Origin of the sequence: Nostocoides sp., from assembly GCF_037045025.1 — a bacterium.
Lineage (GTDB): Bacteria > Actinomycetota > Actinomycetes > Actinomycetales > Dermatophilaceae > Nostocoides_A.
Genome location: NZ_JBAOHM010000013.1, coordinates 403,701 through 461,371 on the forward strand (window position 1 = coordinate 403,701; position 57,671 = coordinate 461,371).

Annotated in this window: 53 protein-coding genes, 2 tRNA genes and 1 pseudogene (2 of these 56 cut by a window edge); 35 read left to right on the plus strand and 21 right to left on the minus strand. The window is 69.0% G+C overall.

Features of this window, described 5'->3' with window-relative positions; translation table 11 throughout:
* The 6 genes and pseudogenes from V9G19_RS17730 to V9G19_RS17755 form a co-directional block, all read left to right on the plus strand.
* Positions 1-1,821, plus strand: partial view of an Rne/Rng family ribonuclease gene (locus V9G19_RS17730; protein WP_462286743.1) — the 3' portion only. 1,050 nt of this gene lie to the left of the window's left edge; the window shows 1,821 of its 2,871 coding nt (coding positions 1,051-2,871); the start codon falls outside the window, past its left edge; the stop codon is at positions 1,819-1,821.
* Between the two features lie 151 nt (positions 1,822-1,972).
* Complete coding sequence (gene rplU / locus V9G19_RS17735) at positions 1,973-2,281, plus strand: 50S ribosomal protein L21 (RefSeq protein ID WP_462286915.1); 309 nt, start codon at positions 1,973-1,975, stop codon at positions 2,279-2,281.
* 45 nt (positions 2,282-2,326) lie between these two features.
* Positions 2,327-2,593 (plus strand): 50S ribosomal protein L27, encoded by a 267-nt coding sequence (rpmA, locus tag V9G19_RS17740; RefSeq protein ID WP_462286744.1) that lies wholly within the window; start codon positions 2,327-2,329, stop codon positions 2,591-2,593.
* Between the two features lie 107 nt (positions 2,594-2,700).
* Positions 2,701-4,222, plus strand: a pseudogene (gene obgE / locus V9G19_RS17745) (GTPase ObgE).
* Positions 4,219-5,364, plus strand: coding sequence for a glutamate 5-kinase (gene proB, locus V9G19_RS17750; RefSeq protein WP_462286745.1), 1,146 nt, complete (start codon positions 4,219-4,221; stop codon positions 5,362-5,364). The pseudogene obgE and the gene proB overlap by 4 nt, the downstream one beginning before the upstream one ends.
* 10 nt (positions 5,365-5,374) lie before the next feature.
* Positions 5,375-6,139 (plus strand): alpha/beta hydrolase, encoded by a 765-nt coding sequence (locus tag V9G19_RS17755; protein ID WP_462286746.1) that lies wholly within the window; start codon positions 5,375-5,377, stop codon positions 6,137-6,139.
* A gap of 1 nt (position 6,140) precedes the next feature.
* On the opposite strand, the gene V9G19_RS17760 is transcribed toward V9G19_RS17755, so the two are convergent.
* A complete protein-coding gene (locus V9G19_RS17760; RefSeq protein WP_462286747.1) occupies positions 6,141-7,562 on the minus strand; it encodes an MFS transporter in 1,422 nt (473 codons plus the stop codon).
* Positions 7,563-7,687: 125 nt separating this feature from the next.
* On the opposite strand from V9G19_RS17760, the gene V9G19_RS17765 reads away from it, so the two are divergent.
* Positions 7,688-8,299, plus strand: a complete 612-nt coding sequence (locus V9G19_RS17765; protein ID WP_462286748.1) for a cytidylate kinase-like family protein — start codon at positions 7,688-7,690, stop codon at positions 8,297-8,299.
* Between the two features lie 79 nt (positions 8,300-8,378).
* On the opposite strand, the gene pdxY is transcribed toward V9G19_RS17765, so the two are convergent.
* From pdxY to V9G19_RS17795, 6 genes are all read right to left on the minus strand, one after another.
* Entirely contained in the window at positions 8,379-9,233 is an 855-nt protein-coding gene (gene pdxY, locus V9G19_RS17770; protein WP_462286749.1) for a pyridoxal kinase PdxY, read from the minus strand.
* A 48-nt stretch (positions 9,234-9,281) separates the two neighbouring features.
* Positions 9,282-10,472: an ABC transporter permease gene (locus tag V9G19_RS17775; protein WP_462286750.1), complete on the minus strand. Its 1,191-nt coding sequence runs from the start codon at positions 10,470-10,472 to the stop codon at positions 9,282-9,284.
* Positions 10,433-11,119 (minus strand): ABC transporter ATP-binding protein, encoded by a 687-nt coding sequence (locus V9G19_RS17780; protein ID WP_462286751.1) that lies wholly within the window; start codon positions 11,117-11,119, stop codon positions 10,433-10,435. The genes V9G19_RS17775 and V9G19_RS17780 overlap by 40 nt, the downstream gene beginning before the upstream one ends.
* A 35-nt stretch (positions 11,120-11,154) precedes the next feature.
* Entirely contained in the window at positions 11,155-11,919 is a 765-nt protein-coding gene (locus V9G19_RS17785) for an efflux RND transporter periplasmic adaptor subunit (RefSeq protein ID WP_462286752.1), read from the minus strand.
* A 170-nt stretch (positions 11,920-12,089) separates the two neighbouring features.
* Positions 12,090-12,602 carry a hypothetical protein gene (locus tag V9G19_RS17790; protein ID WP_462286753.1) on the minus strand — a complete coding sequence of 171 codons (513 nt, stop codon included), beginning with the start codon at positions 12,600-12,602 and terminating at the stop codon, positions 12,090-12,092.
* A 95-nt stretch (positions 12,603-12,697) separates the two neighbouring features.
* Entirely contained in the window at positions 12,698-12,988 is a 291-nt protein-coding gene (locus tag V9G19_RS17795) for a hypothetical protein (RefSeq protein WP_462286754.1), read from the minus strand.
* A 295-nt stretch (positions 12,989-13,283) separates the two neighbouring features.
* Between V9G19_RS17795 and V9G19_RS17800 the strand changes: the two genes are divergently transcribed.
* Positions 13,284-14,567, plus strand: coding sequence for a glutamate-5-semialdehyde dehydrogenase (locus V9G19_RS17800; protein ID WP_462286755.1), 1,284 nt, complete (start codon positions 13,284-13,286; stop codon positions 14,565-14,567).
* Positions 14,567-15,262 carry a class I SAM-dependent methyltransferase gene (locus V9G19_RS17805; RefSeq protein WP_462286756.1) on the plus strand — a complete coding sequence of 232 codons (696 nt, stop codon included), beginning with the start codon at positions 14,567-14,569 and terminating at the stop codon, positions 15,260-15,262. Before V9G19_RS17800 ends, V9G19_RS17805 begins: the two co-directional genes overlap by 1 nt.
* Here V9G19_RS17805 and V9G19_RS17810 read toward each other — a convergent pair.
* Entirely contained in the window at positions 15,228-16,235 is a 1,008-nt protein-coding gene (locus tag V9G19_RS17810) for a glycosyltransferase family 2 protein (protein WP_462286757.1), read from the minus strand. The two genes, V9G19_RS17805 and V9G19_RS17810, sit on opposite strands and share 35 nt — an antisense overlap.
* 478 nt (positions 16,236-16,713) lie before the next feature.
* Here V9G19_RS17810 and V9G19_RS17815 point away from each other — a divergent pair, with 478 nt between their 5' ends.
* From V9G19_RS17815 to V9G19_RS17835, 5 genes are all read left to right on the plus strand, one after another.
* Entirely contained in the window at positions 16,714-16,938 is a 225-nt protein-coding gene (locus V9G19_RS17815; RefSeq protein WP_462286758.1) for a hypothetical protein, read from the plus strand.
* A gap of 23 nt (positions 16,939-16,961) precedes the next feature.
* A complete protein-coding gene (gene nadD, locus V9G19_RS17820) occupies positions 16,962-17,579 on the plus strand; it encodes a nicotinate-nucleotide adenylyltransferase (protein WP_462286759.1) in 618 nt (205 codons plus the stop codon).
* Positions 17,576-17,983: a ribosome silencing factor gene (gene rsfS, locus V9G19_RS17825; protein WP_462286760.1), complete on the plus strand. Its 408-nt coding sequence runs from the start codon at positions 17,576-17,578 to the stop codon at positions 17,981-17,983. The genes nadD and rsfS overlap by 4 nt, the downstream gene beginning before the upstream one ends.
* A 166-nt stretch (positions 17,984-18,149) precedes the next feature.
* Positions 18,150-18,794, plus strand: a complete 645-nt coding sequence (locus V9G19_RS17830) for a histidine phosphatase family protein (RefSeq protein ID WP_462286761.1) — start codon at positions 18,150-18,152, stop codon at positions 18,792-18,794.
* Positions 18,795-18,825: 31 nt separating this feature from the next.
* Positions 18,826-18,901, plus strand: a tRNA-Ala gene (locus tag V9G19_RS17835).
* A gap of 190 nt (positions 18,902-19,091) precedes the next feature.
* Here V9G19_RS17835 and V9G19_RS17840 read toward each other — a convergent pair.
* From V9G19_RS17840 to argG, 7 genes are all read right to left on the minus strand, one after another.
* Positions 19,092-19,430 carry a hypothetical protein gene (locus tag V9G19_RS17840; protein ID WP_462286762.1) on the minus strand — a complete coding sequence of 113 codons (339 nt, stop codon included), beginning with the start codon at positions 19,428-19,430 and terminating at the stop codon, positions 19,092-19,094.
* Positions 19,431-19,466: 36 nt separating this feature from the next.
* The gene (gene fabF, locus V9G19_RS17845; RefSeq protein ID WP_462286763.1) at positions 19,467-20,723 is read right to left on the minus strand and encodes a beta-ketoacyl-ACP synthase II; all 1,257 of its coding nucleotides are present in this window, start codon (positions 20,721-20,723) and stop codon (positions 19,467-19,469) included.
* A gap of 135 nt (positions 20,724-20,858) precedes the next feature.
* On the minus strand, positions 20,859-21,107 hold the full coding sequence (locus tag V9G19_RS17850; protein WP_462286764.1) for an acyl carrier protein: 249 nt from the start codon (positions 21,105-21,107) through the stop codon (positions 20,859-20,861).
* 71 nt (positions 21,108-21,178) lie between these two features.
* Complete coding sequence (locus V9G19_RS17855) at positions 21,179-22,153, minus strand: beta-ketoacyl-ACP synthase III (RefSeq protein ID WP_462286916.1); 975 nt, start codon at positions 22,151-22,153, stop codon at positions 21,179-21,181.
* A 53-nt stretch (positions 22,154-22,206) separates the two neighbouring features.
* A complete protein-coding gene (locus V9G19_RS17860) occupies positions 22,207-23,145 on the minus strand; it encodes an ACP S-malonyltransferase (protein WP_462286765.1) in 939 nt (312 codons plus the stop codon).
* A 119-nt stretch (positions 23,146-23,264) separates the two neighbouring features.
* Positions 23,265-24,467 (minus strand): PucR family transcriptional regulator, encoded by a 1,203-nt coding sequence (locus V9G19_RS17865; RefSeq protein WP_462286766.1) that lies wholly within the window; start codon positions 24,465-24,467, stop codon positions 23,265-23,267.
* Between the two features lie 793 nt (positions 24,468-25,260).
* Positions 25,261-26,676, minus strand: coding sequence for an argininosuccinate synthase (gene argG / locus V9G19_RS17870; RefSeq protein ID WP_462286767.1), 1,416 nt, complete (start codon positions 26,674-26,676; stop codon positions 25,261-25,263).
* A gap of 112 nt (positions 26,677-26,788) precedes the next feature.
* Here argG and V9G19_RS17875 point away from each other — a divergent pair, with 112 nt between their 5' ends.
* The 7 genes from V9G19_RS17875 to V9G19_RS17905 all read left to right on the plus strand — a co-directional run bounded on the left by V9G19_RS17875 (position 26,789) and on the right by V9G19_RS17905 (position 32,643).
* Positions 26,789-27,265: a hypothetical protein gene (locus V9G19_RS17875; RefSeq protein WP_462286768.1), complete on the plus strand. Its 477-nt coding sequence runs from the start codon at positions 26,789-26,791 to the stop codon at positions 27,263-27,265.
* Positions 27,266-27,327: 62 nt separating this feature from the next.
* A complete protein-coding gene (locus tag V9G19_RS17880) occupies positions 27,328-28,053 on the plus strand; it encodes a maleylpyruvate isomerase family mycothiol-dependent enzyme (RefSeq protein ID WP_462286769.1) in 726 nt (241 codons plus the stop codon).
* A 152-nt stretch (positions 28,054-28,205) separates the two neighbouring features.
* Positions 28,206-28,433: a hypothetical protein gene (locus V9G19_RS17885; RefSeq protein WP_462286770.1), complete on the plus strand. Its 228-nt coding sequence runs from the start codon at positions 28,206-28,208 to the stop codon at positions 28,431-28,433.
* Positions 28,430-29,485, plus strand: coding sequence for a glycerophosphodiester phosphodiesterase family protein (locus V9G19_RS17890; RefSeq protein ID WP_462286771.1), 1,056 nt, complete (start codon positions 28,430-28,432; stop codon positions 29,483-29,485). The genes V9G19_RS17885 and V9G19_RS17890 overlap by 4 nt, the downstream gene beginning before the upstream one ends.
* A 115-nt stretch (positions 29,486-29,600) precedes the next feature.
* Positions 29,601-30,098, plus strand: coding sequence for a glycerophosphodiester phosphodiesterase family protein (locus tag V9G19_RS17895; RefSeq protein WP_462286772.1), 498 nt, complete (start codon positions 29,601-29,603; stop codon positions 30,096-30,098).
* 17 nt (positions 30,099-30,115) lie between these two features.
* The gene (locus tag V9G19_RS17900; protein ID WP_462286773.1) at positions 30,116-30,409 is read left to right on the plus strand and encodes a hypothetical protein; all 294 of its coding nucleotides are present in this window, start codon (positions 30,116-30,118) and stop codon (positions 30,407-30,409) included.
* Between the two features lie 476 nt (positions 30,410-30,885).
* Positions 30,886-32,643, plus strand: a complete 1,758-nt coding sequence (locus V9G19_RS17905; protein ID WP_462286774.1) for an IS1634 family transposase — start codon at positions 30,886-30,888, stop codon at positions 32,641-32,643.
* Positions 32,644-32,815: 172 nt separating this feature from the next.
* Here V9G19_RS17905 and V9G19_RS17910 read toward each other — a convergent pair whose 3' ends face one another.
* The gene (locus tag V9G19_RS17910; protein ID WP_462286775.1) at positions 32,816-33,979 is read right to left on the minus strand and encodes an IS701 family transposase; all 1,164 of its coding nucleotides are present in this window, start codon (positions 33,977-33,979) and stop codon (positions 32,816-32,818) included.
* 297 nt (positions 33,980-34,276) lie between these two features.
* On the opposite strand from V9G19_RS17910, the gene V9G19_RS17915 reads away from it, so the two are divergent.
* From V9G19_RS17915 to V9G19_RS17935, 5 genes are all read left to right on the plus strand, one after another.
* Positions 34,277-34,429: an ATP-binding cassette domain-containing protein gene (locus V9G19_RS17915; RefSeq protein WP_462286776.1), complete on the plus strand. Its 153-nt coding sequence runs from the start codon at positions 34,277-34,279 to the stop codon at positions 34,427-34,429.
* Between the two features lie 229 nt (positions 34,430-34,658).
* Positions 34,659-34,898, plus strand: coding sequence for a hypothetical protein (locus tag V9G19_RS17920; RefSeq protein WP_462286777.1), 240 nt, complete (start codon positions 34,659-34,661; stop codon positions 34,896-34,898).
* Entirely contained in the window at positions 34,895-35,785 is an 891-nt protein-coding gene (locus V9G19_RS17925; protein WP_462286778.1) for a hypothetical protein, read from the plus strand. Before V9G19_RS17920 ends, V9G19_RS17925 begins: the two co-directional genes overlap by 4 nt.
* Positions 35,695-37,059, plus strand: a complete 1,365-nt coding sequence (locus V9G19_RS17930) for a hypothetical protein (protein WP_462286779.1) — start codon at positions 35,695-35,697, stop codon at positions 37,057-37,059. The genes V9G19_RS17925 and V9G19_RS17930 overlap by 91 nt, the downstream gene beginning before the upstream one ends.
* A 524-nt stretch (positions 37,060-37,583) precedes the next feature.
* Positions 37,584-38,747, plus strand: coding sequence for an IS701 family transposase (locus V9G19_RS17935; protein ID WP_462283989.1), 1,164 nt, complete (start codon positions 37,584-37,586; stop codon positions 38,745-38,747).
* A 172-nt stretch (positions 38,748-38,919) separates the two neighbouring features.
* Here the strand turns inward: V9G19_RS17935 and V9G19_RS17940 are convergent, their stop codons facing one another.
* Complete coding sequence (locus V9G19_RS17940) at positions 38,920-40,026, minus strand: IS110 family RNA-guided transposase (RefSeq protein ID WP_462284535.1); 1,107 nt, start codon at positions 40,024-40,026, stop codon at positions 38,920-38,922.
* Between the two features lie 370 nt (positions 40,027-40,396).
* Entirely contained in the window at positions 40,397-43,171 is a 2,775-nt protein-coding gene (gene aceE / locus V9G19_RS17945) for a pyruvate dehydrogenase (acetyl-transferring), homodimeric type (RefSeq protein ID WP_462286780.1), read from the minus strand.
* 150 nt (positions 43,172-43,321) lie between these two features.
* On the opposite strand from aceE, the gene V9G19_RS17950 reads away from it, so the two are divergent.
* The 8 genes from V9G19_RS17950 (at position 43,322) to V9G19_RS17985 (ending at position 49,230) form a co-directional block, all read left to right on the plus strand.
* A complete protein-coding gene (locus tag V9G19_RS17950; protein ID WP_462286781.1) occupies positions 43,322-43,807 on the plus strand; it encodes a PH domain-containing protein in 486 nt (161 codons plus the stop codon).
* Between the two features lie 199 nt (positions 43,808-44,006).
* On the plus strand, positions 44,007-45,275 hold the full coding sequence (locus tag V9G19_RS17955; protein ID WP_462286782.1) for a PH domain-containing protein: 1,269 nt from the start codon (positions 44,007-44,009) through the stop codon (positions 45,273-45,275).
* Between the two features lie 30 nt (positions 45,276-45,305).
* A complete protein-coding gene (locus V9G19_RS17960; RefSeq protein WP_462286783.1) occupies positions 45,306-45,734 on the plus strand; it encodes a DUF3052 domain-containing protein in 429 nt (142 codons plus the stop codon).
* A 21-nt stretch (positions 45,735-45,755) separates the two neighbouring features.
* On the plus strand, positions 45,756-46,226 hold the full coding sequence (locus V9G19_RS17965) for a peroxiredoxin (RefSeq protein WP_462286784.1): 471 nt from the start codon (positions 45,756-45,758) through the stop codon (positions 46,224-46,226).
* Between the two features lie 28 nt (positions 46,227-46,254).
* Positions 46,255-46,327 (plus strand) — tRNA-Val (locus tag V9G19_RS17970).
* Between the two features lies 1 nt (position 46,328).
* Positions 46,329-47,138 carry a Nif3-like dinuclear metal center hexameric protein gene (locus tag V9G19_RS17975; RefSeq protein WP_462286785.1) on the plus strand — a complete coding sequence of 270 codons (810 nt, stop codon included), beginning with the start codon at positions 46,329-46,331 and terminating at the stop codon, positions 47,136-47,138.
* A 47-nt stretch (positions 47,139-47,185) separates the two neighbouring features.
* Positions 47,186-47,926, plus strand: coding sequence for a zinc ribbon domain-containing protein (locus V9G19_RS17980; protein WP_462286786.1), 741 nt, complete (start codon positions 47,186-47,188; stop codon positions 47,924-47,926).
* A gap of 5 nt (positions 47,927-47,931) precedes the next feature.
* Positions 47,932-49,230, plus strand: coding sequence for a histidine phosphatase family protein (locus V9G19_RS17985; protein WP_462286787.1), 1,299 nt, complete (start codon positions 47,932-47,934; stop codon positions 49,228-49,230).
* Positions 49,231-49,301: 71 nt separating this feature from the next.
* On the opposite strand, the gene V9G19_RS17990 is transcribed toward V9G19_RS17985, so the two are convergent.
* The 3 genes from V9G19_RS17990 to V9G19_RS18000 all read right to left on the minus strand — a co-directional run bounded on the left by V9G19_RS17990 (position 49,302) and on the right by V9G19_RS18000 (position 56,281).
* Positions 49,302-54,878, minus strand: a complete 5,577-nt coding sequence (locus V9G19_RS17990; RefSeq protein WP_462286788.1) for an alpha-1,6-glucosidase domain-containing protein — start codon at positions 54,876-54,878, stop codon at positions 49,302-49,304.
* Positions 54,879-54,971: 93 nt separating this feature from the next.
* The gene (locus tag V9G19_RS17995; RefSeq protein ID WP_462286789.1) at positions 54,972-55,769 is read right to left on the minus strand and encodes an ABC transporter permease; all 798 of its coding nucleotides are present in this window, start codon (positions 55,767-55,769) and stop codon (positions 54,972-54,974) included.
* Positions 55,770-56,026: 257 nt separating this feature from the next.
* Positions 56,027-56,281: a hypothetical protein gene (locus tag V9G19_RS18000; protein ID WP_462286790.1), complete on the minus strand. Its 255-nt coding sequence runs from the start codon at positions 56,279-56,281 to the stop codon at positions 56,027-56,029.
* 264 nt (positions 56,282-56,545) lie between these two features.
* Between V9G19_RS18000 and metZ the strand changes: the two genes are divergently transcribed.
* Positions 56,546-57,671, plus strand: partial view of an O-succinylhomoserine sulfhydrylase gene (gene metZ, locus V9G19_RS18005; RefSeq protein WP_462286917.1) — the 5' portion only. It continues 74 nt past the right edge of the window; 1,126 of the gene's 1,200 nt are visible here — the first part of the coding sequence; its start codon is at positions 56,546-56,548; the stop codon falls past the right edge of the window.

A 57,671-nucleotide genomic window follows, 5' to 3' on the forward strand; every position in this document is an offset into this window, starting at 1 on the left:
CGCCGGATCGACGGGCGCACCCAGATCGCCGTTCTCGAGGACGGCATCCTCGTCGAGCACTACGTCTCCCGGACGACCAATGCTTCGATCGCGGGCAATGTCTATCTCGGCCGGGTGCAAAACGTGCTCCCGTCGATGGAGGCCGCCTTCGTTGACATCGGCCGCGGCCGCAACGCGGTCCTGTATGCCGGTGAGGTCAACTGGGACAGCGGCAACCTCGGCGGCGGCGAGGCGCGGCGCATCGAGAACGTGCTCAGCTCCGGTGAGTCGGTTCTGGTCCAGGTCACCAAGGACCCGATCGGGCACAAGGGCGCCCGGCTGACCTCCCAGATCTCCCTTCCCGGCCGCTACTTGGTCTATGTGCCCGAGGGCAAGATGACCGGCATTTCCCGCAAACTGCCCGACACCGAGCGGACCCGGTTGAAGTCGATCCTGCGCGAGGTCGTGCCGGCGGATGCGGGCGTCATCGTGCGCACCGCCGCCGAGGGCGCCAGCGAGGAGGAGTTGCGGCGCGACGTCGAACGTCTCGCCCGCGCGTGGGAGAAGATCTCCGCCGCGTCGGCCAAGGCCAGCAAGAAGAAGGCCGGCTCCGGCGGCGCGCCGAGCCTGCTGTATGCCGAGCCCGACCTGACCGTCCGCGTCATCCGCGACGTCTTCAACGAGGATTTCGCCTCCCTCGTCATCGCCGGCGAGGAGGTGTGGCAGGAGATCAGCGGCTACGTCCAGGACGTCGCCCCGGATCTCGCCGGCCGGATGTCGAAGTGGACGAGCGAGCAGGACATCTTTGCCGCCCATCGCGTCGATGAGCAGCTGGCCAAGGCGCTCGACCGCAAGGTCTATCTGCCCTCGGGTGGTTCGCTCGTCATTGACCGCACCGAGGCGATGACTGTGATCGACGTCAACACCGGCCGCTTTGTCGGCTCCGGCGGCAACCTCGAAGAGACCGTCACCAAGAACAACCTCGAGGCCGCCGAGGAGATCGTGCGGCAGCTGCGGCTGCGCGACATGGGCGGGATCATTGTCATCGACTTCATCGACATGGTCCTGGAGTCCAACCGCGAGCTGGTCGTCCGCCGCCTCCTGGAATGCCTCGGCCGGGACCGCACCAAGCACCAGGTCGCCGAGGTCACCTCGCTCGGCCTGGTCCAGATGACCCGCAAGCGAGTCGCCTCGGGCCTGCTGGAGGTCTTCTCGGAGACATGCGATCACTGCGAGGGCCGCGGGGTCATCGTGCACGCGATGCCGGTCGATAAGTCGGCGGGGACGAGTGGGGGCGAGCAGGCTGCCCCGGCGGGTCGCGGCCGCCGCACTCGGGCCGCCGAGCCCGAACCCGCCGAACCGGTAACACCCAAGGGCCCAACCGCTGCCCAGATCGCCGCCGCCGCCCACGCGGCGGCCATCAAGAGCCTGAATCGGGTCGAGCTTCCCGTTGCCGAGGCTGAGGAAATCTCCGACGTCGACCTGCCGCCGGAGCAGGCCGCGCCGCTCGGCCCGGGAGCCGCCGAGTCTGCCAGCGGCGAGCAGCCGGCTAGCGACCTGGCCACGGGAGACTCGGGAGCGACGGTCGACTCCGCCGTGGCAGACCCAGCTGACCACCCAGCTGACCACCCTGCTGGCAGCGCGGATGTGCCCACCAACGCGTCCCCGGCCGATGCCGCAGATCCCGATGCCGCAGATCCCGATGACGCAGATCCCGAGGCCGCCGAGCACGCCCAGGACAAGGGGGGTGAGCCTAGCCGCGGCCGGGGTCGTCGACGCCGGGGCCGGGCGACCGCACCGGCCGGCCCACCACCGGCCCCAGCCGACCCGAACCCGTTCTGACCTGGTGTCGCGTGTTGTGGTTTGATTCCCCCCGCTCGCCAACGGTACGATGGGCAGTCGGTGCGCCCACCGAGTCGATGTCCCACGCGGGGTAGCGATCGGCCGGTTCCCCAGTGTGCGTGCCCCCATGGCAGAGGAAGTGAGTTTCAACGTGTATGCGATCGTTCGCGCTGGTGGCCGCCAGGAAAAGGTGTCCGTCGGCGATGTGCTGCTCATCGACAAGGTGTCGGCGCAGGCCGGCGACAGGGTCGACCTCAAGCCACTGCTGCTCGTCGACGGGTCCACCGTGACCTCCGACGCCGCCAAGCTGGCCTCGGTGTCGGTGACGGCCGAGGTCGTCGGCCCGGCCAAGGGCCCCAAGATCACGATCATGAAGTTCAAGAACAAGACCGGTTACCGCAAGCGTCAGGGCCACCGCCAGCACCTGACCCAGGTCAAGATCACCGCGATCGACGCCTGAGCCGCCGAGCACCGACGACGAGCACTGACAAGGGACTGATCACAGATGGCACATAAGAAGGGCGCGTCCTCGACCCGCAACGGTCGCGACTCCAACGCGCAGCGGCTCGGCGTCAAGCGCTACGGCGGTCAGCTCGTCGGCGGCGGCGAGATCATCGTCCGCCAGCGGGGCACCCACTTCCACCCCGGTGACAATGTCGGCCGCGGCGGCGACGACACGCTGTTCGCGTTGACCGCGGGCACCGTCGAGTTCGGTACCAAGCGCGGGCGCCGCGTCGTCAGCATTGTCCCGGTGGCCGCGGCCGCCGAGTGACCTCGCGGGCGTGTGCCGCACGGCATACGTCCTCCCGGTGAATGGGGCGGGCCGATCGGCTCGCCCCTTCGTCGCGTTGCCGCCCGACCAATAAGGAGGTATGCCGCATGGCCGGCTTCGTCGACCGCGTCGTCCTCCACGCCAGCGCCGGCAACGGCGGCCACGGGGTCGCCTCGATCCGGCGGGAAAAGTTCAAGCCGCTCGGCGGACCCGACGGCGGCAACGGCGGCAACGGCGGGGACGTCATCCTCGCCGTCGACCCGCAATCGACGACGTTGATTGACTACCACCGCAGCCCGCACCAAAGCGCCGGCAACGGCCGCCCGGGCGCCGGCGACGAACGCGACGGCGCCAACGGCGCCGACCTCATCCTGCCCGTCCCCGACGGCACCGTCGTCACCGACCTGGCCGGTGAGCTGATCGCCGACCTCGTCGGTGCCGGTTGCGTCGGTGACGATCGCCCGGGGCGGGCGCGGCGGTCTCGGCAACAAGGCGCTGGCCTCACCCCGTCGCAAGGCGCCCGGGTTCGCGCTGCTCGGCGAGCCGGGCGAGTCCCGCGACGTTGTCTTGGAGCTGAAGTCGCTCGCCGACGTCGCGCTGATCGGCTTCCCCTCGGCGGGCAAGTCCTCGCTGGTCTCGGTCATCTCGGCGGCGCGCCCCAAGATCGCGGATTATCCGTTCACGACGCTGGTGCCCAACCTCGGCGTCGTCACTGCGGGGGAGATGCGCTTCACCGTCGCCGACGTGCCCGGGCTGATTCCGGGCGCCAGTGAGGGCCGTGGCCTCGGCCTGGAATTCCTGCGCCACGTCGAGCGCTGCTCGGTGCTCGTCCATGTCATCGATTGCGCGACGCTGGAGCCGGGACGCGACCCGCTCACCGACGTGGACGTCATCGAGGAGGAACTCGCGGCATACCTGCCGACCGGCAGCCTCGGCGGGCGGCCACTGTCGGACCGGCTCCGCATGGTGGTGCTCAACAAGGCCGACGTCCCCGAGGCCCGCGACCTCGCCGAGCTGGTCGCCCCCGAGCTGCGGGCCCGCGGCCTGGAGGTCCACATCGTCTCGGCGGTGGCCCACACCGGGCTGCGGGAGCTGACCTTCGCCATGGCGCGCGCCGTGGAGGCGGCGCGCGCGGACCTGTCGGCCGAGGTGGTCCGTCAGCGAATCGTCATCCGCCCCAAGGCGGCCGACGAGGTGGGCTTCGAGGTCGTTCCCGAGGTCGAGGGTGGCGAGCGGATCTTCCGCGTCGTCGGCGACCGCACGACCCGCTGGATCCGCCAGACCGACTTCAGCAACGACGAGGCGGTCGGCTACCTCGCCGACCGGCTGCAGCGGGCCGGGGTCGAGGACGCGTTGCTGGCCGCCGGCGCCGTGGCCGGATCGACCGTCCTGATCGGGCCGGCCGACGACGCGGTCGTCTTCGACTGGGAGCCGACCATGGTCGGCGGCGCCGAGCTGCTCGGCGGGCGCGGCACCGATGCCCGTTTCGAGGACCGCCACCGGCGCACCAACGCCGAGCGCCGCCGCGACTTCCACGCCCGCAAGGACGCCCAGAGCGCCGCCCGCGAGGAGCTGGCCGCCGAGCGCCGCGCCGGGCACTGGGACGATCCCGCGGTGGACCACGAATGACCCTGATCGACGTCGACGCCGGGCAGGCCCGTGCCCGCCTGGCCGGGGCGGGCCCGGTCGTGATCAAGGTCGGCTCGTCCTCGCTCACCACCGACGAGGGCCGGCGCCTCGACGAGGCCAAGCTGGACGCCCTCGTCCGCGTGCTCGCCGAGCGCCGGCTGCGCGGGGCGCCGGTCGTGCTCGTCTCCTCCGGCGCGATTGCCGCCGGCATCGGTCCGCTCGGCCTGACCCGGCGCCCACGCGACCTCGCGACCCAGCAGGCCGCGGCCTCGGTAGGACAAGGCGCTCTGCTCGCGGCCTACACGCGGGCGTTCGCGGCATACGGACTGACCGTCGGGCAGGTGTTGCTGACCGCCGACGACGTCACCCGGCGCTCGCACTACACCAACGCCCGCCGCACCCTCGAGCGGCTCCTCGACATCGGGATCGTCCCGATCGTCAACGAAAACGACACCGTCGCGACCCACGAGATCCGCTTCGGCGACAACGACCGGCTCGCGGCGCTGGTCGCGCACCTGGTCAAACCGCAGGCGCTGTTGCTGCTGACCGACGTCGACGCGCTGTATGACGCGCCCCCCGGTTCTGCGGCGGCCCAACGGATTCCGGTGATCCGCTCGGCGCGCGACCTGGAGTCGGTGCGGATCGGTGGGACCGGCTCGAGCATCGGTTCCGGGGGGATGGCCACCAAGGTCGAGGCCGCGGCGATCGCCAACTCGGCGGGGATTCTCGCTCTATTGTGCGCGGCCGAGTCGGTCGGTCCGGCGCTTGCCGGCGACGACGTCGGCACCGTCTTCCTCCCGCACGCGGTCGGTCGGGGTTCCCGCAAGCTGTGGATTGCCCACGCCACCACACCGCGCGGCGTGCTGACCGTCGACGCCGGTGCCGTCCGTGCGCTGGTCGACCGCGGCAAGTCGCTGCTGCCCGCCGGAATCACCGGTGTCGCAGGCGTTTTCGTCGACGGCGACGCCGTGGATGTCGCCGGACCGGATGGCGCCATCGTCGCGCGCGGGCTGGTCAGCTACGACGCCGGCGAACTGCCCAAGGTGATGGGCCGCTCGACCAAGGAACTCGCCCGGGACCTCGGCCGCGAATATGAGCGGGAGGTCATCCACCGCGACAACCTCGTCATCCGCGAAGGCTAGCATCGAGCGTATGGCGCAGCTGACGTGCGAGTTCTTCTCCGAGGCCCTGCAGATGGGCACCTCGATCCGGGTGATCCTCCCGCAGCATACGCAGCAGCAGGTCGGAGTCGTCGAAAAGCCGATGCGCGAGACCGACTTCCCCGTGCTCTACCTGCTGCACGGGCTGTCCGACAACCATAGCGCGTGGACGCGCTACACCTCGATCGAGCGGTATGCCGACGAGGCTGGCCTCGCGGTCGTCATGCCGGCCGTGGGGCGCAGCTTCTACACCAACGAAGCCCACGGCCACCGCTACTGGGATTTCATCAGCGACGAACTGCCCACCGTGGTGCGCAACTTCTTCCGGGTCTCGACGGCGCGCGCGGACACCTTCGTCGCGGGCCTGTCGATGGGCGGCTACGGCACGCTCAAGCTCGTCGGTCATTTCCCGGACCGGTATGCCGCCGCGGCCTCCCTGTCCGGGGTCGTCGACCTGGCGATCCTCGACGTCGAACCCGACGAGCGGGAGGTGATCGGGCGGGTATTCGGCGGCACGCTGGGGCCGGACGTCGACGTGCGGGCGGGGCTTGACGGCATACCCGCCGACAAGCTGCCCGACCTGCACATCAGCTGCGGCCTCGAGGACATGCTGATCGACCAAAACCGCGACTTCGTCGCCCGCCTGCAGCAGCGCGGCGTGAACGTCACCGCCCGTTTTGTTCCTGGTGATCACGAATGGTCGTTGTGGGACAGCATGATCCGCGAAGTAATCGACTGGTTGCCGATCCAGGCATAAATCAGCTCGCTGGCGCCGTGACGCCACGCTCACGCTCGTAGTCGGCCAGTTCGGCTTCGTAAAGCTTCAAGTGCTGGGCGCGGCCGCGGTTCATCCCGAGAACGCCGAGCACGATCACCGCCGCCAAGGCGAAGGGGGCGAGGAGGAAACCGCTGTCATAGGACTTCTCCTGCGCGTTGTAGAACAATCCCCAGATTGGCGCACCCAAGGCCATTCCCAACACGTATGCCGATCCGGTCACCGACCAGATCTTGCCGAACGCCTTCTGGCCGACCGCGGTCGCCGTGAGCAACGGTGGCTCGACGGTGCCATTGGACATGCCCGCGGACATGAACAGCATGGCGATCAGCGGCAGCCACACGCCAACCGAGTTCCCCATCGAGGCATAGCGGGGGAGGAAGAGGAAGAAGGCGGCCTGCATTCCGAGGGTGATCGTCATCGCGATCAGCACGCCGAATTTGTCGTTGAGCACGCCGAGGGTCGGTTTGAGGACGAGCAGCCCGAGGGTCCACACCATCATCGCGGTCGAATACATCGTCACGGCCTTGCCCATGCCGTCCGGGACGGGGCTGGTCCATTGGGCCGTCAGATAAGGCGCCATGATCTGCGCAGCGCCGTGGACGATGCCGAGCAGCACGCTTGCGGAAAAGACCAGCCACAGCCACGGGCTGCGCATCGCCTGCGGGAAGGTGAATCCGGCCACTGGTTTGGCCAGGTCGGTGGCGGCCGCCATCGATCCGGGGCTCGGTGCGCCGAGCGGGGTCAGCCCGACCTGAGAGGGGCGCTCGATCGCGAGAAAGAGGGTTGCCGGGATCGTCAGCCCGAGAACGACAACCGCCATCACGAGATAACCGAAGCGATAGGCGTCCGGGTCGTAGGTTGCTGCGTCGGCCGGGTTGCCGCCGATGCCGGGGACGATGAACGACCACAGGATCCCGCCGAGCCCGGTGCCCCCGGTGACCAGCCCGACGACCAGGCCCTTTCGGGCGACGAACCAGTTGTTGACCCAAACGATCGGCACCAGCTGATAGCTGATGCCGTAGCCGAGGCCCATGACGATGCCCGCGACATACAGCATGACCGGTGTGGTGGCCTGCCAAAAGATCACCAGCGCCGCGGCGACAATTGACGCGCCGATGATCATCAGCCATTTCGTCCCCAGCTTAGGCAGCATGGGCCCACCGATGAACATCATCGAGGCGACGATCGAGAGCATCAGCAGCGTGAAATACAGCAGGATCGAGCCCTGCGCGACGTTCTGCTCCGACCCGGGCCCCATCTTCAAGAAGATGTAGGGGTGGAAGAAGGACAAGCCGGACAGCGGCACCGAGCCAGCGATCATACAGATCAGCGCCCCGGACGCCACGATCCAGTGACGCACGTGTGAGGTATTGATGGTCGTCTCAGCAGGCAGTGCGGTCATGGGGGCCTCCTTCGGCTCACCGTAGCGCCGCCCGCGGGCTGCCGCCACCGATGGCGCGCCCGATCACCACGGGACATTCCGTGGCGGGTGCGCCATAGTGGTTCCCGTCGGGAAGGACGCGTGCCATGACAAAACCGCTGCTAACCATGTTCGAAGCCTTCGGTGCCGGTGCCGAGCTCATCGGGCCACGTCTCGCCGAGCGACTCGGTGTGCCCTGGATCGGGCAGGTCCTCTCCTCGGGAGACATGGAGGCGATGGACCCCAAGGGCACCGGGCGCGTCGATGTGTCCGGGTTCTTGCGCAGCCTGGCCTTTACCGACCAGGGCAGCGTGGAACTACTCGAGAGCCCGTATGTCAGTCTCGCCCGCGAGCAGGCGGTCTCGGTACGCGACCTGGTTCGGGACGGTGGGGTGATCCTCGGCCGGAACGCGACGGTCATCCTCGGCGACCGGCCGGCCGCGTTGCACGTCAAGCTCGAGGCGAGCGCCGGCTTCCGCATTGCGTATGCCGCCGAGCACTCCGGGATCTCCGCGGAGCAGGCCGCCTTGCGGATGCGCCGGGAGGACGAGGCGCGCGCCCAGATCTCCCTCGACGTCTGGGGCTGGGACCCGCGGCTGACCGCCTACTACGACCTCGTCATCAACGTGGAGACCTTCGGCGAGGACGGCACGGTCGAGGTCATCCTCGATGCCCTCGAGCGCAAACGCCAGCGCGCCACCGCCACCCAGCCTGCCTGAGGCGCCGCGCGACGCTCGCTCGCCCGCGCGTCGCTCGGTCGCAGCCCCCACCACGAGGCCTCAGCAGGTGCCAGGGCCCTCAGCGCACGCGCTCGGGCGTGAACTCGCACGCCGGGTGGGCGATCTCCTCCTGGCTCTGCACGAGCTGCAGCTCGCGGCGGCCCGATTCCAGGGTCCGCTCGAGCAGCGCGAACACGCTGGAGACGGTCTTGGCCAGGGCGTCCTCCGCACGGCCGGAGTCGAGCAGGTGGGCGGTGAACAGGGCCGCGGTGACATCGCCGGACCCGTTGGCCTTCAACGGCAGATAGGGCGTCCGGACGATCCACGCCTCCTCGCCGTGCACGGCGAGCATCTCAATCGTGTCCGCGGGCCGGTCCGGCCGCAGCACGCTGGTCACGAGCACCGTCGACGGCCCCATCGCGCGGGCCCGGTCGACACTGGCCAGGGTGTCTTCCAACGACTCCGGCTCGGTGTGGGTGAGGAAGCCGAGCTCGAACTGATTGGGGGTGATCAGATCAGCCCGGGGCACCACCTTGTCGCGCAGCAGGACCGGGATGTCCGGGTGGACGAAGCAGCCGGAGGTGGCGTTGCCCATGACCGGATCGCACGCATAGATCGCGGCCGGGTTGGCGGACTTGACCCGGGCGACGGCATCGAGGATGACCTCGCCGATCTGGGTGCCGCCCTGATAACCGGACAGGACCGCCTCGACCTCCCCGAACGCGTTGCGCTCCTCCATCCCGGCGATGACCTCGCGGACGTCGTCGGCCGCGAGCAGCGGGCCGCGCCAGGCGCCATACCCGGTGTGGTTGGAGAAATGGACCGTATAGACGGGCCAGACCTCCACTCCCAGGCGCTGCAGCGGAAAGACGGCGGCCGAATTGCCGACGTGGCCGTAGGCGACGGAGGACTGGATGGAGACGATCGTGGTCACGCCCGCGATTCTCGCACTTCGACGATATCGTCGTCACCAAGGCGGCTTCTAGCGGCGTTCGAGGACGTCCAAGGGATCCAATCGTGTGGCCCGCCACGCGGGGTAGGCGCCGCCCAGGACGAGAACAACGATGGCTCCGACGATCAGCTTGGGCACAGCCGCGGCGCGCAGAATGGTCAACTGCGTCTGAAAGGCCGTCTGACCGAATGACGAGATCAGTGGCGACGCGAGTTCCGCGATGAGCGCGGCCATCCCAAAACCCGCGACGAGGACGAGGACGATGTCGGCGACGACGAGGGCGGCCACGTCCGATCTCCGGGCGCCGACGGCTCGAACGAGGCCGAAGTACCACGTGCGATCTCGCAGCACGATCAATTCCGCGATCAGCACGCCGAGGCCGCTGACCAACAGGACGCCCCAGCCGATGAGGCCGTACACCAGCCGGATGCCCTCCGAGGCAGATCGCACCGATGCCCCGGTGTCTCCCCGCGTGACGACGACAGCGGAATCGGGATGTATCGATGCGAGGGCGGCCGGGCCAGCCAGCGCAGCCGTAAGTGCGGCGCGAATCTCGTCAGACTGATCCGGGGTCCGGCCCGTTGTCATCACGGCAACGAGGGTGGCCGGAGTGGTCGAGGTGAGTTCGACGGCGCGTTCATAGGCTGGATCGATGATGAGCGCGGCACCGAAGTTCTGGCTTTCGACCCGGGTGGCCGCTCGCACGGCGTTCCGGGGCACGACCAGGCCAGCCAGGCACAGGTCGTCACGGGTCAGGCCAGCCACCTGGGCGTCACCGACGGTTGGGTCGAACTCCGTCGGGCGTCCGGAAGCGTCGAGCAGCACAGCCGGACTGACCTCGCCGATCTGGTCATACGGCGGGCATTCGGGATGCACTGAAGAGAGGCGTAGCGCCGCGCGGAGAGGGCGTGAGGTAAAGGGCGTCAACGCGGTCTGAGCCACCCCCAGCACGGCTGGGCCGGACAGCCCGAGGTCGGGCGAGAAGTCGAATCGATACGTCCCTGCCTCGCCGAGATCCGACTCGATCGCCTCCGAGAGGTCGTCCGTGGAGGCTCGAGACAGCTCGGACACGGAGAGGAACACCAGCACGCCGATGGTGAGCAGGGCGCTGAGCAGGACGAACTTGAGCTTACTGTGGAGGTTTGTCCGTGCTGCAAGCTGGATGATGCGACCCGCGCGGATCATCGTCCCGGTGCCCCCTGCCCGGTGACGGCGGCGCATCCGTGCGACTCCAGCACCCCGTGCGCGAGTCGCACCCGAGATCTCGCGCGAGCCGCGATCTCTGCGTCGTGTGTCACGACCACGACGGCGGTGCCCAAGGTCGCGGGGAGGCTGAAGAGCACGTCGGCGATGACCCCGGCCGTGTCCTCGTCCAGATTGCCGGTGGGCTCGTCGGCCATGAGCAACGCCGGCTCCGCGAACAGGGCGCGGGCGATCGCCACCCGCTGCCGCTGCCCTCCCGACATCTCGGTCGGACGCCGGCCGGCAAGCTCGGGTATGCCGAGGAGCTCGAGCAGGTCGAGTGCCCGTGTCCGTGCCGTGCGGCGCGGTCCCCGGGATCCGAAGTACCAGGGCAGGAGCACGTTCTCCTGGGAGGACAGGGCAGGATCGAGGTGAAAGCTCTGGAAAACCGTTCCCACCGTGCGCGACCGGAGGGTGGACAGCTCGGCGTCGTTGAGCGAGGCCACATCGGTCCCGTCAACGAGCAGCCGCCCGGAAGTGGGCCGGCGCAACAGAGACAGCACCGAGATCAGCGTCGACTTGCCGGAACCGGAACGACCGACGACCGAGGTGGAGCTTCCGTGCTCGATCGCCAGCGAGGCCTCGTTGAGTGCCGGAACCTCGACGCCTCCGGAACGGAATATCACGCTGACGTCGTCCAAGACCACGATCGGCGACCCAGTCACGAGGTCGGTGCCGGCAGAATGAGTTCACCCGGGCGTAGCCCCGACAGGATCACGCGGCGCACGCCATCGGTCGCACCGACCACCACGGGCCGTTCCGAGGCCGATGAGCCAACGCGAACTGTTGCGACATAGTTCGATCCGGACTCGTCCAGCCCGACGTAGATGGCGGGCACGGCGAGGACGTCTCGCTGTTGCGGGGAGGACAAATCGAGCACGGCCGGGATGCCCGGTGCCGTCTCGGTGCTCGCCGGCAGTCGGCAATGGACCGATGTCGATCCGGGTCCGCTGTCGGCGCTCGCCTCCTGGCTCGACTGCCGTCGCGCCAGCCACAAGGCCACGCAGGGGACCGAGCGCTGCCCGAGGATCGTCTCGACGCTAGCGCGCCCGGTGAACGGCACTCCCCGGTAGCGCAGTTCCTGCAACGGTCTGAGGGCCACGACGACATCGATCCCCGGCGAGGTTATGAGCACCGACCCCGCCGACGATTCGAGCCGTCCCGACACGGGCGCGCGCACCGGGCCGGCCCGCGATCTGGCCGCCGCGAGCCGGGACTGGTGGACCGTGCCATCGACGTCCGCGGTGAGCGCCTCGAGAGGAGCCATGGTCCCGATGATCTCTCCCGCGTCAGCTCGGGCCCGCCCGTGCTGACGGCGGTGAAAGGTCATCCCGAGGGGCACATCCACCCCGACCTGCTCGCCAGCGAGCGTCGCCCCGTTGAGCCGATAGCGGATCTGGAAGGCCGAGCTGGCGACTTCGAACATCGGGCCGCCGGGCGACGTGCCCGTGCCTGACTGCGCAGGGGAAGCCGCTGCTGCGGACGATGGACTACCGGACGAGGGGAGGGCCGCGTCGTCGGAACACCCGACGAGAGCAAGAAGGCCCGCGGTGACGAGTGCCCCCCGAACTGCCCTCCGTCGCTCGCGTGATCGGGTCATGACCTACCATTCACCACGTCGGCGATAGTCGGCCCGCTCGGATCTGCGGGTTTCGCCGGGATCCAGTGACCGCACCCCGACTCGGTCGTCAAATCATCGCGCAGCAGCGAGATGTCACCGCTAGAGGCGTGATCGCGCAATTGCTGGATGTCTTGGTCCAGTTGCTTGGCTGTCGCGGAAGGGTTGGTCGGCCGCGGCTGATCGGGGAAGGCAGGAGCCTCGCCGGTCGCGACCCACGTTTGGTATACCGACAACGCCGAGCGGCAGGCGATGAAATTGCGCACCATGCCTTGGTATCGGGCCTTGGCCGCGCCCTCGTCGTCACCCTCCACCCGTTGCTGCGCTGCGGGCGAGGCGAGCACCTCGTTGACGACGGCGCTGTCCAGCCCGGCGAAGACCGGATCACCGGCTTCGGGGGTGTGATCGGCGCTGCATCCCGCAGCCACCAGCACCACCGCGAGCGCCAGCAGCGCACGTCGAGCCGGACGAGTCGGCGAACGAAAACACATGACGGGTGAGTCCTATCGCAGAGATGTCGAGTTGATCCGGGCGGGCGTTCCGAGCAGTGGTGCCCAGAACGCCCCACCACGTCGCCGAGCACGCGTCACGGAGTGACTGTGTAGTCCAGCTTGGTGTTGCCGTTGCCGGGCAACACTCCATTGCAGTTCGTGTTCGAGACGATCTTCGTCCGATAGGAGTAGTTGTTTGCCGAAACGCCGGACCACGATACGGTTCCGCCGTCCGTCGTGGCTTTCGCGCCGACCGAATTTCCGCCGTCCGCCACGGCCCAGTAATACCGGTTCGTCTGCGGGCTCGTATCGATCTGTTTGACCGAAATGTCGCCGCTCGACCACAATTTCACCAGGGCCGTTGTGTAGCTCGTGTCGCAACTCACCGTCCGGTCGTACTCAGTATAGCCCCACGCAGCCGTCGCCGTCGCAAGCGTGAGGATGACTACGCCCCCCCCCGGTCAACAGCCTTCTCTTCTTGCTCATCCGGAAAACCCCATTCTTCCGTTGTGGCCCGTTGCGGGGTCGAGAAGAACGAAATGTCCCCCCAACCGGCGGAGATGACCTATCATCTGCCGGCGTCAGGCTAACGCCGCCCCGATGCACGCGCAACCGGTGGCGCCGACGGAGGCTTCTCGGTGGTGCGTGAGCGTCGAGAGCCGGTCGGCATACCCTTGGCGCATGACGGACATCTCTGCCGAGGCGACCGCAGCGGTCGCCGAACTCGCCGGCCGGGCGCGCCTCGCCGCCCGCGAACTCGCCCAGTTGCCGCGCGCGCGCAAGGACGAGGCCCTGCGGGGCCTCGCCGACGCCCTCGACGCGGCCACCGATCGCATCGTCGCGGCCAACGCCGAGGACCTCCAGCGCGGTCGCGACGGCGGTATGCCGCAGGGCCTGCAGGACCGGCTCAGCCTCACTCCGGAGCGGATCGCCGCGATCGCCGACGCCCTGCGCGACATCGCGGGCCTGCCCGACCCGGTCGGCGAGATCGTCCGCGGCTCGACCTTGGCCAACGGCCTGCAGATCCGCCAGGTGCGGGTGCCGATGGGCGTGGTCGGGATGATCTACGAGGCCCGGCCCAATGTCACCGTCGACGCCGCCGGCCTCGGCCTGAAGTCCGGCAACGCGGTGATCCTGCGCGGCGGCTCTGCGGCCGCCTCCTCCAACCGGGTCCTTGTCGACGTGATGCGCGAATCCCTGGACGCCCAGGGCCTCAACCCCGACGCGATCGGCCTGCTCGACGGCGGCGGCCACGACGCGGTCCGGGCGTTGATGACCGCCCGCGGCCTGGTCGACCTGCTGATCCCGCGTGGGGGCGCCGACCTGATCCAGTCGGTGGTGCTCAATTCCACGGTGCCGGTGATCGAGACCGGGATCGGCAACTGCCACGTCTACGTCGACAAAGCGGCCGACCTCGACAAGGCGCTGGCGATCACGATCAACGCCAAGACCCACCGCCCGAGCGTGTGCAATGCCGCCGAGTCACTCCTGGTCCACGCGGCGGTCGCGGCCGACTTCCTGCCCAAGGCGCTGACCGCGCTGTCCGGGGCGGGCGTGGTGCTGCATACCGACGAGCGCGCCGGGTCCATCGCGACCGAGGCGGGGGTGCCGTTCGCGGCCGCGACCGAGGAGGACTTCGCCACCGAGTATCACGGATTGGAGATGAGCGTCGGGGTCGTCGACTCCCTCGACGCCGCGCTCGATCACGTCCGCGCCTACGGCTCCGGGCATACCGAGGCGATCGTCACCGAGGACCGGGCCGCGGCCCGCCGCTGGAGCGCCGAAGTCGACGCCGCCGCGGTCATGATCAACGCCTCCACCCGGTTCACCGACGGCGGCGAGTTCGGTTTTGGCGCCGAGATCGGCATCTCCACCCAAAAACTGCACGCCCGCGGGCCGATGGCGCTGCCGGAGCTGACGACGACCAAATGGATCGTCGAGGGCGACGGGCACGTGCGCGCCTGATGCACGACCAGGAAGTCCGCAAACTCACCGAACTCGAAGACACCCACTGGTGGTATGCCGAACGCCGCCACCTGCTGAGCGAGTCCATCGCCGGTATGCCGCCCGGCCGCGCCCTCGACATCGGCGCCGCCGGCGGCGGCAACAGCCGCGACCTGAAGGCCGCCGGCTGGCAGGTGCTCGCGCTCGAATACGGCGCCGAGGGGGCACAGGTCGGCAGGGAACGCGGCCTGGACGTCATCCGTGCCGACGCGACCGCGCTGCCAGTGGCCGACGAAAGCCTCGACCTCGTCCTCGCGTATGACGTTCTGGAACACATCCGCGACCACGACGCGGCGGTGGCCCAGGTGCGGCGCACGCTGACGCCGGACGGGTGCTTCCTGGTCGCCGTGCCGTGCGATCCGCGGCTGTGGTCGGCCCATGACGTCGCCGTCGACCACGTGCGCCGCTACACCAAGGCCACGCTCACCGATCTGCTGCAGCGCGGCGGATTCACGATCGAGCGGTTGTGGTCCTGGAACGTCCTGCTCCGTCCCGCCGTCCAGCTGCGCCGGCGCAGCAGCACCGGCAGCGACCTCGACGCCGTCAACCCGGTGGTCAACCTCGCCCTGCGCGGCATCGTGACGATCGAGCGGCACCTGCCGGTCAAGGCGCTGCCCGGGGTCACGCTGATGGTGACGGCGCGTCCCGCTCGGTGAATTCCTCCCGGCCGGCGACGCCCTCGCGGCGCCGGGCGGCCTCCAGCGAGTCATACGCGAGGTAGTAGGACGGGCGGGCCTGGGCTGCGGCATACAGCCGGCCGACGTATTCCCCGAGGATGCCGAGCGCGAGCAATTGCACCGCGCCCATCCCGGCGACGACGACCACCGTCGAGGTCCAGCCGGCGACCACGTGGTCGGCCGCGCGGGCATACAGCGCATAGACCAGCAGCAGCAGGGCGAGCACCCCGCCGGCCAGCCCGAGATAGGTCGCGAACCGCAGCGGCGCCAGCGAAAAGGCGGTGACGCTGTCGACCGACAGCCGCAGCATCTTCGACAACGGGTACTTCGACGATCCGGCGGCCCGCTCCTCGCGGCGATAGGGCACGGCGGCCGACGGGAACCCGAGTGCGGGCACGACGAACCGGAGCACCCGGCCATACTCCGGCAGGGCGTTGACCGCATCGACCGTCGCCCGCGACATCAGCCGGAAGTCACCCGCGTGCGACAACGCGCCGGTGCCGGCCAAGGCATTCATCGAGCGATAGAACGCTCGCGCGGTCCCGCGTTTGAACGCCGAATCGCTCGACCGGTCGCTGCGCACGCCGTAGACGACGTCGACGCGCTGCTGTTGAGCGACCCGCAGCATCTCGGCGATCAGCTCGGGCGGGTCCTGCAGATCGGCGTCGAGGGTGACGACATAGTCGCCGAGGGCCCGGTCCAGCCCGGCCGAGATCGCCGCCTGGTGACCGGCGTTGGCCCGCAACCGCAACACGCGTAGCTGCGACCACTCCCGACGGATCCGTTGCAGGCCGACCGCGGTCGCGTCGCTGCTGCCGTCGTCGACGGCGAGCACCTCATAGCTGACCCCCAACCCGTCGGCCACGGGACGCAACCGAGAGACGAACAGGGGCAGGACGGCCTCCTCGTTGAACATCGGGACCACGATGCTCAGCAGGGGCGGCGACGGCATACGGCCAAGATTAGCCGGGGAAGCGCGGGGGCCCTGCCGGTGTATGAGGAACGGCAGGGCCCCCGCCGATTGTCAGGTCCGTCCCGGTGCGGGCCGAAGACCAGGCGACGCTGGCCACCCCGAATGCCGAAGCACCCGAAAGTCACTGACGCTCGGCAGCCCCGGTGAGTCGCGTGGCACCTCCGCGGCGTCGCCCGCGGACTGGTTCAATCCAGGACCGGTCGCGGCCGGTCGCGCCTCGTTTTCTCACCATCGCTGTCGGCCACGGCGGCGGGACCGAAGTCGGCACCGACCGTGACGTGCGTGCGACATTCAACCCCCGCACCCGGGTCTCGCGCAACGACGGATCCTGGCAACTTCCGGACCGCCACGTCGTCCACAGCGGTGTGCACAGGGTGCGAGCGTGCCGCGCCGGTCATACACACCCCTGTTGACGAAATCGGTGGACGGAGGAAGCGATAGGGTGACCCTCATGTCGATGAGCTGGATGATCCTCGCCGCCGAGGGCGAGGAGCACACGCGTGAGCTGCCGATGCCCGCCTACATGTATGCCGTGATCGCGTTGCTCGCGTTCGCGCTGTTGCTGGCGGTCACGTGGGCCTTCCGGGGAACCGCCGCCAAGCTCGGCGACCCGCACCGCCGGCCCGGCCACGGCGGCGCCCACGGCACGGACCCGGGCGCGCCCGGGGCGGGGCACCACTGAGTCGTCCGCGCCGCCTCGGCGTCATGGGCGGCACCTTCGACCCGGTCCACCATGGCCACCTGGTGGCAGCGAGCGAGGTGCAATCGTCCTTCGGGCTCGACGAGGTCGTCTTCGTGCCCACCGGCCAGCCGTGGCAAAAGGCCGACCGGCTGGTCAGCCCGGCCGAGGACCGCTACCTGATGACGGTCATCGCGACCGCCTCCAACCCCCGCTTCACGGTCAGCCGGGTCGACATCGACCGGCCCGGACCGACGTTCACCATCGACACGCTGAAGGATCTGACCCGCGAGCGCGCGGGTGAGGAATTGTTCTTCATCACCGGCGCCGACGCCCTCGCCCAGATCCTGTCCTGGAAGGACGTCGATGAGCTGTTCACCCTCGCGCAGTTCATAGGCGTGACCCGGCCGGGCTACGAGTTGTCCGAGCACGGCCTGCCCGCCGACCGGGTCCACCTCCAGGAGGTGCCGGCGATGGCGATCAGCTCCACCGACTGCCGGCAACGGGTCGGCGCGGGGGAGCCGGTCTGGTACCTCGTGCCCGACGGGGTCGTCCAATACATCAACAAGCACCGGCTGTATGCCGCATCGCCGGCGTCGCCCGCCCTCGCGGTGGCACCCGCCGGGCAGCAAGGAGTCTCGTGACCGCAACCGAGCACGCTCAGGAACTCGCCCGTGTCGCCGCGGCGGCCGCCGCGGACAAGCTGGCCGCCACGATCACCGGCATCGACGTGAGCGTTCAGTTGCCGCTGACCGACGTCTTCGTCATCGTCTCGGCGAGCAACGAGCGTCAGGTCGGCGCCATCGTCGATGAGATCGAGGAGCAGGTGCGCCGGGCCGGGGCCAAGGTGCTGCGGCGCGAGGGGACCCGTGAGGGCCGGTGGGTGCTGCTCGATTTCGGCGACATCGTCGTCCACGCCTTCCACGAGGACGAGCGCCACTTCTATGACTTGGAGCGGCTCTGGCGCGACTGCCCCCCGCTCGACCTCGGCGTCCTCGGGCAGGACCAGGCCGCCGGTGCCGGCGCGCGCCGCTCCGAGACCGATTAGCGGCCCCGGCCTGGCCCTCCCCGATCCCGCCGAGGTCTGGTGTCTTCGCTGAGGTCGTACGACCGATCAGCAGACCTCAGCGAACAACGCAGACCTCAGCGTGGTTTTGGGTCGGGCGCGGCCACCAGCGGTCGGCGCCAAGGGGGCGCCGACTAGCCTGGCCCGTATGCCGCCGCCTCGCCGCCTGCTCCTCCTTCGCCACGGCGAGACCCAATCCAACCTCGACGGGATCTGGCAGGGGCACTTGGACGTCGCGCTCACGGCGCGGGGGCTGGCGCAGGCGGTGGCCGCGGCGAGGGTCGTGGCGGCATACGAGCCGGTGCGGGTGGTCTCCTCCGACCTGCACCGCGCGGCACGCACTGCCGATGCCGTCGGGGCAACGACCGGACGTGAGGTCGAACTCGACCCCCGCTGGCGGGAATTCAATGTCGGCCAGTGGATGGGACTGACCAACGCCGAGGTGATCGCGCGCAACCCCGCCGAACGGTTGGCCGCACTGCGCGGCGAGGAACAGCGCCGCGGCATCGACGGGGAGGGTCCGGCGCAGGTCCGCGAGCGGGTCACCCCCGCGCTGCGCGAGCTGATCGACGCCCTGGGGGAGGGGGAGTGCGCGGTCATCGTCAGCCATGGCGGCACGATCCGCATCTTGGCTGGCGTCCTCCTTGGGCTCGACAGCCTCACCATCACCCGCCTGTTCACCTCGCCCGGCAACTGCCGCTGGGCCGACCTGGTGCAGGCCGCCGACTGTTGGCGCGTCGCCGGCTGGAACCTGCACGCCACCGATTTGGGCAACACCGCTCGGGCTGGGTAAGATCGCGCGGTGCCCTCGCCACGAGGGCCCCGGGGCTGTAGCGCAGTTGGTAGCGCACCTCCATGGCATGGAGGGGGTCAGGGGTTCGAATCCCCTCAGCTCCACCATTTGGTCGAAGTCCCAACCCTGCCCCTGATCGGTGAGCCGGGTTGCGCCATTGTGGTCCAAGGCGCTGTTGGGGTGGAACTGGCCGTTGGCTCGCAGGGATGGAACGGAGTCTGGCAGGGATGGAACGGAGACTGGCAGGCGGATCCTCAACCGGCGACGCGTCCCATTCCGTCGGAATAACACCGACCGTCAACCAAGCAGCGGCCACGCGCCGGTGGTTGCCCACGTCCAGAACACCCAGACCGCCAGCAGGATGACGAACCAGACCGCCAGCGTGATCCACAGCCGCCACCGAGACGGAGCACGGGCGGCGTCGACGGGCGCGCCGATGAGCGCGCCCGAGGCCGCGCCGAGCGGGACCAACATCCCGGTGAAGACCACCAGCCGATTCTCCCACTCGTAGGGCGGGTAACCGTTGGCCAAGTCCGGCCCGAACGTCAACGCCACCGCCAAGAAGAGCCCCAGTCCGGCACCGACGAGCGCGAGCTTGTGCACGAGACGGCGCGGCGGGCGATCCGCCAGGGTCATGGGCCCGCCCCTCCCCGGGGCGTTGTGCCGCAACCGTCACACGCTCTTGATCGCGAAGGCGACGTTGTGGCCGCCGAAGCCAAAGGAGTTGTTGAGGGCGGCGATGTCGCCGTCGGGCAGCGACCGAGGAGCATCCCGCACAACATCAAGGTCGACCGCAGGGTCAAGGTTGTCGAGGTTGATCGTCGGCGGCGCGAGGCGGTGGTGGACGGCCAGCACGGTGAACACCCCCTCCAGGGCGCCGGCTGCACCGAGCAGGTGGCCGGTCATCGACTTCGTCCCGCTCACCACCATGCCGTCAGCGGCGCTGCCGAAGGCGCGCCGGATCGCGTTGGACTCCGCCGTGTCGCCGACCGGAGTGGACGTGGCGTGCGCGTTGACGTGCACGATGTCAGTGGGGCTCAGCCCCGCGCGCTCCACGGCCTCGATCATCGCGCGAGAAGCGCCGGCTCCCTCCGGCTCGGGGGCCGCGATGTGGTGGGCATCGGAACTCATCCCCAGCCCGGCAAACTCGGCATAGATCCGCGCTCCCCGGGCCTTGGCGTGCTCCTCGGACTCCAGCACCATCACACCGGCACCTTCGCCCATGACGAAACCGTCCCGGTCGATGTCATACGGACGCGAAGCCCGCTCCGGGTCGTCGTTGCGCTTCGAAAGCGCCTGCATGACCGAGAAGCCGCCATAGCACAGCGGGTGGATAGCAGCCTCGGAGCCGCCGGCGACCACGATGTCGGCCCGGCCGCTGCGGATCATTTCGGCCGCGAAGCCCATGGACTCGGCGCCCGAGGCGCATGCCGAGACGATCGTGTGGGCGCCGGCCCGCGCGCCCAGTTCGAGGGAGACATTGCCCGAGGCAGCGTTGGGCATGAGCATGGGGACGGCGAGCGGAAAGACCCGGCGCGGGCCCTTCTCGCGCAGGTTCTCCCACTGGTCGACGAGGGTCCAGATCCCCCCGATCCCAGAGCCGATCGCCACCCCGAGGCGGACCGGGTCGACCTCCGGCGCGCCGGCGTCCTGCCAGGCCTCGCGGGCCGAGATCAGGGCGTACTGGGCGTTCGGATCGAGACGACGCATCTCAACGCGGGTGAGCACGTCGTCGGTCGGCGTGTGCAGCGGCGCCCCGAAGTTCACCGGCAGCTCGTACTTGGCCACCCAGTCATACGGGAGCGTCCGCACTCCTGAGGTGCCGGACAGGATCGCCTCCCACGTGGACGGAACGTCGCCGCCGACGGGGGTGGTCGCCCCCAATCCGGTGACGACGACCTTGACGTCGCGGGCGGATTCTCCGGACATGGTGCACTCCTCATGGATCGCTCGACGGCCCGGGCGCTTGTGGGGTGGGCCGTCGCGCAGCGGTTATGGCGGTTGCGGGACGTGGACGTCGAGGAGCGACTTCTCAGCCGGCTCCTCGACGTCCGACGGACCGGGTCAGTCCTGTGCGTTGAGAATGAAGCGGACCGCGTCGCCAACCGTGGCCAGGTTTTTGACCTCGTCGTCCGGGATCCGGACCCCGAAGGCTTCCTCGGCGTTGACGACGATGGTCATCATCGACAGCGAGTCGATGTCGAGGTCGTCGGTGAACGACTTCTCCATCTGGACGTCGGCGACGTCGAGGCCGGTTTCTTCGTTGACGATATTGGCGAGACCCTCAAGGATCTCCTGCTCGGTTTGAGCCATTGCGTCTCTCCTTGTCGTGGAACAGATTTCTGCTTTGGCCCGATTCACCCGTGGACCAACCGGGAACCTAGTTAAGGCAGTTCGATGACCTGTGCGGCAAAGACCAGGCCCGCGCCGAAGCCGATCTGCAACGCCAAGCCGCCGTGCGGGATCAGGCCCTCACGGAGCATCCGCTCGGTGGCCAGCGGGATCGAGGCAGCCGACGTGTTGGCCGTCTCGGCGATATCGCGGGCGACCGGGATGTCCTTGGGCAATTTGAGCTGCTTGAGCATCGAATCGATGATCCGCATATTGGCCTGATGTGGGATGAACGCATCGAGGTCGCTCGGCTTGATGCCGGCGGCATCCATCGCTTTCTGGGCGACCGGCGCCATTCCCCATACCGCCCAGCGGAAGACCTTATGGCCCTCCATGAGGATCGGCGGCCACCGGAACTCGTCGGCCTCACGCAACTCCACCCAAGACGGCTTCTGTTGGATCGTCGTCCAACTGTCGCCCTCCGAGCCCCAGATTGTCGGCCCGATTCCGACCCGGTCGCTGCGGCTGACGACGGCAGCACCGGCCCCGTCGGCGAAGATAAAGGCCGTGCTCCGGTCGGTGAAATCGGTGAAGTCAGACAGCTTCTCGACGCCGACGACCAGGACATGCTCGGCCGTCCCGCCACGCACCATGTCGGAGGCGAGGCTGATACCGTAGCAGTAGCCGGCGCAGGCCGCCGAGATGTCGAAGGCCGCGCATCTCAGGTCGAATCGGTCGGCGAGCTTGGGGGCGGCGGCCGGGGTCTGGTAGGGGTGGGTCACCGTCGCGACGAGGACCGCTTCGATGTCCGAGGGCTCCAGCCCGGCCATGGCGATGGCGTCGATTGCCGCGGCATGCGCCATGTCGACGACGCTCTCGTCGGGGCGGGCGTAGCGACGCTCGATGATCCCCGAGCGCTCCCGGATCCACTGGTCGGAGGAGTTGATCGCCTCGACCAGTTCGGAATTAGGGACGACCCGTTCCGGGCGATAGCCGCCGACCCCGGTGATGCGCGATCCGCGAGACATCCGGGCGGCGACGATCTTGCCCGTGCCCTTGGGGGCGTTCTTCCTGAGCAGCTTCATTCGGTGGTGCTCCCGGTCTGGTCGTCGGAGTGGTCACGCAGCATTCGCGCGGCTGCGTCCAGGTCATCTGGCGTCTTGACCGCAAGGGTCTCGACGCCTTTCATCGCGCGTTTGGCGAGCCCCACGAGGGTGCCGGCCGGCGCCAACTCGATCATCCCGGTCACACCCCGGTCGAGCATCGTGTGCATGCAGGCATCCCACCGCACCGGACTGGTGACCTGCGCAACGAGCCGGGCCAGCACGTCAGCACCGTCGGTGATCACCGCGCCGTCGGCGTTGGAGATAACGCCGATGGACGCGTCGGCAGGTGCGAGGGTGTCGGCCAGGGACTGCAGGTCGGCGACTGCCGGGGCCATGTGCGCCGTATGAAAAGCCCCGGCCACCTTGAGCGGAATGACCCGCGCCTTGGCCGGTGGGCTCGACAGCAAGTCGCCGAGCTGATCGAGCGTGCCCGCGGCGACGATCTGTCCGGCGCCGTTCATATTTGCCGGAGTCAACCCCAACTCCGCGCACCGGGCGAGAACCTCCTCCGAATCGCCCCCCAGGACCGCGCTCATCCCCGTCGGGGTCACCGCGCTCGCGGCCGCCATACCCCGGGCACGCGTGGCCACGAACCTCACGGCGCTGTTGTCGTCGAGCACGCCGGCGATGGCGGCGGCGGTGATCTCACCGACCGAGTGGCCCGCGACCAGGCTCGCGGCCCCGTCCGCGCCGAGAGCCGCGTGGGTGAGCAATCCCGCGGCCACAATCAGCGGCTGGGCGATCGCGGTGTCCTTGATCGTCTCCTCGTCGGAAATGGTGCCGTGCTCAACGACATCGATGCCGGTCCCGGCCGAGATCGACTCGGCTCTCTCCCGCAGCCCGGGCAGGTCCAGCCAGGGGAGCAGGAAACCAGGAGTCTGCGAGCCCTGTCCCGGGCACACGATCGCGAGCACCTGTCCACACTGCCGCATGCCGGGTCGATTGCGAGTGAGAAAAGGTTACGCAATAGGGATGGTAGTTTTGTAGGAAGTATCCAAGTAGGCGCGCGCTGTCCATCACCCCCTCGAGCGTCCTACACCGGCGCGCGAGTTGTGGAGCCCGCGCGGACGAGCCGGGAGTAACGGATTGCCAAGTGGACGATGTCACCCTCGTGAGGGGTGGTGACGTCGTAGCCACAGACCGCGGTGATCCGGGCAAGGCGGTACCGAACGGTGTTGGGGTGAACGAACAAAGTGCGGGCTGTGGCCTCGATGCTCCGGCCGCACTCCAAGAAGGTGGTGGCGGTGGCAAGAAGATTTGCGGCGGCGCTCTCGCGCAACGGGATGACGATCCGGCCGACGAGGGCGTTGCGGGCCGGCAGGTCGCCGAGGAGCGCGCGTTCGGCCAGCAGGTCATCGGCGTTTGCCGGTCGGGGCGCGTCCGGCCACGCCGCCGCGGCCGCATGTCCAGAGATCGCCGCGCGGGCGGAGCGACCCGCCGCGAAGAGGTGCGGCACGGTGGGGCCGACCACGATCGGGCCCGGCCCGAGGCTCTCGCTCAGGTGGGTGGCATCGAGCAGGGCGTCGCGCGTCTCACCGACGAGCATGATCACCCGACCGTTCTGTACGGCAGCCAGCAGATGCAGGCCGTGGCGCGAAGCACTGCGGTGCACCTTGTCGAGCACATCTGCAGGATCGATCGGGTCGCCGGCCACAGGGTGTGGCGGGTCGGCAACGATGACGGCGACGCGTGTCCTCGCGCCCCAACCCAGCGCGCTGGCTCGCGAACTCATCGCGTCGTCGGCGTCGCCGCGCAGGATCGCATCGACGACCAGGGCTTCGAGCCGGGCATCCCACGCGCCGCGTTGTTCGGCCGCGCCGGCGTAGACGTGTGCCGCCCGGAAGGCGATCTCGCGGCTGTAGCGCAAGATGGCCTCGCGGGCCGCCGGGGCGGTCTGGGGATCGACCACGTCGTCGGTCGCGGCCTCGACGACATCGACCACCGTGCGCAGCAACTCCAGCGTCTGGCCCAAGGTTATCGACCGGCTCAGCTCGGGTGGCGCCACATCGAAGACCGCCGTGCCGGCCCGCGCCGTGATGACGTTCCCGTCGAGCCAGGCGATGAAGTCGGCCACACCGGCCCGGGCCAACTGCGCGACCGCGGCTCGCTCGGCGGCGCTGAGCGCGGCATACCACCGATGTCGTGCCTCGATCTCGGCGACTGCCCTCCGCGACAACCCAGCTGCGGCCGCGGCGAGGCGCCGGCGGGTATCGGCGGGCAGTCTGGTCCTCGACACATGTCCAAGAGTATTTGTGTCCGGGGCGAGCGCCGGGCCGGACGCGGTGGGGTCGGATCGCCGCGCGGGGTCGGCGATGGGGTGATCGGCCCATGGCGCCGAGCCGGGACCGGATTCAGGGTCGGAGTGGGGGAGGTATCCATCGTGGGCCAGGCCCTCACGGACGGGAGCGAGTCACGGGTTGGACGTCAACGAAGCACCATTGGCGGCGGTCCTTGGGCCGGGCCACGAGAATCCGTCCAGGCTACAACCCGGCCTGGTCGCCCGGACGGGGCCAAGCTCGCGTTTGCCAACGACGGCATCGTCTACACGACCCTGGCGCGGCCGGGGGCGCCGGTAACGCTGCTCGCCAACGGGGACAACGACTTCGCGATCGGAGGCTCTGCACAGACGAGGTCGAGGTCAACCGGGACGTAGTTCTCGTATGCGCCACCGGTGGCCAGATGCCGGGCAAGGTGTGGCGAGGGGTCGACGAGCCAGAGTTCAACCCCACCGGACGGTTCCTCGCGGCGGTCTCGTTCTCCCGGACTGACTCGTACAACTTGGTCGTGCGTTGGTCCGTCGCGACCGACCAAACTACAAGCATCACGGGGGGCGATTGGAGAATCTACTACGAACAGCCAACGTGGTCACCCGACTCAGCCCGAATCGCAGCGCTGCGCCACCGTGACGGCTACCCGAACCCCGACACTGTCGACGTGGTGATTTTCCCTTCGACCGGGGGAGCGCAGCGGGTCCTCTTGGCGGGCGACGCCGACTACTGCTACGTTCCGCGCGACTGGAAGTAGTTCGCTCAGTCGGTCCCGAACTCCATGGCCGCGGCGTCCAGGGCGTCGTCGGCCTCGGCGTCGATGCCGGGGTTGGCGGCGATCTGCGCGGCGCCGCCGGACTCGAGCTGCCCGACCAGGTCGACGTGACCGACGCCGAGTTGTCCTTGTGCGGCATACAACTCCAGCTTGGCGCGGGAGTCGGCGATGTCGAGATTGCGCATCGTCAGCTGACCGATCCGGTCGACCGGGCCGAACGCGGCGTCCTCGACCCGCTCCATCGACAGCTTGTCGGGGTGATAGGAGAAGTTCTCGCCGCGGGTGTCGACGATCGTGTAGTCATCGCCGCGCCGCAGCCGGAGAGTGACCTGGCCGGTGATCGCCGAGGCGACCCAGCGCTGCAGCGACTCGCGGAGCATGAGCGACTGCGGGTCGAGCCAACGGCCTTCGTAGAGAAGGCGACCCAGACGCCGGCCCTCGGCGTGATAGTTGGCGACCGTGTCCTCGTTGTGGACCGCGTTGAGCAGCCGCTCGTAGGCGATGTGCAGTAGCGCCATACCGGGAGCTTCGTAGATGCCGCGCGACTTGGCCTCGATGATCCGGTTCTCGATCTGGTCGGACATCCCGAGGCCGTGCCGGCCGCCGATCGTGTTGGCCTCGCGGACCAGCACCACCGGGTCGAGGTCGGCGCCGTTGATGGCGACCGGCCGGCCTTGCACGAAGGTGATCGAGACGTCCTCGGTCTCAATCGCGATGGCCGGATCCCAGAACCGGACGCCCATGATCGGCTCGACCGTCTCCAGGGAAACGTTAAGGTGCTCAAGGGTTTTGGCCTCGTGCGTGGCACCCCAGATGTTCGCGTCGGTGGAGTAGGCCCTCTCCTGGCTGTCGCGATAGGGCAGGTCGCGCTGAGTGAGCCAGGCGCTCATCTCGTGCCGGCCGCCGAGTTCGCTGACGAAGTCGGCGTCCAGCCACGGCTTGTAGATCCGCAACGCGGGGTTGGCCAGCAGGCCATACCGATAAAAGCGCTCGATGTCGTTGCCCTTGAAGGTGCTGCCGTCGCCCCAGATGAAGACGTCGTCCTCGTGCATGGCCCGCACGAGCAGCGTGCCGGTCACCGCGCGGCCGATCGGGGTGGTGTTGAAATAGGCCTTGCCCCCGGAGCGGATGTGGAAGGCGCCGCAGGCGAGCGCGGACAAGCCCTCCTCGACCAGGGCGCTCGTGCAGTCGACCAGCCGGGAGACCTCGGCGCCATACTGGCCGGCGCGGCCGGGGACCTGGTCGATCTCGGGCTCGTCATACTGCCCGAGGTCGGCGGTATAGGTGCACGGAATGGCTCCCTTCTCCCGCATCCAGGCCACGGCCACCGAGGTGTCGAGGCCACCAGAGAAGGCGATGCCGACGCGTTCGCCGACGGGCAGGGACGTCAAGACCTTGGACACGCCGCACAGCTTAAAGACCAGTCGGTATGCCGCGTGCCGACGTATCACGCCCCGGATTCAGCTCTCTGTGCTCGCGTAGGGTCGACACCCGTCGGGCCTCACAACGGAAGGGATGAATCAACGATGCAACGCAGGCAGCTCATCGCAAGCGCCGCGTCATCGTCCGGGGCAATCCTTCTCCCTGGACGGCCAAGGCCGTTGGCGTCCCAGCTACCTCTTCCAGTACGCGAACGCCGGCTGGATTTCCGTCTTCAGGATCAATGCCGACGGCACCGTCACGACCATCCGGGTTTGGACGCGAGTGCCCGGAGTCATCTGGGCGTCCGGTGGTTACAACCTGGTGGAAATCTGGGCGGCTGACGACACCTTCTCTTGGGCCGTCAATTATGAACACGTGGGAGACTTCGGCGACGGCGGCCCGACCACCGGCAGTGTCGGCGTCAGCACGTACACCGAGCCGGGCACGTGGTCCGAGACGTGGATCGATTCCGCTTTGCTGAACGAGATCAATACCAGGCCTGCGCACCGCAAGCGCGGCGCGGTCGGGAATGCGGTCACGGGCGGGACGATCGACATGGCCCCTGGCTGACCAGTCGGCCGTCGGGACCTATGGCCGGTCCCGAGTCCGTGCGAACGTGCCAGACTCACGGCGTGGAGATCTACGACGCCCTCGAGGCCGAGGAGCAGCAGCTGGCCGCGGTCCTCGCCGGCCTGACGACCGCGCAGTGGGACGCGCCGGCCGCGTGCGCCGGCTGGAGCATGGCGGACGTCCTGCTCCACCTCGCCCAGTGCGAGGAGGCCGTCGTGGCAACGCTGCAGGGCGATGCGCTCGATTGGAGTGCGTTGGGCGACAGCGTCGAATCGGCGATGGACTCCTACGTTGCGGCCGAGCGCAGCGGCGGCCCGGCCGTGCTGGCTCGCTGGGAGGGTGCCCGTCGGGCGGCGCTGGCGGCCTTTCGCGCGGCTGACCAGCGGGCCCGGTTCGCCTGGGTCACCAACACCCTGCGCCCGGCGAGCTTGGCGACCACCCGCCTGGCCGAGCACTGGGCGCACGCGCTCGACATCGCCGGACCTCTCGGGATTGACTATCCCGACACCGACCGGCTGCGACACATCCTGTGGCTCGCCCACGCGACGCTGCCCTATGCCTTCGGCGTCGCCGGCGAGGACGCCCCGAGCGTGCGGATCGAGGCGGTGGCCCCCGCTGGTGAGGTCTGGGTGTTCGGGGCCGAGGACGCCGAGGCTGTCGTGCGTGGCTCGGCCGGCGAACTGGCTCGGATCGGCGCCCGCCGGCTCGACCCGGGAGGCTCTTCGGTGACGACGAGCGGGCAGCGCGGCGGGGAGGTACTCGCTCGGCTGCGCAATTTCGCGGTGTAATGGCGGGGGTGCACCGGTCGCTCCAGCAGGGATCGTCGACCTCGGCGCAGTAGCGCATCCGTTCCATTATCTCGATCGGGTTTCGGTTAGCCGTCTCGAGGTCCAACGCCTTTGTGCGCGTTTAGGTTGACCTCCAGATAGGAGGTGGGCGGATGATCTGGGTGTTGGCGGCCGTGACGGGCGCGGCCTTCCTCCTGATTGTCGCTGCGGCGGTCCGACTCGATCGTCGTCGCCGTGAACTCGGGCTCGGCGAGGGGCCGGGCCGGCTGCCCGATCGCTTCCTCAGCAACGAGATCGACCATCAGCTCCCCGGCATCCTCAACTGGACCCACCGAGAAGGGACCTTCCAGGCCCGCCGCCGGGTCGAAGACTCGTGGTGACCCGCCCGGGCATCGTCGCCCACCGCGGCGCAAGCGGATACCTGCCCGAGCACACGCTCGCGGCATACGAGCTGGGCATCCGGCTCGGCGCCGACGCCTTCGAGATCGACGTAGTCATGACCCGGGACGGGCAGTTGATCGCCCGGCACGAGAATGAGATCGGTCACTCCACAGACATCGCGGCGCGCGCGGAGTTCGGCCGGCGCCGGGTCAGCCGCACCGTCGGCGAGCTGCACGAGGAGGGCTGGTTCACCGAGGAAATGTCGGCCGCCGAGATCGCCGGGGTGCGCGCGATCGAGCCGCTGCCGCAGTTGCGATCCACGGCGCACGACGGCCGGTATGCCGTCCCGGCCCTCCCTGAGATCCTCACCCTACGCGCGCAGCTCAGCGCCGAGCTGGCTCGCCCGGTCGGGTTGAAGGTGGAGGTCAAGACCCCGCAATACTTCCGGCGGCACGGCCTGGCGATGGAGGGGTCGCTCGTCGCAGCGCTCGGCGCCGCCGGGATGCTCGCCGCCGACTCTCCGGTCGAGGTCATGTCCTTCGAGTTGGCGCACCTGGAGCGATTGCGGGCGCTCGGAGTGCCGAACGGGCTGGTCTTCCTCGTCGAGGACGACCCGAGTCGCCTCGTCCTCGACGATCCCCTCGGCCGGTCGTATGCCGATCACATCACCCCCCGCGGCCTGGCCGCGCTCGCGCCGACCGTGACCGCGCTCGGCCCGGGTCGCCGGGTGCTCTTCCCCGGCGTCGCCGGCGGCGCCCTGGGCGAGCCGTCCCGGGTCTTCGCCGACGTCTTGGCCGCTGGTCTGCGGCTGGACTGCTGGACCTTCCGGGCCGAGAACGCGTTCCTGCCCACGGATTTTCGTTCCGGGGAGGAGCCGACGACGCTCGGCGACATGGCGGGGCTAGTGGCGGCATACGTGCAGGAGGGGGTGGACACGGTGATCACCGACCATCCCGACCGCACCGGCCTGCGGCCTGCGGCCTGCGCATTGCCCGAACCGTCACCTGATCGCCACGACCAGTCCCCGGGGCGGCCACCTGACCTCTCGTAGCGTCGAGCCCCATAGAACTCCCTGGACCACTGTCGTCGCCCCACCGGCCACCGACTCCTCCTCGGCGCCGGCACGCGGCACCGCCGCCGGGCGGCCGGACGGTCTCGAGCCGCTCGTGCTGGCCCACCGGGGCGCCTCCGGATACCGGCCGGAGCACACCGCCAGCGCCTACGAGTTGGCGGTGGCCCTGGGCGCCGACTACATCGAGCCCGACCTGGTGATGACCAAGGACAGTGTGCTGGTCGACCGGCACGAGCCGGAGATCTCCGAGACGGCCGACGTGGCCGCCCACCCCGATTTCGCCGACCGCCGGACCACCAAGCGGGTGGACGGCCGCCCGGTCACCGGCTGGTTCGTCGAGGACTCACCCTGGCCGAACTCAAGACGCTGCGCGCCAAGGAACGGCTGCCGCAGCTGCGCGAGGAGAGCCTTCTATGACGGCCGCTGGACTGTCCTGACGTTCGAGGAGGTGCTACGCCAGCGTGACCAGCTCTCCCGCCCCTACCACTGCACGATCGGCATCATCCCCGAGATCAAGCACTCGACCTATCTGCACGAGAAGGGTTTCGACCCGAGACGGCCGTCGTCGCGGCGCTGCGCAAGCACGGGTTGAGCCGGTCCAATGCGCCGGTGTGGGTGCAAAGCTTCGAGCTCGGCAACCTCGTGTGGCTGCGCACCCAACTGCGCTTCCCGGGCAAGCTGGTATTCCTCGCGACCAGCGGGGGAGCGCCATACGACCTCGTCACGGCCGGTGACCCGCGCACGTATGCCGATCTGCTCACCGCGACCAGCCTGCGGGACCTGGCCAAGACGATCAACGGATCGGCCCCGACAAGGGCCTGGTCGTGCGCCGCAACACCGACGGCACCCTCGCCAGCCCGACGACGCTGGTCGCCGACGCGCACGCGGCCAAGCTTCAGGTGATGCCGTGGACGCTGCGCGCCGAGAACTATTTCCTGCCGGTCAGCTACCGCATCGGCGCCAACCCCGCCGACTTCGGGCGGGCGATCGAGGAGGCCAGGGGCGTTCATCCGCGCCGGCGTCGATGGGCTGTTCTGCGACCAGCCCGACATCTGCGTCGAGGCACGCGCCGACGTTCTCGCGGGCCGGTAGCCCACCGGCACAGAGCGCACGCTCCCCAACAAGAGCGGGTGCGGGACCAAGGTCATCAGGAACGAGACGGCCAATATCACGGCGCTGAAGGCCTGTGCGGTGCTTGGGGGAAGGCCCGACCGTTGCTCCGGATGGAACTAATCGTCATAGGCTGCGGCTAGACCGAAGTTGCGAGTGGTTTGAGGGCTGATCCCCGTTTTGACCTGCAGTGATGCGGCTTCTAACCCCTCGGTGTGTCGTCACTAAAGTGGATCGATCGATCCGGCATGGTGTGATATTTTGGCGGTATGGCGAAACGTGGTGGAGCGGTTCATGTGACCACGCACCGTCGTCACTATGTTGGTAAGGACGGGGTGGCCCGGGACTACGAGACCCACCTGTTGCGGCGTTCCTGGCGGGAGAACGGCAAGGTGCGCAACGAGACGGTCGCGAACCTCTCCCACCTGCCGGCCGAGCTGATCGAGGTGATCCGGGCCTGCCTGGCCGGGCAGGCGTTCATCCCGGCCGACCAGGCCGCCACCATCACCCGCTCCCTGCCGCACGGGCATGTGGCCGCGGTGTGGGCCCAAGCCCGGGCCCTGGGCCTACCCGGGCTACTCGGGCCGCCCGGGCGGGCCCGGGACCTGGCGATGGGGCTGATCATCGCCCGAGTGCTGGCACCCGGCTCGAAGCTGGCGACCATCTCCTGGTGGGCCGACACCACCCTGGGCGTCGACCTCGACCTGGCCGGTGCCTCCACCGACGAGGTCTACGCGGCGATGGACTGGCTACTCGGGCGCCAGGACGCGATCGAGAAGCAGCTGGCCCGGCGCCACCTGGCCGCCGACGCCAACCCCGCCCGGATGGCGCTGTTCGACCTATCGTCCTCGTGGATGGAAGGCAGCCACTGCCCACTGGCCCGGCGCGGCTACTCCCGCGACGGGAAGAAGAACCGCACCCAGATCGAGTACGGGCTGCTGACCGACCCGGCCGGTCGCCCGGTCGCGATCCGGGTCTTCCCCGGCAACACCGCCGACCCCACCGCGTTCATCGAGGCCGTCACCCTGGTGCGGGACACCTTCAAACTCACCGAGATGGTCATGGTCGGCGACCGCGGCATGATCACCACCGCCCGGATCACCGCGATCCGCCACACCAACACCGACCCGGCCACCCGAGCCGACCTCGGCTGGATCACCGCGCTGCGCGCCCCCGCGATCAAAACCCTTGCCGCCGAGGGCGGCCCGCTTCAACCAACCCTGTTCGATGAACACAACCTGGCCGAAATCAGCCACCCCGACTACCCCGGGGAACGGCTGATCGCCTGCCGCAACCCGTTCCTGGCCACCGAACGCGCCCGCAAACGCGAGGACCTGCTCACCGCCACCGAAACCGCCCTGGCCCCCACCCAGCGAGCAGTGGCCGAGGGCCGGCTAGCCGGCGCCGACACGATCGGCCTGCGGGTCGGCAAACTCCTCAACAAATACCGGATGGCCAAACACTTCGACCTGACCATCACCGACACCACCGTGGTGATCACCCGCAAAACCAGCCAGATCGCCGCCGAAGCCGCCCTCGACGGCATCTACGTGCTACGCACCCCAACGCCCGCCGAGACCCTCACCCCCGCCAGCATCGTCCAGGCCTACAAAAACCTCGCCCACGTCGAACGCGACTTCCGCAGCATCAAAGCCACCGACCTCGACCTGCGCCCGATCTACCACCGCCTCGAAGACCGCGTCCGCGCCCACGTCCTGATTGTGATGCTCGCCGCCTACCTGACCTGGCACCTACGCGCCACCCTAGCCCCCCTGACCTACACCGACGAACACCCGCCAACACCCGCCGACCCGGTCGCCCCCGCCCACCGCTCCCCAGCCGCGGACCGCAAAGCCTCCCGACACACCGACGACCACGACCAGCCCGTGCGGTCCTTCCCGGCCCTGCTCAAACACCTCGCCACCCTGACCCGCAACGACCTGCGCTACGGCACCGACCACACCACACCCCTCGTGCCCACCCTGGCCGAACCCACCCCCACCCAAACCACACCTTCGCCCTCCTAATACTACAGCCGCATTTATGGGAATGCGCCACGGCTGGCGTAATGACATCGGCGGGCTCGGGCTTGGTGCCGGCGACGCCAGGATGACCAGTGAAGAACTTCGGCCGGGTCTGGGTTGTGTTTCCAGATCAGTTGCGCCAGAAGGTGTTTGACCTCGGGGACGGTGAGCGGGATCAGGTCCGTGGGGTTGGCTCGATGGCCCCCTTTTTGGGGGTTGCCGTGGCCGCGGTGGTGATGGTCAGGAAGGCGTGGGCGAGCATGGCCAGGGTGATGTGCCGGTACCAGGATTCGTATCGGCGGACCTGGTACTGGTCCAGGCCGACCTGTCCCTTGGCGCTCTGGAAGGTCTCCTCGATGGCCCAGCGGGCCTCGGCGACACGGACAAGCTCGCGCAGCGGCGTGTCCTCGGGCCCGCAGCACAGGTAGTAAGCCAGGTCGGTGGGGTCGCTGATCGAACGGCGCACCAGCAGCCAGTAGCCATCGGCAGATTCCAGCGGACGGATCTGGGCGCGGGCCCAGTGATAGAGCCGGGGACCCTTGGCGCCGTTGCCTGCGGAGATTTTCTTGAACGCCTGCGCTGGAAGCGATCTCGCGAGTTCGTCCGCACGCAGCTTGGCGACCCGGTCGCCGGTGTCCGTCTCGACACGGGCGATGACGCGCTGGTTGACCGGCACCGCGAGCACGTACGGCATGCCACGACTCTCCAAGGTGGCGCGCAGCCCGCCGTGCTGGCCGTATACCTCGTCGCCGGTGACCCATCCGGCCGGCACCCCCGCATCCAATGCCCGACCGATCATCGCGATCGCTAGCTCCGGTTTGGTCGCGAAGGCCACCTCGTCGCCGATCCCGGCCTCTCGGCAGCGGTCCCGGTCCTCGGTCCACGCCTTTGGCAGATACAGCTCCCGGTCCAGGAACGTGCGGGCGACGGGCGTCGCGTATGCCAGGAACACCCCGATCTGACTGTTCTCGATCCGCCCCGCGGTGCCGGAGTACTGCCGGGCCACCCCGGCCGACTTCGTGCCCTTCTTGAGGAACCCCGTCTCGTCCACGACCAGCACCCCGGCCGGGTCGCCCAAGTGCTCGACCACGTACCCACGCACGTCGTCACGAACCAGGTCCACGTCCCAATCCGCCGCCGCGAGAAGGCGTTGCATCCCATCCGGGTTCGCCGCTCCGGCCCGCTCCGACAGCGTCCACCCGTTCTTGCGCTCCACCGGCGAGAGCAACCCGCGCACGTACTCCAGCGCCCGCTCCCGCGGCTCAGACCGCGCGAACCGCGACGCGATCCGGGCATGCACGGCCGCCAGCCCCTCCGCCCACAACTCCACTTCCGCCACACAAACCTCACTGATCACATAAGCACCATGGCCCCAGTCATCAGTCTGACATCCACGACACGCCGGTCAACCACAAATAAATGCGGCTGTAGTACTAAACGCCCCCATCCCCCTAACCATCAACGGCAAGTAGACAGAACCACCAACACCCAAACCAGCGAACCCCCTGCCCAGCAGGGGGTTCGCCACGTCAACCAGCCGTAACTTCGGGCTAGATAGTGTCGACCAAGGGGGCCATCGTTGCTAAGCGTTGAAAATGTCAGTCTCCAGCGCCGCCATTATGGCCTCCTCGTCGGCGTGACATTCGAACTGCGACCCGGGAGTTCGCTCTGCCTGATGGGCCCCAGCGGAGCGGGCAAGAGCACTCTTCTCAGCATCTGCCTCGGACTGCTCCGCCCGACTTCGGGCAGGGTACGCGTTGCCGGGGAGGACATTACGCCATGTCGATGAGGCGCCGATCAGCGTGGCGATCGCGCCAGGTCGGAGTGGTGTTTCAACAGGGCGAGCTGCTGCCCGATCTGAGTCCGATCGACAACGTCATGCTTCCGTGGTTGTGGAGCGAAGCCGGGAAGTCAGGGCGGGGCAGTGCCCTTGCCCGCGCGACAGCGCTCCTGGAGGCAGTTGGTCTTCGTGACCTCCCCGATAGGTCAGACCTGCTCTCGGGTGGGAACATCAACGGGTGGCGGTTGCCCGTGCGCTGATCACCGATCCGGCGCGGGTTTTGGCGGACGAACCTACGGGTGCGCTTGACCACGACACCCGCGACGAAGTCGCCGATCTTCTGTTCGGCCTCGTCCAGGGTGGCGATCGCTCGCTCCTGATCGCCACCCACGATCCGGATGTTGCTGCCCGAGCCGATCGAATCCTCGCCTCGCGCGGTGGCCGGGTCGAGACGATCGACGTGGTTAGTCGCCGGTGAGGGCGTTCCTGCTCCTCCTCAGCATGGGAGCCAGCGAGGGCCTGCGCGACTCCCGCAAGAGCTTTCGCCGGGCGGTTGCGCTGGCCTCCTTCTTCGTCAGCCTCTGGCGGTGTCTCGTGCTCTCGTCGTATGCCGTTTATGCCCACCGGGCGGTCATTGATGCTCACCGCGCACCTGTGACGGCCGAGCAGAGCGGGGATGCCGCATTGAAGTGGTGGCCCCGCTGGGATTCCTTGGCGGACGGCGCACAGTTCAGCGTCGTGCGCATCGAACCCCTGGGTGCAGACGCGCCGCTGCCACCCGGGCTGACGTCCTGGCCGGGTCCGGGACAAGTCGTTCTGTCTCCCGCTCTTGCCCACGATGGCGACGCCGAAGGGATCGCCTCGCGATATGGCCAGAGCGTGGGCCGGATCTCCGATGCCGGACTTGTGGTGCCCGGGGAGCGGCTGGCATATGTGCGACCCCTGGCAGGGCGATGGCCAACCGATGCCGGCACACTCGTTCGCGGATTCGGCTATCCCGAAAGCGAAGCGAGCGCTTGGGCGCTCAGTCGAGGTTCGGGGTTCGGCGACAACATGAATGCGTTCAGCCTGCGGAGCTTCCTTTGGGTCACCTACCTGCTGGCGCTGCCGTCGGTGGCGTTGCTGTTCACGGGCTCGGCAGCGAACCGGACGATGAGAGCGCGACGGGATCTCGTGCTGGACGCGCTGGGCTGCCCGCCGCGGCAACGGCGCGCGTGGCGCATCGGAATCGCGCTCCCGGCCAGCATGCTGGCGCCGGCTGCGCCGGCCTGCTTGTGCTCGTCACCGCCGGCACCCTGGACGAGGTCCCGGTCACGGGATTCTGGATGCCGCGAGAAACAGTGCTCGCTGCGTGGCCGTGGCTGATTATCGCGGCCGCGACGACGGTCGTTCTTATCGTCGCCGTGGTCTCTCGGCCGATCCGCCGGCTCACCGCGTCGACGCGAGCCGCGCTCGGCGCGAGCACGATCCGCCACGCGTGGCTCGCCGGAGGGCCTCTGGCAATCCTTGCCACGCTTAGCCTTCCGAGCTACCTCTCAACCCCGGGGCAGGCAACCTGGAGCGTACTGGTGATGCTTGGCACGGCGCTGACCGCGCTGCTCATGCCGGCCAGCGTCGCGTCACTCGTCAGCCTCGTGGGTCGAGTGTTCCAGTCAGCGGGTCGCCGTGCGGGGATAGGCTCACTCCTGACGGCCGGAGCGTGGCTGCGGCACCGGACGCTCGCCTGGCTCGGCCAGATCGCAGTGGTCGTGGTCGCGGGAATCCTGTTGTCGCAAACCATGATCTACACGCAACTGTTCGACGGACCTGCGGGTGAGGCGATACGTGCTCAGCGTGAAACGGGGGGTCGCGTTGTCACACTCACAGGGGCCGCCACGAAGGGACAGGCTCAGGTCAGCGCACTTCGCGAGGACGACGCGACGACGTCGCTCGTTCGCTTTCGCTTCGACCGTGGAGGTTGGCTGGCGACAGGCGATTGCGCGTCGCTACGCGTCCTGGACCTCCCTTGTAGGTCCGGGGCGCGGGTCCACAGCCCGACACTCGATCGCAACGGGGTCGATTTCCTCGGCGGTTCCCTTCCCCTCATTTCCGTCGAACCGATCAGGGACCTCGCTATGTCCGACGTCTTGCTGATCAGCGCTCCTTCGCCGGTCGACCTGCCCGCTTTCAACCAGTTCGCCAATCGGCATTTCGCCGGGGCTCCGAGCGCGCAGCTGACGGGTTCTTCTTATCTGTCCGGTGCGCGTGATTTGGAGCAAAAGGGTCGTTGGGTGACCCTGTTCGCCCTCCTTGGTTCACTGGCCGCAGGTTCGGCTGCACTGCTGACATCGTCCGTGGTCATGAGCGAACTGGTGCGGAGACTGGTCCCGGTCGCCGTCTTGACGAGTCGCCGTGCCGCTACGACCGCGACCCTCGCAGTTGTCTGCGCTGTGCCCTTGGTCTTGGCTGCCACCGGCGCGCTGTTGTCCGCCGCGCTGGTCGCGCAACCTTCGATGGCGGACACCGAGGCCTTGTCTCGGCCAACCCTTGCCCCCTACGTCATTGCCGCCGCCGTGGTCCTCTTCGCCGTGTCGTTCGCGGGCGCCGTCAAGGGACTCTCCACGGCGGCGAGCCGCTGGCTCCCGGGGCGAGACACCTGACGTGGGCTCACACGGGCTCCGACCAGCACGCCCAAGCGGCAGCGGGCGCCAATTGGCTTAGCGCACGTTGGTCAAGGTCCCAGTAGCGTGCTGCCTAGTGGGGAGCGTGCAACTTCTGCTGATATGTAGGGCCCGTTTGTCAAGTGGCAGGGTGAAGCGGGGTCCTCTCTGGCCGGAGGGGACCCCGCTTCGTCGTTCATCGGAAAGTGGTGGCCGGGAGACAGCGTGTCAATCGACGCGCGGTCAGTCTGATATACGCGGGTTGGTTACCGCAGGGCCCTGGTTTCGGCTGGAGAGTCTCGGCTGGTCTAGGGTCGAGCGTCGCCCCGGCAAGGCTCGGGGTTACTCATAGCAGGTTCGCTGGTTCTCTCCTCGCGCTGCTGCCCGGACACCAGGGGTGTTCCGTGAACGAGGCGTGGTGTGCGGTTAGTACTACAGCCGCTTTTATTTATGGTTGACCGGCGTGTCGTGGATGTCATACTGATGACTGGGGCCATGGTGCTTATGTGATCAGTGAGGTTTGTGTGGCGGAAGTGGAGTTGTGGGCGGAGGGGCTTGCGGCCGTGCATGCCCGGATCGCGTCGCGGTTCGCGCGGTCTGAGCCGCGGGAGCGGGCGCTGGAGTACGTGCGCGGGTTGCTCTCGCCGGTGGAGCGCAAGAACGGGTGGACGCTGTCGGAGCGGGCCGGAGCGGCGAACCCGGATGGGATGCAACGCCTTCTCGCGGCGGCGGATTGGGACGTGGACCTGGTTCGTGACGACGTGCGTGGGTACGTGGTCGAGCACTTGGGCGACCCGGCCGGGGTGCTGGTCGTGGACGAGACGGGGTTCCTCAAGAAGGGCACGAAGTCGGCCGGGGTGGCCCGGCAGTACTCCGGCACCGCGGGGCGGATCGAGAACAGTCAGATCGGGGTGTTCCTGGCATACGCGACGCCCGTCGCCCGCACGTTCCTGGACCGGGAGCTGTATCTGCCAAAGGCGTGGACCGAGGACCGGGACCGCTGCCGAGAGGCCGGGATCGGCGACGAGGTGGCCTTCGCGACCAAACCGGAGCTAGCGATCGCGATGATCGGTCGGGCATTGGATGCGGGGGTGCCGGCCGGATGGGTCACCGGCGACGAGGTATACGGCCAGCACGGCGGGCTGCGCGCCACCTTGGAGAGTCGTGGCATGCCGTACGTGCTCGCGGTGCCGGTCAACCAGCGCGTCATCGCCCGTGTCGAGACGGACACCGGCGACCGGGTCGCCAAGCTGCGTGCGGACGAACTCGCGAGATCGCTTCCAGCGCAGGCGTTCAAGAAAATCTCCGCAGGCAACGGCGCCAAGGGTCCCCGGCTCTATCACTGGGCCCGCGCCCAGATCCGTCCGCTGGAATCTGCCGATGGCTACTGGCTGCTGGTGCGCCGTTCGATCAGCGACCCCACCGACCTGGCTTACTACCTGTGCTGCGGGCCCGAGGACACGCCGCTGCGCGAGCTTGTCCGTGTCGCCGGGGCCCGCTGGGCCATCGAGGAGACCTTCCAGAGCGCCAAGGGACAGGTCGGCCTGGACCAGTACCAGGTCCGCCGATACGAATCCTGGTACCGGCACATCACCCTGGCCATGCTCGCCCACGCCTTCCTGACCATCACCACCGCGGCCACGGCAACCCCCAAAAAGGGGGCCATCGAGCCAACCCCACGGACCTGATCCCGCTCACCGTCCCCGAGGTCAAACACCTTCTGGCGCAACTGATCTGGAAACACAACCCAGACCCGGCCGAAGTTCTTCACTGGTCATCCTGGCGTCGCCGGCACCAAGCCCGAGCCCGCCGATGTCATTACGCCAGCCGTGGCGCATTCCCATAAATGCGGCTGTAGTATTAGGTGTCCATGGTGGCCAAAGACCAGCACCAGCCGGCCAGTTCGCGGGCGATGGCGGTGTTGGCGACGGTGTGCCGTTTCTTGTGTGCGGTCATCCGCTGCCAGGACCGGTGCAGCCGCCGGTTGCCGGCGTCACCGCGTTCAGCGGCCACGGCCGGTGCCAGCGCCCACCGTTGCTGCATGGTTTTCCCGGGGGTGTAGGCCTTCTTGTGGTGCCAGGCGGCCTCGATCAGCAGCCGCCGGGCGTGGCTGTTGCCGGTCTTGGTGATCCCTCCTTGGACCCGGCTGGCGCCGGAGGACGACTCGGACGGCACCAGCCCGAGGTAGGAGCCGATCGAGGACCCGGTCAACCGGTGCCAGTCCCCGATCTCCACCGCTAACGCGAACCCCGTCAGTGTCGAGATCCCCCGCAGGCACCCCAACCGTCGGGTGATCGCGGTGTACTCGCTGTCCGCGGCCAACGCCAGGATCTGCTCATCGAGCCGGTCGCGGCGGGCCAGGAGCTGGGTGACCGCGGTGTAGCCATCATCGAACGCGGCCCGTGTCCCCACGCCGTCAGCCCCCAGCTCGTGCGTGCCGATCCGGCGCAGCCACCGGTCATGGCCACCGGTCCAGGCCTTGCCCTGCAGGTAGACATAGCCGTGCCGCAGCAACAACTTCGACAGCTGGTGGCGGGCGCTCATCAACGCCGCCCGGACATCCTCGCGGGCCCGGACCAGATCCCGGGCCGATTCCTGCGCCGGCGTCGGGATGGTCACCGCGACGATGTCGTCATTGCGGGCCAACCGCGCCAACAACATCGCATCCCGCCGGTCGGTCTTAACCCGCTCCCCGCTCGGACGCAACAACTTCGACGGAGCCGCCACCTGCGTGCGGTGACCAGCGGCTAGCAACCCCCGCGCCAGGCCATACCCGGTCGGGCCCGCCTCATAGGTCACCAGCACCGGACCATGCTGCCGCGTCAGATCCGTGACGAACCCGACCACATCCACGGTCCGCGGCCAGACCACCCGCTCGATCACCTCACCGGTCCTCGTGTCGATCGCGGCCGCCCGCACCGACCGGGCGTGGACATCCAACCCAAGACTTGTACGCTCGGTAAACACCGGAGCCTCCTATCCATCGGCCACCAGCCAGCCCTTCTGGCCAGGTGATCCCCGAGTTGTGGCATACGCGAGGCTCCGGCCACAACCCCCACAAGATCATCCACTCACCGGACCCGGGCCAAACCTGCCAACGCGCCAGAGGAGTCAACGTGGAGCACGCGCAGCGCAGCGAGCATGAACGACGTTGTCACCGACAAGCGATGGCAGACAATCACCCGCGCCGGCGAATGGAACCTTGCCGAGACCGAACACCCGGAACACTCGCCAACCCCCATAGGGTCTAGCAGAACTTGCCCGCCCCCAGGTGACCTTGCCCGCCCCCCAGGTGACCTTGCCCGCCCCCAGGTGACCTTGCCCGCCCCCAAAGGGCCTACGACTCGCCGCCGGCGTTGCCGGAGGCGCCGGCGGTGACGTCGAGCAGGCGATACTTCTGCGCCGCCTGCCGCGGGACGTCGCCGTCGATCTCGGCGCGGGCGGCGAGGGCCTGCAGCGCCCGGACCGCCACCGACGGGCCGTCGATATGGAAGTAGCGCCGGGCCGCCTGGCGGGTGTCGGAGAAGCCGAAGCCGTCGGCGCCGAGCGAATGGAAGTCGGTCGGCACCCAACGGGCGATCTGGTCCTGCACCGCGCGCATGTAGTCCGAGACCGCGACCACCGGCCCGCGCCGGTCGCGCAACCGCCGGGTGACGTAGGCGTCCTCGACCTCATCTTGCGGGTGCAGGAAGCGCGCCTCATCGACCCGCAGCCCGTCGCGGCGCAGCTGCGTCCAGGAGGTCACCGACCACACGTCGGCCACGACACCCCAGTCGTCGCGCAGCAGCTGCTGGGCTTCTAGGGCCCACGGGACACCGACGCCGCTGGCGAGCAGCTGGGCGCCGGGCGCGTCGCCGCGCTCGGACCGGTCGCCCTCGGCGAACAGGTGCATGCCCTTGACGATGCCCTCGACGTCGACGTTGTCCGGTTCCTTGGGCTGGACCATCGGCTCGTTGTAGAGCGTGATGTAGTAGATCAGGTTGTGCTCGTCACCGTCGCCGACCTCCCCGAACATCCGGTGCAGGCCGTCGCGCATGATGTGCGCGATCTCGAAGCTGTAGGCCGGGTCGTAGGCCATCACCGCCGGGTTGGTCGCCGCGAGCAGGTGGGAATGACCGTCGGCGTGCTGCAGCCCTTCGCCGGTCAGCGTGGTGCGCCCCGCGGTGGCGCCGAGCAGGAAGCCGCGGCTCATCTGGTCGGCGGCCGCCCACATCGAGTCGCCGGTGCGCTGGAAGCCGAACATCGAATAGAAGATATAGAGCGGCACCATCGCTTCGCCGTGCGTGGCATACGAGGTGCCCGCGGCGATAAAGGCCCCCATCGAACCGGCCTCGTTGATGCCGGTGTGCACGATCTGGCCCTCGGTGGACTCCTTGTAGGCCAGCATCAGGTCGGCGTCGACCGAGGTGTAGTTCTGCCCGTGCGGGTTGTAGATCTTGATCGTCGGGAAGAAGCTGTCCATCCCGAAGGTGCGTGCCTCGTCGGGGATGATCGGCACGATGCGCTTGCCGAACTCCTTGTTGCGCATCATGTCTTTGATCAGGCGCACCCACGCCATCGTCGTGGCGACGTGCTGCTTTCCGGAGCCCTTGCGGGCCGCCGCGTATGCCGATTCGTCCGGCAGCGGCAGCGGTGCGTGCTTGACCCGCCGCGCCGGCAGCCCGCCGCCGAGCTTGCCGCGCATCTCCAGGGCGTACTGGATCGCCTCGTCGCCCTCGCCCGGGTGGTAATAGGGCGGCAGGTAGGGGTTGTCCTCCAGCTGGGCGTCGCTGATCGGGATGTGCAAGATGTCGCGGAAGCCCTTCAGATCATCGAGGGTGAGCTTCTTCATCTGGTGGGTCGCATTGCGGCCGGCAAAGTGTGAGCCGAGGGTGTAGCCCTTGATCGTCTTGGCCAGGATGACGGTCGGCTGGCCGTTGTGTTCGACCGCGGCGCGGTAGGCGGCATACACCTTGTGATAGTCGTGCCCGCCGCGCTTGAGCTTCCACCAGATGTCGTCGTCGCTCCAGTGCTCGACCATCTTGCGGGTGCGCGGGTCGCGCCCGAAGAAGAAGTCGCGCACATACTTGCCGTCGTTGGCACGGAAGGTCTGGTAGTCCCCGTCGGGGGTCTGGTTCATCACGTTGATCAGAGCGCCGTCACGGTCGGCAGCCAGCAGCGGGTCCCACCCGCGTCCCCAGATGCACTTGATGACATTCCAGCCGGCGCCGCGGAAGTAGGCCTCCAGTTCCTGGATGATCTTGCCGTTGCCGCGGACCGGCCCGTCTAGGCGCTGCAGGTTGCAGTTGATCACGAATGTTAGGTTGTCGAGTTCGTCGTTGGCCGCGACCTGCAGCAAGCCCCGCGACTCGGTCTCGTCCATCTCGCCGTCGCCGAGGAAGGCCCAGACGTGCTGATCGCTGGTGTCCTTGATGCCGCGGTTGTGCAGGTACTTGTTGAACTGCGCCTGATAGATCGCGTCCATCGGCCCCAGGCCCATCGACACGGTCGGGAACTGCCAGAAGTCCGACATCAGCCGCGGGTGCGGATAGGACGGCAGCCCATAGGGCCGGCCGTCGACGATGTGCGAGTGCTCCTGGCGGAAGCCGTCCAGCCGCTGCTCGTCGAGCCGGCCCTCCAGGAAGGCGCGGGCATACATCCCCGGCGAGGCGTGCCCCTGGAAGAAGACCTGATCGCCGCCGCCGGGGTGATCCGGCCCGCGCCAGAAGTGGTTGAACCCGACCTCATAGAGAGTCGCCGCCGAGGCATAGGTCGAGATGTGCCCGCCGACCCCGATCCCGGGCCGCTGGGCACGGTGCACGAGCATCGCGGCATTCCACCGGACATAGCGGCGGAAGCGGCGCTCGACCTCTTCGTCGCCGGGATACCACGGCTCGTGCTCGGCCGGGATGGTGTTGATGTAGTCGGTCGTCGTCAGCGAGGGCACCCCGACCTGCATCGCCCGGGCCTTCTCGAGCATCCGCAGCATGACGTAGCGCGCCCGGTCCCGGCCCGATTCGTCGACGAGGTTCGACAGCGAGTCGATCCACTCCTGAGTCTCGTCGGGGTCGATGTCCGGCAGGTGGGTGGGGATCCCGTTGAGGATCGGGCCGGACTTCTCGTTTCCGAGCACGAGGGGGTCCTCTCTGGCTGGCGGTCGTTGGCAGGCACCGCGACGGTGCCCGGACCCATCCTCCACCCAAACGTGGCGCCAGTCACATCTGCTGGCATTACGGTCGCGGCCGTCTCGGTGGCTGACACCGCGCTCCCGCAGACTATGGCCATGACCGTTGCGCTTTATGACGAGGGCGAGTTGCCGTGGCGGACCGTCTCCCCGCGGTTGGCGACAGCCCGCCGGGTGTCGGCGACCGCGAGCTCCGTGGTGTGGCTGCTGATCCTTGGCGTCCTTGCGGTGTGGGTCAGCCGGTGGCTGTGGGTCCCGTTCACGGTTGTCGCCCTGCTGCTGGTGTGGTCGTGGTGGTTCATCGGTCGGCAGGTCAGCGCGATCTCGTATGCCGAGTTGCCCGAAGAGCTCGTCATCCGCCGTGGTCGCATTTTCCGCACCCTGGTGAGCATCCCCTACGGGCGGCTGCAGTATGCCGATATGGCCTCCGGCCCGCTGATGCGCCGGCTCGGGATCGCCTCGGTGACCATCCACACCGCTTCACCGGCCTCCGGCGGCGCCTTGCCCGGGCTCGCGCTTCCCGAGGCCGAGGCCCTGCGGGAGCGACTGACCGCGCTGGGCGAAGCGCAGCGGGCCGGGCTGTGAGCACGGTCGAAACCGCGGCGCGATGGCAGCGCTTCCACCCGCTGACACCGCTGTTGCGCGGCGGGGTCATGGTCGTGGCCGTCGCCGGCTATCTGCTCAGCCGACAGACCGACCGGCTCTTCGGCAGCAGGGGGAAGACCCGACTGCCGGACATCTGCGCCTGGCCGCTGCCGTCGTTGCGGCGGCGACCCTGGTGGCCGTGCTCGCGGCCTGGGTCAGCTGGCAGGCGGCGAGCTATCGCCTCGGACCAGTGGCCGTGGAACTGCGCAACGGGGTGGTCTTCCGCCAGCACCGTCAGGTGCGCTATGACCGCATCCAGGCTGTGGACATCACGCGCCCGGTCCTGGCGCGGATCGCCGGGCTGTCGGCGGTCAGGGTCGAGGCGGCCGGTGGCTCCGGCTCGAACATCGAGTTGAGCTATCTGACCGACGCCGCGGCGCAAGAACTGCGCATCGAGTTGCTGCGGCGCGCCTCCGACACCGGGAGCGGTGGTCAGCCGGGCCGGGCGCCCGCGCCCCCTGGAGAACCGGCCGACCCGAGCCTCGACGAGGTCGCCGTTCGCGAGGAGGAGTCCTTGGTGGTCCGGGTGCCGGCCAGCCGCGTGTGGGTGGGCACGGCGATGAGCCTGAACACCGGCTTCCTGCTGATCGGCATACCACTGCTGGTGATCGCCTTCCTCGAACGTGAGCTGGGCTTCTTGCCCTTCCTCGGCCCGCTGGTGCTGGCCGCGGGCGGCCAGCAGATCGGCCGGTTCACCAGCTGGATGAACTTCCAGGTGTTGGCCTCCCCGGGCGCGATCCGGGTGCGGCACGGGTTGACCGAGCTGCGCACCCGCACCGTCCCGATCCAGCGCATCCAGGCGGTCGAGGTCAGCCAGCCGCTGCTGTGGCGTCCGCTGGACTGGTGGCGGATCCGGGTCAATGTCGCCGGGGTCGGGCCCGAGAAGGAGCACGACGACGAGGCGCTCATCCCGGTGGCCACCATCGAGGAGGTACTGCGCATCCTGGCGGTCATGGGGCCGCGCTGGTCGCTGCCCGAGGTGGCCGCGGCGATGCACGTCGACCAAACGATGCCTGGTATGGTCGGGCTGCCGCCCACCGCGCGCTGGCTCGATCCGCTTAGCTGGCGCCGGCGCGGGTATGCCGTCACCGACGGCGCGCTCGTCACCCGCGCGGGGATCCTCGCCCGCTCGGCCGCCATCGTGCCGCATGCGCGCATCCAGTCGATGGCCGTCGAGCAGGGTCCGCTGGAGCGGCGGCTCGGGCTGGCCAATGTCGTCTTGCACTCGACCGTCGGCCCGGTCCGGCCGGCGGTGCGGCACCTGGCCGAGGGCGACGCCCTCGCGCTCGCCGCCGACGAGCGGTCCCGCGGTTCGGCAGCCCGTCGTGCCGAGTCTCACCAGCCGAAACCGCCACGAGAGCCGGACGATCCACTATCGTCCCCAGCAGGGCAGGCCCCCGCCTGCTGAGTCGAGCAGGACCTGGATGGAGTCGAGGAGTTGAATACACCGGTTGCCGCCACCGGCCCGGGGGGACCGGTCGCGCGTCTTGGTTTCCTGGCCGGTCAGGTCGTCCAGGAATTTGGGTACGACGACGACGTGGATCACGACTTGCGGGACGAGGTGATGGACGCCGTTGGCTCGGACCTCGAATACGACGACTTCACCGGCGTCGCCGACGCCGTCATGCTGTGGTGGCGCGACGGTGACGGCGACCTGACCGATGCCCTCGTCGACGCTTTGACCAATCTCGCCGACGGCGCCGCGATCGTCTTGCTGACTCCGAAGCCCGGCCGGCCCGGCGAGGTCGACCCGGCCGAGATCGAGGAGTCGGCGCTCACCTCGGGCCTGCACGCGACCGGCACGATCAGCGCGGCCGCGGACTGGGCGGCCAACCGGCTGGTGCCGCCGAAGTCGGCCCGGCGCTGACTCGCCTGGCAGACTGGCGCCATGACGCCCGTTCCCCTCGCCGTCGGTGACCGTGCCCCGGACTTCACGCTGACCGACCAGAACGGCGCCGACGTCAGCCTGGCCGCCTTTTCCGGCGCCAAGAACGTCCTGCTGGTCTTTTATCCGTTCGCCTTCTCCGGCATCTGCACCGGCGAACTCGGGGCGATCCGCGACGACCTCGGCGCCTATGAGTCCGACACCGTGCAGGTGCTCGCGATCTCGTGCGACCCGATGTTCTCGCTGCGGGCGTATGCCGATCGCGAGGGCTACTTCTTCCCGCTGCTCGCGGACTTCTGGCCGCATGGCGCGGCCGCCACGGCATACGGCGTATTCGACGTGAAGAGAGGGATGGCGATCCGCGGGACCTTCCTGATCGACCGGCAGGGCGTCATCGCCTGGACGCAGGTCAACGGTCCGGGTCAGGCGCGCGACTTCGCCGGCTACCGGGAAACCCTGGCCGCCCTGGGCTGATCGGCCTGACACAATGGGCGCGCCCTCAGGGCCTGTAGCTCAGTTGGTAGAGCGCCACGTTTACACCGTGGATGTCGTCGGTTCGAGCCCGGCCGGGCCCACGTGTCGCCGCTGACCCTTGCCGAGGCCGTCGCCGCGATCGAGCAGCTCTATCCGCTGGCGACGGCGCAAAGCTGGGATCGGGTCGGCCTGGTCACCGGCGACCCGACCCAGCCGGTGCGCCGAATCCACCTGGCCGTCGATCCGACGCTCGCGGTGATCGACGAGGCGCGCGACCTCGGGGCCGACCTGCTGCTGACCCATCATCCGCTGCTCCTGCGTGGCGTGCACTCGGTCGCCACCACCTTCGCCAAGGGCGCGAGCGTCACCCACCTGATCGTCGCCGATATCGCCCTGTATGTCGCCCACACCAACGCCGACGTCGCGGTGCGCGGCGTGTCTGCGGCGCTTGCGGACGCGTGTGGACTGGTGGGGGCGACGCCGCTGGCGATCGAGGAGGGCCAGCCGATGGGCCGCGTCGGCGACCTGGGGCAGCCGCTGACCCTGGGGGAGTTCGCCGCCCGGGTGGCGGACGCGCTGCCGCGGGCGCCCGGGGGTATCCGGGTCAGCGGCGATCCGGCGGCGCTGATCGGCCGGGTGGCGGTTCTCGGCGGCGCCGGCGACGGGCTGTTCGGCGCCGTCCGGGCCAGCGGCGCCGACGTCTATGTCACCGCCGACCTGCGCCATCACCCCGCGTTGGAGGCCCGGGAGGAGGCCCGGGGCGGACCGCCCTATCTGATCGACGCCGGCCATTGGGCCAGCGAGAGCCTCTGGCTGCGGTATGCCGCCGCCGACCTTGCCGCCCGCCTCCCCGACGACGTCGAGATCCACCTCAGCTCGATCTGCACCGACCCGTGGAGCTTCGTGATCTGAGGTCCCCAGGGGATAGGTTGGGGCGACCGCGATCGAATGGGGAAGACGTGAAAGCCGAGCCGGCCCGACAGCTGCGACTGCTCGACCTGCAGGAAGTGGACAGCGGCCTGGACCGGCTCGCTCACCAGCGCGCCACCTTGGCGGCCGCGGCGCGGGTCGCCGAGTTGAGCGCGCACGCCGCCGCCGCCCGCGCCGCCGTGGTCCGCGCCGAGACCGCGGTCAGCGATATCGCGGTCGAGCTGCGCCGGGCCGAGGGCGATGTGCAGTTGGTGCGCGACCGGGCCGCGCGCGACCAAGCGCGCCTGGATGCCGGGACCGGCAGCGCCAAGGACCTGCAGGCGCTGCAACATGAACTGGTCTCGCTCGCTCGTCGCCAGTCGGAGCTGGAGGACATCGAGATCGAGATCATGGAGCGCGCCGAGGCTGCGGACGGCGACCTCACCGGCGCTCGCGCCGAACTCGACCGGCTCGACGCCGAACTGGCCGACGCCACCGCGGAGCGGGACGCCGAGCTGGCCAGGATCAGCGCGGCCGAGGCCGAGACCGCCGCGCCCCGCGACCAGCTCACCGCCGATGTCGGCGCCGACCTGCTCGCCCTGTATGAACGCCTGCGGGCCAGCCACAGCGGCGTCGGTGCGGCACCGCTGCGGCAGCGGCGCTGCCTGGGCTGCCAGTTGGAGGTCAACGCCAGCGAGCTGGCCGCAATCCGGGCCGCCGCCCCCGAGGAGGTGCTGCGCTGTGAGGAGTGCGGCCGCATCCTGGTGCGCACCCCCGAGTCCGGTCTTTGAGCCGGATGCGGTGCCGCTTGCGGATCGAGGCCGACGGCGGGTCGCGGGGCAACCCGGGCACCGCCGGCTATGGCGCGGTCGTGTTCGGGGAGGACGGATCGGTCCTGGCCGAGCGGGCCGCGCCGCTGGGGAAGGCGTCGAACAATGTCGCCGAATACTCCGGGCTGATCGCCGGCCTGGAGGCGGCCGCGGCCATCGACCTGGGCGCCGAGATCACGGTCGCGATGGACTCCAAACTGGTCGTCGAGCAGATGTCGGGACGCTGGAAGATCAAGCACGAGGACATGAAAGCCCTTGCCCTGCAGGCGCGGCGGCTGGCCGAGGCGGTGACCGCGGCCGGAGGATCGGTGCGCTACACCTGGATCCCGCGGGGCAAGAACTCCCGCGCCGACGCCCTGTCCAACCGGGGCATGGACGGCGAGACGATTGTGCGCGACCACGCCGACGAGCCTGACGACGGCGGCCAGGCGGGCGTGGCCGACCGGCCGGGGCCAAGTGCCGGGGGGCGGGCAACCGACGACCCCGCCGAGTCCGAGGCTTCCCCGGGCGAGGGCATCGCCGACGAGGCCGGTCGGCAGGCCGAGCCCGACCCGGCGGCGGCCGCGGGCGACGGCGAGGGGAGCACGGGCCAAGCGTGGGCGCGGCGCGGGGGGAAGCGGACGGCATACGTGCTCCCGGCCGACCCGTTCCCCAAGGGGGAGCCGACCCGGCTGGTGCTGGTGCGGCATGGGGTGACCGCGCTGACCGAGTCGATGCGCCTGGACGGGCGTGGCGGTCTTGACCCCGGGCTGAGCCAGCTCGGACGCGAGCAGGCGGCCCAGGCGGCGCGGCTGGTCGCCGACCTTGTCGGCGGCGACCCGGCGACGCTGACCACGTCGAACCTGCTGCGGGCCAAGGAGACCGGCGCCATCGTCGCCGCGGCCCTCGGCGTCGATCCGGTCGTGGACGAGGACTGGGATGAGCAGAACTTCGGCGACTGGGACGGCGCGGCGATGCCCGACCTGCTGCGTGAGTGCCGCGACGACGTCGGTCACCTGCGGGCCGACCCGACCTATGCCCGGCCCGGCGGCGAGACGCACCAGCAGCTGGCTGCGCGGGTGCTCGCGGCATACGCCGCCCGAGTGGCCGCCGGAGGCGTCCAGGTGATCGTCGCGCACCGCAAACCGTTCATGGTCGTGCTCGCCGACCTGCTCGGCCTCGGGATGGAGCGCTCCTGGCGCCTGGCCCAAGCTCCCGGGGCCCTGACCGCCGTCGAGGCCTGGCCCAATGGCGCCGCGACGATCGTGTTCACCAACCGGTCCTAAGTCGTGCCATTGAGGCTGATCGTGTAGGTCTCTGGTCGCCAGGACAACCAGAGACCTACACGATCAAGCGCTTACGGCTGGACGAAGACCGCGACGGTGCGGGCCGGGACGCTCGCGGTGCCGGCGGCGGCATTCCAGGTCGCGGCCTTGACGACCGGGTCGACGCCGCCGGCCTGGACGGGGGAAAGGGACAGCGTCGTGCCGACCAGGCCGGGGACGGTCTGGGTGACCGCATTCGGGGTGGCGTTGAAGACGACGACCAGGCCGCCCAGTGCCGGGTCGACATCGGCGCCGACGGTGTCGTCGATCCGCATCGCGATGACGCCGGGCTGCGCCTGCGGGGTGCCGCTGGCCGGGAAGGTCACCTTGGCGTTGATCGCGTCCGCGCTGCCGAGCCGGAACAGCCGGGTCGAATAGCGCAGTTTCAGCATCTGCTGCGCCATCGCCGTCGCGGTCTGCACCTGCGCCGCCGTCGGCTTCAGGTCCGGGTTGCCGAGCAGCGGGCGCATGTACGGCCACTTCGAGCCGTTGTCGCCCTCCAGCGGCAGGCCCCGGCCGAAGCCGTTGTCGGCGCCGGTCCAGTCGAGCACGTTGAACCAGTCACCGCTGTCGTAGCTGTTGCGGTCCAACGACTTGCTGCGCAGCAGGTCGGCGCCGGCGTGCCAGAAGGCGGGCGTCTGCGCGAGCGCGACGGTCGCCAGCGACAGAGTGTTCATCCGCACCCGGTCGGCCATCGACGTCGCGACCGGCAACTTGACCGTCAGGGCGTCGAAGATCGTCTCGTTGTCGTGGGCATCGACATAGGTGATCACCTCGTCGGGGTTGGTCGCATAGCCGGCGGGGGAGCCGTTGTAGTCGACCTGGTCGCCGCGCTTGACCTCGCCGGAGGAGTTGAGCCGGAAGGTAAACGACTTGAGGTTGGCCGCCAGTCCCAGCTGGACGAGGTCGGTGTCGTGCTTCAGGCTCGCCTGGGCGCCGTCGTTGATCGCGGCGCCGTTGGGGTCGGTGAACTCGCCGCTGCCGAAGCCCTGCTTGCGCGGGTCCTCATCGAACGGCCCGCCGCCGCGCACGGCATCACGCAGCCGGTCGGAGAAGGTCCCGATGTGGGTGCCGCCGAGCTGGCCCTGGGTGGCCTGGTAGAACAGCGCGTTGTTGGCCACCTCGCCGAAGTTCCAGCCCTCGCCATAGAGGTAGTTGTCGAGGACGCTGGTCGGCGCCAGCCCGGAGGTCGGGGTGTGGTTGAAGACCTGGTCGAGGACGACGCGCAGTCCGGCCTGGTGTAGGCCGCCGACCATCGTGCGGAACTCGGCGACCCGCTTGCCGCCGTCGGCGTTGGCCGCGGTCGAGGCATAGGAGCCCTCCGGCGCCAGCCAGTGCCACGGGTCATAGCCCCAGTTGAATGCGTCATTTGCCCGTATGCCGTCGATGCAGTCCTGCTGCTGCTCGCCATTGGGCGGGTAGCTCTCCAGGTCGCACTGCGGCGTGGCCTGCCGGGCCGGGTCCTCCTCGATCGAGGCGATGTCGAAGGTCGGCAGCAGGTGGATCGTGTTGAGGCCGGCCGCCCGCAGCGCCTTCAGGTGCTGCATCCCGTTGCCGTTCCCGGCGAACGCCAGGTAGGAGCCGCGCTGCTCGGCCGGAACGCTCGCATCCGAGATCGAGAAGTCACGCACGTGCAACTCGTAGATCGAGGTGTCGACGAACCGCGCCAGCGCCGGCTGCTTGCTGCCGGTCCAGATCGTCGGCCGGTAGGCCGCGTCCTTGAGATTAACCGCGACCGACTTCGTCGAATTGAGCGTCAGCGCCACCGAATACGGGTCGGTCACCGCGACCGTCTCGACGTTGCCGGTCGTGCGCATGAAGACGACGACCTCATACAGATAGCGGGCGTTCTTCGGGCCCTTGGTGACCGACCACGAGCCGTCGCTCGCGCGAGCCATCGCCGTCCGCGTGGCGCTGGAGAGTGGCGCGTCGGCCGGGGCGGTCGCCGGCCAGGTCAACAGCGTGACCTTCTTGGCCGTCGGCGCCCAGACCCGATAGGTCGGGCCGCCGGTGGCGGCGAAGGTCGCGCCATAGCTGCGGGCGGCGGCGCTCGCGGCATACAGGCTGTCGAGCAGATATGCCGTTTGCACGCCGGTCGCGTCCAGCAGCGCGCCCGCGTTGTCATAGAGCGCGGCGGCGACCTGGCCGCGCAGGATCGTGCGGGCCTGGTTCTGGGCGGCGGTCGGGTTGAGTTTGAGCGCGAGATAGCCGCGCAACTCCGGGTGTGCCGCGGTGACAGTGGCCGGCAGCCCGGCCGGGTCGTAGGTCAGCGGCAGCGACGTGCTGCCCGGCAGGTCCTCGGCGTCGACCGTCATGCCGCCGTTCGGGGCGTAGTGCAGCCGCCACTTCAGCAGCCGGAGGTTGGCACCCTCGGGCACCGCGTCGGCCGGCCAGGCCAGCAACGTCGGGGTGATCCAGAACGCCTTGGCCGCCTTCAGGTCCGGGGCCTGGCCGGAGGTGGAGGTGGTCACGGTGACCTCGTGGGTTGCGAGCACATAGGTGATGGTTACCACGGTCCCGGGCCGGGCGACGGTGAACGGGATGTCTGGGCCGTTCTGGACCCCGCCGGCGCCGTAGTTGACGTCCCAGCTCAGGTCGTGCGCCACCTTCAACGCGTAGTTACCGACCGGGATCTGGTCGGAGCGCCAGACATAGGTGCCGTCCTCGTCGGGGTCTTGCAGCCACGGGTTCATGCACCACGGCTGCCAGTCGTCGGCGCAGCCGAGTTCGCTTTGCATCGACCCGGGTGCGGTGACGATCGGCAGGTCCGTGCCGCCAGCCCGCTGGGCGTCCGAGGTGACCCAGTGGGTCGAGTGGTCATAATAGAAAGTGATCTGGCCCCCGCCGAAGGTCAACGGGATGTTCGGGCCGCCCGGCTGGGCATACCGGCCGTAGTTCTCCGTCCAGGACTTGTTGATCGCCGCCTTGAATTCGTAGTCGCCGGCGGGCAGGCTCGTGGTCAGCTTCCAGATCTGGTCGGTCGGGTCCAGCGTCATCTGCGCCTGCGGGCAGTCCGGGAGCCAGTTGCCGGCGCAGCCCATCGCCACATTGAGATTGCCGGGGACGGAGACGAAGTCGGGCTGGGTGACCGGACCGACCGCGTTGACCGCGACGCCGACTCCCTTGCCGGGCTTGGCGCTGCGGGTGGCGTCGCCCGCCTTGGCGGTCTTGGCGCCGGCCGCGCCGACGATCGCATACGAGGACTTCGCGCTGAAGTTGCCGCTGTGGTCCTTGACGATCGCGCGGTATTCCAGGAGCGTGCCCTGCGGCATACCGGACACGTCGTGATAGACCGAGTAGGGCTGGGCGTCGTCGGTGCCGATCTTGCGCCATTGAGTGGTGCCGACCGGCCGGTAGGCAAAGGTCGTCTGGGCAAAGACGGAGGCGACGGTGGCCGCGGAGATCTGGGCGCGGCCGGTGACCACGCCGCCCGGGGCGGGGCTGGTCAAATAGACCGCCGGCGCGGAGGTGCGGGCGGGGACCTTCGCGGTCGCCTTGTAGGCCCGCACGGTCAGTGGCGGCACGGTGACGCTGACCCGGGCGCTGGAGTTAGCCGAGATCGCCGTTCCGCCGAGCAGCGGGGTGAAGCGCTGACCCCGGGTCAGGACGTCGAGGTTGGCCGTCTTGGCCTCGGTGGCGTTGTTGGCCACCACGAGGTATTCGATGTTCTGCCCGGCCTTGATCCGGGAGAAGGCATAGACGCCGGCCGCGCTGCTGGCATACCGGTGGATCTGGGTGCCGTCGGCGAGCGCGGGGTTAGCCTGGCGCAAAGCGGCGAGCTGCTTGATCTGCTGATAGAGCGGCGCGCCGGTGTCGTAGCGGTCGCGTGAGCCCGATGGACCGGTGAGGTTGGGCTCGGCGGCATACTGCTCGACCTGGGTGGCGAACAGGTCCTGGCGGGCGTCCTTGTCGCCGCCGGAGCCGATGAAGCCCTGCTCGTCGCCGTAGTAGAGGACCGGCTGACCCCGGGTGAGGTACATCAGGGAGTTGGCGAGCTTGACTCGGGACAGGAGGGCATCGCCGGAGAAGCCCTTGGTCGAGATCATCCACGCGGCCCGGCCGCGGTCGTGGTTGCCGAGGAAGGTGGGGGACTCATAGACGTTGGAGTCGAGGTCGGTGTAGTAGTCGTCGCCGGCGAAGAGGTCGCGCATCCGGGTAGACGGCGAGCCGCCGGCGAAGTCGATCGCGGCCTCCTGGAAGCCGAAGTCGAGCGTCGCGGGGAGTTTGCCGGTCGTCGTGTATTCGCTCATGAACGACGGGCGGCCGTCGAAGACCTCGCCGAACATGAAGAAGTCGTGGTTGCCGATCGCCTTGGCGCGGGCGAGGATCTGCGGAGCGAAGCGCTGCCAGAACTGCATGTTGACGTGCTTGACGGTGTCGATCCGGAAGCCGTCGATGCCGAAGTCGACCCAGGCCTTGTAGATCTCGCCCATGCCGCGCACGACGTCGGGATGCTCGGTGAACAGGTCGTCCAGGCCGACGAAGTCGCCGTATTCGCTGGACTCGCCGGCGAACGTGGAGTCGCCGCGGTTGTGATAGAGCGTGCGGTCGTTGAGCCAGTTCGGCACCTTGACGCTGGCGTCGGCCGGGGTGCGGAAGACCGGGGTGTAGGGGAAGGAGACCTGCGGGTCGAGCGGCGGGAAGGTGGTTCCGCCGGCGTAGTCGCGGTCGTCGAAGGGGGTGCCGGTGGCGTCCTTGTAGGGCGTGGTGGCCTTGCTGACGTAGCCGTATTGGTGCTGCTCGTAGTCGATGACGTCGGCGGTGTGGTTGGTGATGATGTCGAAGAAGACCTTCATCCCCTTGGCGTGGGCCGCGCTGATCAGCGCCTTCATCTCGGCGTTGGTGCCCAGGTGCGGGTCGATCTGGGTGAAGTCGGTGACCCAATAGCCATGATAGCCGGCGCTCGCGTCGGCGCCGCTGCCCTGGACGGGGCGGTTCTTAAAGCTTGGGGTCAGCCAGATCGCCGTGGTGCCGAGGCCCTTGATGTAGTCGAGCTTGGTGGTGGTCCCCTTGATGTCGCCGCCGTGATAAAAGCCCTTGTCGGTCGGGTCGAAGCCGGTGGTGATGCGGTCGCCGGTCAGGCCGCCGCGGTCGTTGGCGGCGCTGCCGTTGGCGAACCGGTCGGCCATGACGAAGTAGAACCGCTCCCGGGTCAGGGGGGCGCGCAGCGAGGTGCCGGCGAGGGCCTTGTCGCCCGCGTTGACCCCGCCGGTCAGCTTGGTCGGCCGGACCCCGACCTTGTGGGTGGTGTCGTCATACGAGAACGTTAGATTGGCCGGCCCCTGCAGCACCAGGGGCAGGTTGCCCCCGCCGGGGCCGCCATAGCTCTCGTCCCAACTGTGGTTGATCGCCACCTTGAACTCGTAGCTGCCGGCCGGGACCTGGAAGGCGCGCTCGTAGGTCGTGGTGCCCGGTAGCTGGGTCAGATCGGTGCCCGTGCACGCTTGATCCCAATCGGCGCAACTGCTGATCTCGTCCTGCAGCGTGCCGACGAGCGTGGCCGTGCGCTCGGCGGCGGCAGCGCTTCCGGTGGCAGCGGGGGCGGCGAGACCGGTGACCGCGAGAGCGATGCCGGTGATGAATGCAAGGGCTGACCTGCGGGGACGCACTTCGGCTCCTTCGACAAAAGGCACTGATGACCACACTGTATGTGGCCGCGCCGACAGCGACTCATGTTGGGCGTTCCTTGAATCGTGCGACGCTCAATCGCTGCGAAGGGCTTCCGCCGGCTGGATGCTGGCCGCTCGCCAGGCCGGGTATGCCGAGGCCACCACCGCGACCATGACCCCAACGACCGGAGCGAGGGCGGCCAGCAGTGCGGGGAAGCGGTAGCTCCAAGCGTTGGTGATGGCGACGACCAGGGAGGCGACGACTCCTGTTGCGGCACCTGCCAAGCCTCCAATGCCCCCGGCAAGAGCCCCCTCGAGGAGGAAGATCCTTGCGACGGCGGCACGCGATGCGCCCAACGATCGACGCAGGCCGATTTCGCTCGTCCGTGACACGACCGGGATAACCATCGAGTTGGCGATGATCAACATGGCCAGTACCAGCAGCAGCGCACCAACCCCAGCGCTGAGCCGTGCGAGTTGGTCCGAGACGCCCGTTCGCAGGCGCGTGAAGTCACTCACAGCGGACACGGTGAGGGTTTCCGGAGCCTCAGTGCGGATGGCAGCGCGGATGACACGGGCGACGGGTGCTCCCGCGCCCACTTCCGTAAGCACGAGGACGCGGGTATCGACTGGCGTGACGGGCGCGAGGGACTCGGCACGGGCCAAGGGCACGGCCACCGATCCATCGAGACCAGCGCGCGAGGCCTCGGCCAGTTGGCCGACCAACGAATAGCGCTGGCTGTTGAGCCAGATTGAAATGCCCACGTAGGGACCGTGTTCGGGAATACCAAGCGTGCGGGCAGCATCCGGTCCAACGAGGGCGACTGGGAAAGGGTCCGCGCCGTCTAGGAGCGGGGTGACCGGAATGTCCGTTGTGATCCCCAGGGTCATGGCAAAGTCCAGTTTGTGCTGGTCAGCAGGGGCCGATGAGGTGGCGGCGCATCTCGAGACGAGTCGTGTCGGGCGTCAATCCGGTGGCTACGCCCGAGCGCATGTCCACCGATCCGGGGCCCGGTCCGCGCGTCGCGGCACCAGCGCCGCGCTAGGCGGGTTGTGCGCGGGCGGCTGTTGGTGATGCCTTGGACCCTTTGTCCGTTGGTCGCGACATAGCTGCGCCCGTCATCCGAGAGCGCCAGGTCGCCGGGAAGTCACGCCGTCGGTCGATCGATAAAACCCTTGGCCGTCGCCGCAGCGACGAGGGTGCCAGTATCGCCGGCACGAACGAGGGCGTGGATGGTTCCCCCGCCGACGAATTCTCCCGAGCCGACCGTGACGGCCCCGGCACGCCGGCCAAGCCCCGCGTCGACGTTCGCGGCGGGCGGGCCTGAGGGTGCCGCGGCGGCGCCGACCATCACCGGAACTGCGCCCGTGAGCGCGAGGATCGCTCCGAAGGCGACGCCCACTGCCGGTGTGCTGCGTGTGCTTCGCACTGCACTCCCTTGTCTCGATCACGTTCTGCGGGGCCGCGCAGCCGGCTGCGCCTGTCAGCGGGCATGGCGGGAGCAGGCACAGTATGGACCGTTCTCGGGGGGGCCGGAACGGTTCGTGCGCCACCCTCAGCGGGATGTCGGGAACCTGCGCGGCCGCAGGCTCTCGCACATACAGGCGTGTCCGGTTGGCGGATATCCGATGTTCCCGGCCGTATGCCGCTGGTTAGTCTCGACGGCATGTCCACCGATCCTGGGCCCGGTCAGCAGCGTCGCGACACCCTCGCCGTGCGCGGCGGGCTGATGCGCAGCCAGTTCGGGGAGACCGCGGAGGGAATGTTCGTTACCTCCGGGTTCGTCTACGGCAGCGCCGAGGAGGCCGAGGCGACGTTCAAGGAGGAGATCGAGCGCTTCTCCTACAGCCGCTACGGCAGCCCGACCGTGGCGATGTTCGAGGAGCGGCTGCGGCTGCTGGAAGGCGCGGAAGCGGCATACGCCACCGGGACGGGGATGGCGGCGGTCTTTGCCGCGCTCGGCGGCCTGTGCGCGGCCGGGGCCCGGATCGTCGCGGCGCGCGCGCTGTTCGGGACCTGCTACACGATTTGTGCCGAGGTGTTGCCGCGGTGGGGGGTCGAGGCGGTCTTCGTCGACGGCACCAACCTGGAGGCCTGGCGGGAAGCGCTGTCGGTGCCGACCACCGCTGTGTTCTTCGAGACGCCGAGCAACCCGACGATGCAGCTGGTCGACATTGCCGCGGTCGCGGAGCTGGCGCACGCGGCCGGGGCGACCGTGGTGGTGGACAACGTTTTCGGCACGCCGGCGTTCTCGGCGCCGCTGCAGCACGGCGCGGACGTCGTGGTCTATTCGGCGACCAAGCACATCGACGGCCAGGGGCGGGTGCTCGGCGGGGCGGTGCTGGGGAGCGACGAATTCGTCCGCACCGTCGCCCGGCCGATGATCCGCAACCTCGGGCTGGCGATGTCGCCGTTCACCGCGTGGGTGCTCGTCAAGGCGCTGGAGACGCTCGACCTGCGGATGGCCAAGCAGGCCGCCAACGCCTGTGCCGTTTCCCAGTGGCTGGAGGCGCAGCCGGGGGTGACCCGGGTGTTCTATCCGTGGCTCGACTCCCACCCGCAGGCCGAGTTGGCCCGGCGGCAGATGACCGGCGGCGGCACGGTGGTCAGCTTCACCCTCGACACCGACCAGGCCGGCGCCTTCGCCGCGCTCAACGCGCTGCGGATCGTCGACATCTCCAACAACCTGGGCGACTCCAAGTCGTTGATCACCCACCCGGCGACCACGACGCATTCCCGGATCGCCGAGGACGCCCGCCTGGCCCTCGGAATCGAGCCCGGCACGTGCCGGC

What these genes read in the sequence shown, in the direction of transcription:
- rpmA (WP_462286744.1), top strand. Translation starts at nt 2,327, where the DNA reads ATGGCACATAAGAAGGGCGCGTCCTCGACCCGCAACGGTCGCGACTCC.
- proB (WP_462286745.1), top strand. Translation starts at nt 4,219, where the DNA reads ATGACCCTGATCGACGTCGACGCCGGGCAGGCCCGTGCCCGCCTGGCC.
- V9G19_RS17755 (WP_462286746.1), top strand. Translation starts at nt 5,375, where the DNA reads ATGGCGCAGCTGACGTGCGAGTTCTTCTCCGAGGCCCTGCAGATGGGC.
- V9G19_RS17760 (WP_462286747.1), bottom strand. Translation starts at nt 7,562, where the DNA reads ATGACCGCACTGCCTGCTGAGACGACCATCAATACCTCACACGTGCGT.
- V9G19_RS17765 (WP_462286748.1), top strand. Translation starts at nt 7,688, where the DNA reads ATGACAAAACCGCTGCTAACCATGTTCGAAGCCTTCGGTGCCGGTGCC.
- V9G19_RS17775 (WP_462286750.1), bottom strand. Translation starts at nt 10,472, where the DNA reads ATGCGCCGCCGTCACCGGGCAGGGGGCACCGGGACGATGATCCGCGCG.
- V9G19_RS17785 (WP_462286752.1), bottom strand. Translation starts at nt 11,919, where the DNA reads ATGTTCGAAGTCGCCAGCTCGGCCTTCCAGATCCGCTATCGGCTCAAC.
- V9G19_RS17790 (WP_462286753.1), bottom strand. Translation starts at nt 12,602, where the DNA reads ATGTGTTTTCGTTCGCCGACTCGTCCGGCTCGACGTGCGCTGCTGGCG.
- V9G19_RS17800 (WP_462286755.1), top strand. Translation starts at nt 13,284, where the DNA reads ATGACGGACATCTCTGCCGAGGCGACCGCAGCGGTCGCCGAACTCGCC.
- V9G19_RS17805 (WP_462286756.1), top strand. Translation starts at nt 14,567, where the DNA reads ATGCACGACCAGGAAGTCCGCAAACTCACCGAACTCGAAGACACCCAC.
- V9G19_RS17810 (WP_462286757.1), bottom strand. Translation starts at nt 16,235, where the DNA reads ATGCCGTCGCCGCCCCTGCTGAGCATCGTGGTCCCGATGTTCAACGAG.
- V9G19_RS17815 (WP_462286758.1), top strand. Translation starts at nt 16,714, where the DNA reads ATGAGCTGGATGATCCTCGCCGCCGAGGGCGAGGAGCACACGCGTGAG.
- nadD (WP_462286759.1), top strand. Translation starts at nt 16,962, where the DNA reads ATGGGCGGCACCTTCGACCCGGTCCACCATGGCCACCTGGTGGCAGCG.
- V9G19_RS17830 (WP_462286761.1), top strand. Translation starts at nt 18,150, where the DNA reads ATGCCGCCGCCTCGCCGCCTGCTCCTCCTTCGCCACGGCGAGACCCAA.
- V9G19_RS17840 (WP_462286762.1), bottom strand. Translation starts at nt 19,430, where the DNA reads ATGACCCTGGCGGATCGCCCGCCGCGCCGTCTCGTGCACAAGCTCGCG.
- fabF (WP_462286763.1), bottom strand. Translation starts at nt 20,723, where the DNA reads ATGTCCGGAGAATCCGCCCGCGACGTCAAGGTCGTCGTCACCGGATTG.
- V9G19_RS17850 (WP_462286764.1), bottom strand. Translation starts at nt 21,107, where the DNA reads ATGGCTCAAACCGAGCAGGAGATCCTTGAGGGTCTCGCCAATATCGTC.
- V9G19_RS17855 (WP_462286916.1), bottom strand. Translation starts at nt 22,153, where the DNA reads ATGTCTCGCGGATCGCGCATCACCGGGGTCGGCGGCTATCGCCCGGAA.
- V9G19_RS17875 (WP_462286768.1), top strand. Translation starts at nt 26,789, where the DNA reads ATGAATCAACGATGCAACGCAGGCAGCTCATCGCAAGCGCCGCGTCAT.
- V9G19_RS17885 (WP_462286770.1), top strand. Translation starts at nt 28,206, where the DNA reads ATGATCTGGGTGTTGGCGGCCGTGACGGGCGCGGCCTTCCTCCTGATT.
- V9G19_RS17905 (WP_462286774.1), top strand. Translation starts at nt 30,886, where the DNA reads ATGGCGAAACGTGGTGGAGCGGTTCATGTGACCACGCACCGTCGTCAC.
- V9G19_RS17950 (WP_462286781.1), top strand. Translation starts at nt 43,322, where the DNA reads ATGACCGTTGCGCTTTATGACGAGGGCGAGTTGCCGTGGCGGACCGTC.
- V9G19_RS17965 (WP_462286784.1), top strand. Translation starts at nt 45,756, where the DNA reads ATGACGCCCGTTCCCCTCGCCGTCGGTGACCGTGCCCCGGACTTCACG.
- V9G19_RS17985 (WP_462286787.1), top strand. Translation starts at nt 47,932, where the DNA reads ATGCGGTGCCGCTTGCGGATCGAGGCCGACGGCGGGTCGCGGGGCAAC.
- V9G19_RS17995 (WP_462286789.1), bottom strand. Translation starts at nt 55,769, where the DNA reads ATGACCCTGGGGATCACAACGGACATTCCGGTCACCCCGCTCCTAGAC.